The organism is Aquimarina callyspongiae (assembly GCF_034322225.1).
Lineage (GTDB): Bacteria > Bacteroidota > Bacteroidia > Flavobacteriales > Flavobacteriaceae > Aquimarina.
In genome coordinates this window covers 749,729-807,399 of sequence record NZ_JAXLPA010000001.1, presented here as the reverse complement: position 1 = coordinate 807,399, position 57,671 = coordinate 749,729, and the positions used below count along the sequence as shown (strand labels likewise).

Annotated in this window: 29 protein-coding genes (2 of these 29 running past the window's edge); 13 read left to right on the top strand and 16 right to left on the bottom strand. The window is 34.3% G+C overall.

Going from position 1 to position 57,671, the window contains the following annotated elements:
- From U0D62_RS03345 to U0D62_RS03335, 3 genes are all read left to right on the top strand, one after another.
- Window positions 1–672: the 3' end of a hypothetical protein gene (locus U0D62_RS03345; protein ID WP_322193890.1), read on the top strand. Its footprint begins 1,191 nt before the window's first position; only the last 672 of its 1,863 coding nucleotides appear in the window; the start codon falls outside the window, past its left edge; the stop codon is at window positions 670–672.
- A 278-nt stretch (window positions 673–950) separates the two neighbouring features.
- The gene (locus U0D62_RS03340) at window positions 951–10,304 is read left to right on the top strand and encodes an HYR domain-containing protein (protein ID WP_322193888.1); all 9,354 of its coding nucleotides are present in this window, start codon (window positions 951–953) and stop codon (window positions 10,302–10,304) included.
- Between the two features lie 319 nt (window positions 10,305–10,623).
- Window positions 10,624–17,550, top strand: coding sequence for an immunoglobulin-like domain-containing protein (locus U0D62_RS03335; RefSeq protein ID WP_322193887.1), 6,927 nt, complete (start codon window positions 10,624–10,626; stop codon window positions 17,548–17,550).
- Between the two features lie 237 nt (window positions 17,551–17,787).
- On the opposite strand, the gene U0D62_RS03330 is transcribed toward U0D62_RS03335, so the two are convergent.
- From U0D62_RS03330 to U0D62_RS03290, 9 genes are all read right to left on the bottom strand, one after another.
- Window positions 17,788–18,078 (bottom strand): hypothetical protein, encoded by a 291-nt coding sequence (locus U0D62_RS03330; protein ID WP_416135528.1) that lies wholly within the window; start codon window positions 18,076–18,078, stop codon window positions 17,788–17,790.
- Between the two features lie 241 nt (window positions 18,079–18,319).
- Window positions 18,320–20,299 (bottom strand): heavy metal translocating P-type ATPase, encoded by a 1,980-nt coding sequence (locus U0D62_RS03325; protein ID WP_322193884.1) that lies wholly within the window; start codon window positions 20,297–20,299, stop codon window positions 18,320–18,322.
- Window positions 20,300–20,468: 169 nt separating this feature from the next.
- Window positions 20,469–20,891: a Fur family transcriptional regulator gene (locus U0D62_RS03320; RefSeq protein ID WP_322193882.1), complete on the bottom strand. Its 423-nt coding sequence runs from the start codon at window positions 20,889–20,891 to the stop codon at window positions 20,469–20,471.
- Window positions 20,892–20,897: 6 nt separating this feature from the next.
- Entirely contained in the window at window positions 20,898–22,121 is a 1,224-nt protein-coding gene (locus U0D62_RS03315) for an efflux RND transporter periplasmic adaptor subunit (RefSeq protein ID WP_322193880.1), read from the bottom strand.
- Window positions 22,122–22,124: 3 nt separating this feature from the next.
- Entirely contained in the window at window positions 22,125–26,462 is a 4,338-nt protein-coding gene (locus tag U0D62_RS03310) for a CusA/CzcA family heavy metal efflux RND transporter (RefSeq protein WP_322193879.1), read from the bottom strand.
- 80 nt (window positions 26,463–26,542) lie between these two features.
- The gene (locus tag U0D62_RS03305) at window positions 26,543–26,851 is read right to left on the bottom strand and encodes a DUF6660 family protein (protein ID WP_322193878.1); all 309 of its coding nucleotides are present in this window, start codon (window positions 26,849–26,851) and stop codon (window positions 26,543–26,545) included.
- A 74-nt stretch (window positions 26,852–26,925) separates the two neighbouring features.
- Window positions 26,926–27,675, bottom strand: coding sequence for a LytR/AlgR family response regulator transcription factor (locus tag U0D62_RS03300; RefSeq protein WP_322193877.1), 750 nt, complete (start codon window positions 27,673–27,675; stop codon window positions 26,926–26,928).
- Between the two features lie 7 nt (window positions 27,676–27,682).
- Window positions 27,683–30,742 (bottom strand): sensor histidine kinase, encoded by a 3,060-nt coding sequence (locus U0D62_RS03295; RefSeq protein WP_322193876.1) that lies wholly within the window; start codon window positions 30,740–30,742, stop codon window positions 27,683–27,685.
- A gap of 346 nt (window positions 30,743–31,088) precedes the next feature.
- Window positions 31,089–31,658 carry a hypothetical protein gene (locus U0D62_RS03290; RefSeq protein ID WP_322193875.1) on the bottom strand — a complete coding sequence of 190 codons (570 nt, stop codon included), beginning with the start codon at window positions 31,656–31,658 and terminating at the stop codon, window positions 31,089–31,091.
- 179 nt (window positions 31,659–31,837) lie between these two features.
- Here U0D62_RS03290 and U0D62_RS03285 point away from each other — a divergent pair, with 179 nt between their 5' ends.
- Window positions 31,838–32,302, top strand: coding sequence for an RNA methyltransferase (locus tag U0D62_RS03285; protein WP_322193874.1), 465 nt, complete (start codon window positions 31,838–31,840; stop codon window positions 32,300–32,302).
- A gap of 108 nt (window positions 32,303–32,410) precedes the next feature.
- Complete coding sequence (locus U0D62_RS03280; RefSeq protein ID WP_322193873.1) at window positions 32,411–33,754, top strand: alanine/glycine:cation symporter family protein; 1,344 nt, start codon at window positions 32,411–32,413, stop codon at window positions 33,752–33,754.
- A 6-nt stretch (window positions 33,755–33,760) separates the two neighbouring features.
- Here U0D62_RS03280 and U0D62_RS03275 read toward each other — a convergent pair whose 3' ends face one another.
- Complete coding sequence (locus U0D62_RS03275) at window positions 33,761–35,770, bottom strand: OmpA family protein (RefSeq protein ID WP_322193872.1); 2,010 nt, start codon at window positions 35,768–35,770, stop codon at window positions 33,761–33,763.
- 315 nt (window positions 35,771–36,085) lie between these two features.
- On the opposite strand from U0D62_RS03275, the gene era reads away from it, so the two are divergent.
- The 6 genes from era (at window position 36,086) to U0D62_RS03245 (ending at window position 49,762) form a co-directional block, all read left to right on the top strand.
- The gene (era, locus tag U0D62_RS03270) at window positions 36,086–36,967 is read left to right on the top strand and encodes a GTPase Era (protein ID WP_322193871.1); all 882 of its coding nucleotides are present in this window, start codon (window positions 36,086–36,088) and stop codon (window positions 36,965–36,967) included.
- Window positions 36,968–37,373: 406 nt separating this feature from the next.
- On the top strand, window positions 37,374–40,646 hold the full coding sequence (locus U0D62_RS03265; protein WP_322193870.1) for a T9SS type A sorting domain-containing protein: 3,273 nt from the start codon (window positions 37,374–37,376) through the stop codon (window positions 40,644–40,646).
- Between the two features lie 192 nt (window positions 40,647–40,838).
- A complete protein-coding gene (locus U0D62_RS03260) occupies window positions 40,839–42,371 on the top strand; it encodes a choice-of-anchor I family protein (protein WP_322193869.1) in 1,533 nt (510 codons plus the stop codon).
- Window positions 42,372–42,638: 267 nt separating this feature from the next.
- Window positions 42,639–43,946 (top strand): ribosome biogenesis GTPase Der, encoded by a 1,308-nt coding sequence (der, locus tag U0D62_RS03255; protein ID WP_322193868.1) that lies wholly within the window; start codon window positions 42,639–42,641, stop codon window positions 43,944–43,946.
- A gap of 178 nt (window positions 43,947–44,124) precedes the next feature.
- Window positions 44,125–46,902, top strand: coding sequence for an outer membrane beta-barrel protein (locus U0D62_RS03250; protein WP_322193867.1), 2,778 nt, complete (start codon window positions 44,125–44,127; stop codon window positions 46,900–46,902).
- Window positions 46,903–47,173: 271 nt separating this feature from the next.
- Complete coding sequence (locus U0D62_RS03245) at window positions 47,174–49,762, top strand: T9SS type B sorting domain-containing protein (RefSeq protein ID WP_322193866.1); 2,589 nt, start codon at window positions 47,174–47,176, stop codon at window positions 49,760–49,762.
- A 19-nt stretch (window positions 49,763–49,781) separates the two neighbouring features.
- Here U0D62_RS03245 and U0D62_RS03240 read toward each other — a convergent pair whose 3' ends face one another.
- The 6 genes from U0D62_RS03240 to U0D62_RS03215 are packed head-to-tail and all read right to left on the bottom strand — an operon-like array spanning window position 49,782 to window position 54,079.
- Entirely contained in the window at window positions 49,782–50,576 is a 795-nt protein-coding gene (locus U0D62_RS03240) for a TPM domain-containing protein (protein WP_322193865.1), read from the bottom strand.
- Window positions 50,573–51,013 (bottom strand): TPM domain-containing protein, encoded by a 441-nt coding sequence (locus U0D62_RS03235; protein WP_322193864.1) that lies wholly within the window; start codon window positions 51,011–51,013, stop codon window positions 50,573–50,575. The genes U0D62_RS03240 and U0D62_RS03235 overlap by 4 nt, the downstream gene beginning before the upstream one ends.
- Entirely contained in the window at window positions 51,013–51,615 is a 603-nt protein-coding gene (locus tag U0D62_RS03230) for a LemA family protein (protein WP_322193862.1), read from the bottom strand. The genes U0D62_RS03235 and U0D62_RS03230 overlap by 1 nt, the downstream gene beginning before the upstream one ends.
- Window positions 51,616–51,647: 32 nt before the next feature.
- Complete coding sequence (locus U0D62_RS03225) at window positions 51,648–51,977, bottom strand: MerR family transcriptional regulator (protein ID WP_322193861.1); 330 nt, start codon at window positions 51,975–51,977, stop codon at window positions 51,648–51,650.
- 2 nt (window positions 51,978–51,979) lie between these two features.
- Entirely contained in the window at window positions 51,980–53,095 is a 1,116-nt protein-coding gene (locus U0D62_RS03220; protein ID WP_322193859.1) for a CapA family protein, read from the bottom strand.
- A 6-nt stretch (window positions 53,096–53,101) separates the two neighbouring features.
- Window positions 53,102–54,079, bottom strand: coding sequence for a M23 family metallopeptidase (locus U0D62_RS03215; RefSeq protein WP_322193858.1), 978 nt, complete (start codon window positions 54,077–54,079; stop codon window positions 53,102–53,104).
- A 210-nt stretch (window positions 54,080–54,289) separates the two neighbouring features.
- Here U0D62_RS03215 and alaS point away from each other — a divergent pair, with 210 nt between their 5' ends.
- Both alaS and U0D62_RS03205 read left to right on the top strand, forming a co-directional pair.
- Complete coding sequence (gene alaS, locus U0D62_RS03210) at window positions 54,290–56,923, top strand: alanine--tRNA ligase (RefSeq protein WP_322193857.1); 2,634 nt, start codon at window positions 54,290–54,292, stop codon at window positions 56,921–56,923.
- Between the two features lie 72 nt (window positions 56,924–56,995).
- Window positions 56,996–57,671, top strand: partial view of a GSCFA domain-containing protein gene (locus U0D62_RS03205; RefSeq protein ID WP_322193856.1) — the 5' portion only. It continues 272 nt past the right edge of the window; only the first 676 of its 948 coding nucleotides appear in the window; the start codon lies at window positions 56,996–56,998; the stop codon falls past the right edge of the window.

Sequence of the window (57,671 nt, the reverse complement as noted above, 5' to 3'; positions counted from 1 at the left end):
CTTAATTCTGAGATAAAGACGAATACATTTCTATATTATCAATCACAGTTTGAAACAGAAAGAAAGGACAATGAGATCTTTAAAAAGAAAACAGAGATTGAAATATTAGAAAAAAATCACCAAATCGCTGAAGGAAAACGAAAAGTCTTATGGTTGGCTATATTTTCAATTGTTTTATTGGCAATAGGAATCACTTTTTATATATGGCAAGCAGGAAAGAGAAAACGGAAGTTACTTTCAGATAAAATCGAGCAAAATAAAAAAGAACTAAAAGAGTTTATGGCACAACTACTTGATAAAAGTAAAGTGCAAGAAGCTTTGACCAAAGAATTGGAGGAGTTAAAAAATGAAATGGGAGAAAAGCAAAATGCACAAAAACTTCAGGATTTAGCAACTATTAGAATTCTTACCCCAGATGACTGGTATACTTTTAAGCATAAATTTACTATGGTGTATCCTACTTTTTTTTCAGATTTAAAAAAGAAAAACTATGATCTCACAAAATCTGAAGAACGATTACTAGCTATGGAAAAACTTGATTTAAGTACGAACGAAATTGCTAATATGCTGGCCATTTCTCAGGATAGTGTGATAAGAAGTCGATCGCGTCTCCGTAAAAAAATCAATGCACCTAAAGGGACATCCATTTTAGAATACCTGGAAGCTTCTTAAAAAAGAAAGTTTTGCCACTTTTTACTATCAAAAAAAGTCCTAAACAACTCTTAAAATAGCTAGTTTTGCGACCGGATATAATTGAATACTTATGCTATAGATTTTAGAATTAATAGTATGTGAAAATAAATAATTTACTTGTTGTCCGGGTTTTGTCCAGTACGATTTTGGTAGATTTTAAAAACTATTTGATTTATTTGCCTAATCAAAAAGATCCTTATATGATAAAAAGCTACTCTGTTACATTGTGTAGAAGATTGATGTTGATAATAATTTTTATGACTATATTTTCAAAATCAATTGCCCAAAGTATAGAATCGATTACGACAATATCTCCGGCACAAACACAATCTCTTGTTGTAGATTACGTAGGAGAAGATGCTGGAGCCAGTGCTATTTTAGGTTTCTTTTTCCTGGATATCGATACTGATAAGGATGGTTTACCAGATTTTTATGAAACAGCCCCTGGCGATGATCTTGATGGAGACGGTTTAAATAATGCAATGGATCCTGATGATGACAATGATGGGATACCTGATGCTGCTGATGTTGAACCTGTAGGAGTTACCTCTATGTCAGCATCGTATTTTCAAAATGGAACCGTAGCTGCGGCAAATGGAAATACTCCAGGTGATTACTGGCAATTTTTACCTAATAGCACCGATAGTTCAGGAACCTATTCTGGGTATTATGAGCATCCATCCGTATATTTATATATAGATAATAACACAAATGACATTCCCGATGTTTTAGAATATACTACAGGAAGTAATGTCATGCCTCCTTTTGTAGTAGATAAAGGAGTGATGGCTACACATTCGATATTAGGAAGTTTTCAGGGGCTTTTAGGGAATTGGGAATACTCTGGATCACCAGATAGCGATGATTATATTACGGGGCGTACTATTTTTTATATCTGTGATGACGATAATGGTACATCCTCATCGTTTGATTATACAAATTATTCACCCTATTCAATTACCGATATTTATAGTAGTACAAACAATCAAATAGATTATAATATTTATAATACTACTAACAATCAAAGCACTTCTATTCCGCAGGCAATTTTAGGAACTGATGCTGGAGGTGAAGATTATTATAAATACAGATGGTTTGACGATGTTATAGTAAGCCCTAATAGAGAATTGGTATTTTTTAGTACAGTTTTTTGGGCAGCAGGAAGTTCAAGAGTAAATACCTATTATTCTAAAACAGAATTCAATCCAGATGTTATAACGTTTTCTCCTAGCCCTGGTTTTTCTACGACTGGGGATAATTATGGAGGAGGAACTACCTCTAATTGGTATCCTCGTTTTCAACATACGGCAGATCATGATGCTTTGGTTGCAGATGTGTTCGGTGCAGGGACTACCTGGGCTATGATTGCCACAGCTCCAACAGATGGAACTAGCCCGATAGCTACAAATCCTGCCAATCAAGCTTGGGTAGATTTATATGAGAACTGGGCTACAGATACAAGGATCTTTCAATATATAGCAGTAACGGATTGGTTAGCTAGTAACAATCCAGATGCATATGCGATTATCAATCAACGATACTCACATGATCTAACATCAGATGGAAGACATATTATCATTAGAGCTAAAGAAAATAAATCTCCTCATTTAATGGTAATATCACCACCAGGAGACCCTAATAGTTTTATAGTTGGCGTTGAGGATATATTTAGATCTCCCGGGGATTTTCAGGATAATGTTTTCTATGTTACTTTTATTGACGATGTAAGTGTATCCGCTACAAAAATAGATAATTACACTGCCAATCAATGTACCACGAGAAACATACAGTATGAAGTAGTAATAGGAAATTCTGGAGTAACTACGGCAACTAATGTAATGTTTAACGATACTCCGGATGCAAATACAACATTAGACGTTGGATCAGTAACCACTTCGTTCGGTACAGTAATTACAGGAAATACTGTAGGAGATTCTTCCATACAGATCAATATAGGCAATATTCCTCCAGGAGGATCTGTTACTATTAACTTTAATGTAGGGGTTAATGCAGGTGTTTTTCCAACTACTACGACAGTTTCCAACCAAGGAACCGTATCCGGTAGTAATTTTGCTGATGTCTTGACAAGTGATCCCGATGCTGCAAATCACTTTACAGCAACCAATACGGATTTGTCAGATTTGATAGATTCAGTAATCCCTACTGTAGTTTGTCAGGATATTACCATACAGCTTAATTCTTCGGGCATTGCGATTATGGCACCTGCAGATATAGATAACGGAAGTAGTGATAATTGTGGGAGTGTTAGCTTTTCTGTAGATAAATCGGTTTTTACTTGCGATAATTTGGGAGCGAATACGGTTACTTTAACGGTGGATGATGGTAATGGAAATAATGCTACTTGTATTGCCACAGTAACGGTTGAAGACAATGTTGATCCTGTCATCGAATGCCAGGAAGATATCACGGTAACTGCTGATATGGGAGAATGTGGTGCTTTGGTTAATTTTGACCCTCCCACAGGAAAAAATTTAAGGATTAATATAGGAACACTTACTCCCGGACCAAGTTTAGCAACGAGCGGAGGAACAACTAATTGGAGCGGCGTAGCATATAACCCGGATTTGGATTTATATTATTCTTTCAGAGCAGGGAATACAGGAATGCCGTTCAGGACATACGACAGTAATGGAAATACTCTGGTAACCAATACAACCGGTTTCGATTTTCGCGGACTATGGTGGAACCCAAACACAAATGAGTTGCAAGGAAATGGAGTAGCGGCTTCTGGATATCGTACAGTAACCTTAGATGGAAATGGGTATGCTACCAGTGGAGGAGCTACTTTTGTAACAGGCAATAATCAACCCAATAATCAATCAAATGGAGCATATGATTATGATGCTAATGAAATCGTTTTCTATCACGGCGGAAGATTATATTCGTATGACATGAACGGAAATCAACTAACGGATAATGCTATTGTTAATTTTCCTGAAGCTAATAATGGCGATATCACTACTCGTTCTGTAGGGTATACAGGAGTTAGCGGAGCAGAAATCGTTATTTACAGTGAGTTAAATGCAAGAGTATATTTTATTGATAAAACTACCTCTACTTATAATGGTATCTTCCTTGATATGCCGGCAGGAGCACCAACCCCAAACAATTATGGTTTTTCGTATGCTAATGGATATGTTTTTTTACGAGAAGATGCGTCTTCGGATCCTTGGGTGTCTTACCAGATTGTAATTGAAGATTTTGATAATTGCGGTGCTACGATTGCACAAACAGGAGGATTGGCTAGCGGATCTTTGTTTCCAGTAGGTACATCAACTATAGAGTATACAGCTACAGATGCTTCGGGTAATAGTGCGATATGTTCTTTTGATATTACCGTAAATGACAATGAAGTGCCTTCACCAATATGCCAGGATATCACAGTGACATTAGATGGTATTGGAAATGCAAGCATTATTCCAGCTCAAATTGATAATGGATCAACTGATAATTGTAGTGTTGCTTCTTTAAGCTTGGATATCACGAGTTTTACAGCAGCAGATCTTGGAGCGAATACAGTAACTTTAACAGTCGAAGATGCTGCAGGCAATTCGTCGGATTGCACGGCTACAGTTACCGTTACAGATGGAGTAGTTCTGGAAGTATTAGGTAATGGAACTTCTATTGCCAATGGAGATACAACTCCAGATCTAGTAGATCATACAGAATTTGTTTCGGCTCTTGCTGGAGGTAATTCAACCAGTACATTTACTTTGGATAATTCAGCTGGCGTTAATACATTGAACATAAGTGATATAACTATATCAGGTGTCGGAGCTAGTGTTTATAGTATAGCAGCCTTTCCGGCTTCAGTTGCTGCAGGGACAACAGATACTTTTGATGTGATTTTCTCACCTGGCGCTAATGGTACATTTGATGCTGTGGTTACTATTGAGAGTAATGATACCGATAATGATCCTTATACCTTTTCAATTACGGCAGAAGCAGATGATCTGGCTGAAACTTTTAGTTTTGATGGGACAGATGATTATGCCTTTGCTAATATCAATTCTTCATCTACAGATTTTACATTAGAAGCTTGGTTTAAAGCTGATAGTGGCGCAAATGGTTATAGAGCTATTATGGTTTGGCAAACAACAGGTCCTAATAAAGAAACTTCTGTTGAAATAAGTGGAGCAGGGCTTGTTCGTTTAGGACAATATGATTATTCAGTTAGTCGCTGGCAACAAGTTTTTAGTACTACAAATGTAAAGGACGATCAATGGCACCATGTGGCTGTAGTAAAAATAGGGAATGTATGGACCTTATATATTGATGGTGAAGAAGAAGGTACCTTAACTTTAGAGGCTGATAATGGAGCGTCTACAGGTTTAACTGATTTTAGGGTAGGAAATATTCAGCTGAATAATGGTAACTTGAGAGAGCATTTTAGAGGCGAAATTGATGAAATCCGTATCTGGGATTACGCTCGTACTTGTACAGAAATTCTAAATCAAAAGGAATGTACTTTGACTGGTGCAGAGACCAATTTGGTAGCGTATTACGATTTTAATCAGGGAGTTGCAGAAGGAAATAATCGTTTAGAAACGCAGATTATTGATAGAGGGACTAATGGATATCATGCTACACTATATAATACAACTTTAAGTGGAGCGACTTCTAATTGGATAGCTCCAGGTAGTGGAGTAAGTACAACCAGTTGTGTTGTTGTAGCTCCAGAAATTACTGTTGAAGGTAATGGACAATTAATTTCTAATGGAGATTCAACCCCGGATGTTCTGGATGGAACTAATTTTGGAACAATTTCTACCACAGTAACAACTACACAGACATTTACAATTAATAATAATGGAGGTGGCACCTTAGAGATTACCGGAATTACCGTTACAGGAGCAGAATTTTCTTTAAGTAGTACTCATACTTTTCCAATTTCTATTGCTGCTGGTGTTACTCAGGATTTTGATGTTTCGTTTATGTCAAACGCTTGCACAGCATCTGGTTTTAATGGAAATGTGCAGATTGATTCTAATGATTGTATACTGAATACTTTTACATATGACCTTTCAGCTTCGGTTGTTGATGATATAGATCCTACAGTTGTTTGCCAGGATATCACCGTGCAATTAGATGCAACTGGTAATACAACAATTACAACAGCACAGATTGATAATGGTTCTTCTGATTTTTGTGGGATTGCTTCTTTGGCGATTGATACCAATACTTTTGATTGTTCTAATATAGGAACCAATACTGTTACTTTAACAGTTACTGATACCAACGGAAATTCAGATACATGTACTGCTACAGTTACGGTTGAAGATATGGTACAACCTACAGTTGTTTGTCAGGATATTACCGTACAGTTAGATGCTACCGGAAATGCAACGATTACAGCCGCCCAGATTAATAATGGATCATCAGATGCTTGTGGAATTGCTTCCTTAGCTATTGATATAAATACCTTTGATTGTTCAAATGTTGGTACAAATACAGTTATCCTAACAGTTACCGATACTAATGGAAATTCGGATACATGTACTGCTACAGTTACCGTACAAGATATGGTACAACCTACAGTTGTTTGTCAGGATATTACCGTACAGTTGGATGCTACCGGAAATGCTACGATTACAGCTGCTCAGATCGATAATGGATCATCAGATGCTTGTGGCATTGCTTCTTTGGCTTTAGATACTAATACCTTTGATTGTGGCGACGTTGGTACAAATACGGTTACCTTAACAGTTACTGATACCAACGGAAATTCGGATACATGTACTGCTACAGTTACAGTTGAAGATATGGTACAACCTACGGTAGTTTGCCAGGATATCACCGTACAGTTGGATGCTACCGGAAATGCAACGATTACAGCCGCCCAGATTAATAATGGATCATCAGATGCTTGTGGCATTGCTTCGCTGACTTTAGATACTAATACTTTTGATTGTTCAAATGTTGGTGCAAATACGGTTACTTTAACAGTTACCGATACTAATGGAAATTCAGATACATGTACTGCTACGGTTACAGTTGAAGATAATGTAAACCCTACCGTGGTATGTCAGGATATTACCGTGCAATTAGATGCTACCGGTAATGCAACGATTACAACTGCTCAGATTGATAATGGATCTACCGATGCCTGTGGAATTGCCTCTTTAACACTAGATAATGATACTTTTGATTGTAGTAATGTTGGCGCAAATACGGTTACCTTAACAGTTACTGATACCAACGGAAATTCGGATACTTGTACCGCTACAGTTACGGTTGAAGATATGGTACAACCTACAGTTGTTTGCCAGGATATCACCGTACAGTTGGATGCTACCGGAAATGCAACGATTACAACTGCTCAGATTGATAATGGATCATCAGATGCTTGTGGAATTACTTCTTTAACACTAGATAATGATACTTTTGATTGTAGTGACGTTGGTACAAATACGGTTACCCTAACAGTTACTGATACCAACGGAAATTCGAATACATGTACTGCTACAGTTACTGTTGAAGATAACGTAAACCCTACAGTAGTGTGTCAGGATATCACCGTACAGTTGGATGCTACCGGAAATGCAACGATTACAACTGCTCAGATTGATAATGGATCTACCGATGCTTGCGGCATTGCTTCGCTGACTTTAGATACGGATACTTTTGATTGTTCTAATGTTGGTACAAATACAGTTCTCCTAACAGTTACCGATACTAATGGAAATTCGGATACTTGTACCGCTACAGTTACTGTAGAAGATAATGTAAACCCTACCGTGGTATGTCAGGATATCACCGTACAGTTGGATGCTACCGGTAATGCTGCGATTACAGCCACCCAGATCGATAATGGATCATCAGATGCTTGCGGCATTGCCTCTTTAGCACTAGATACTAATACCTTTGATTGTTCAAATGTTGGTGCAAATACGGTTACCCTAACAGTTACCGATACTAATGGAAATTCGGATACTTGTACCGCTACAGTTACCGTAGAAGATATGGTACAACCTACAGTTGTTTGCCAGGATATTACTGTACAGTTGGATGCTACCGGAAATGCTACGATTACAGCTGCTCAGATTGATAATGGATCATCAGATGCTTGCGGCATTGCCTCTTTAACACTAGATACTAATACTTTTGATTGTAGTGACGTTGGTACAAATACGGTTACCCTAACAGTTACCGATACTAATGGAAATTCGGATACTTGTACCGCTACAGTTACCGTAGAAGATATGGTACAACCTACAATAGTTTGCCAGGACATCACTGTACAATTGGATGCTACCGGTAATGCAATGATTACAGCTGCGCAGATCGATAATGGATCATCAGATGCTTGTGGAATAGCTTCTTTAGCTATTGATATGGATACCTTTGATTGTTCAAATGTTGGAATTAATACAGTAACCTTAACAGTTACTGATACCAATGGTAATACAGATAGTTGTACTGCTACGGTTACTGTTGAAGATAAGGTACAACCTATGATTATCTGCCAGGATATTACCGTACAGTTGGATGCTACCGGTAATGCTACGATTACAGCCGCGCAGATTGATAATGGATCTACCGATGCTTGTGGAATAGCTTCGCTGACTTTAGATACTAATACCTTTGATTGTTCAAATATTGGTGTAAATACAGTTATCCTAACAGTTACGGATACCAATGGAAATTCGGATACTTGTACGGCTACAGTTACGGTTGAAGATAACGTAAACCCTACCGTGGTATGCCAAGACATCACTGTACAGTTGGATGCTACCGGTAATGCAACGATTACAGCCGCACAGATCGATAATGGATCATCAGATGCTTGCGGCATTGTTTCGCTGACTTTAGATACGGATACTTTTGATTGTAGTGATGTTGGTGCAAATACAGTTACCCTAACAGTTACGGATACCAATGGAAATTCGGATACTTGTACCGCTATAGTTACCGTAGAAGATATGGTACAACCTACGGTAGTTTGTCAAGATATTACCATACAGTTGGATGCTACCGGGAATGCTACCATTACACCTGCTCAACTAGATAATGGATCATCAGATGTTTGCGGCATTGCTTCTTTAGCACTAGATACAGATACTTTTGATTGTAGTAATGTTGGTACAAATACAGTTACCTTAACAGTTACTGATACTAATGGGAATTCAGATACCTGTATGGCTACCGTTATTGTAGAAGATAATGTAAACCCTACCGTGGTATGTCAGGATATCACCGTACAGTTGGATGCTAGTGGAAATGTAACAATTACACCTGATCAAATTGATAATGGATCATCAGATGCTTGTGGAATTGTTGCTATGGAAATTGATACCAATACTTTTGATTGTTATGATGTAGGTGCAAATACAATTGTATTTACAGCAACCGATGCTAATGGTAATAGTGCTCAATGCTCAGCAGTTGTAACAGTTGAAGATACGGTTGCACCTACGGTAATTTGTCAGGATATTACTATTCAATTAGATATTGACGGAAATGGAAGAATTGAACCTAGGCATATTGATAATGGTTCCACGGATTCTTGTGAGACAGTTTCGCTTTCGATTGATATAGATACCTTTGACTGTTCTGATATTGGTGCTAATACAGTAGTTTTAACAGCTACAGATAGATACGGAAATACTGCTAGTTGCTCTGCTACAGTTACCGTTGAAGATATTATTTCTCCAGGAGCAATATGCCAGGACATCACGGTACAATTAGATGCAACTGGAAATGCAACGATTACAGCTGATCAGATCAATAATGGTTCTACTGATACCTGCGGGATTTCTTCTGTTGCAATAGATAAAGATCAATTTGATTGTTCTGATGTTGGTAGCAATTTTGTTTTATTAACGGTTACGGATATGAATGGTAATATTTCCAGATGTACAGCAATTGTTACTGTAGAAGATCCAATATTGCCAGTGGCTATTTGTCAAGATATCACACTGCAATTGGATGAGACAGGAAATGTAAGTATTACTCCTGATCAGATAGATAATGGTTCTTATAATTTTTGCGGTAATCTTTCTTTATCACTTGATAAAACAAGTTTTACTTCTGTAGATGTTGGAGATAATATAGTTACGCTTACAGCCACTGATCCTTCAGGGAACATTGGGCAATGTACAGCTACGGTAACTATTGTAGACCCCACACCACCAATAATTACATTGATAGGTGATAACCCACAAGTCATAACATTAGGAGATGGATACACAGAATTAGGAGCAGTGACCAATGATGGTTCACTGATTGTAATAGATGTTACTGATTTTATAGACGCTCCTGGCAGTTATACAATTAGGTATAACGCAACCGATAGTTCTGGGAATGTAGCTGATGAGGTGTTAAGAACCGTAATTGTAGAAGATCCTAATGATACAACTTCAATTACCATTTTCCCAAATCCAGCAACCGATAGTTTTACGATAACAGGAACAGGTGATATAGAAGCTGTTGAATTATATGATATGATAGGAAGAAAAATAATGGCACTTGATCAGGTTACAATAGATACTCCTATTTCAGTAGCCAATTTAGCAATGGGTGCGTATTGGGTCAAAGTATACTTCTCACCAAAAGGTTCAACTATGAAAAGAATTTTGGTCGAACATTAGAATAAAAAATACATTTTAATACTGAATTTGAACAAACAAAGTTTTGAACTTAAAAAAAACAGGGATTGTTTACTGATTTCTACAAGATTTTGAAAAAATATTAAATAATGCCACTTTTTGTCACCATTAAGGTTCTTAAAAAAATCTTAAAATATAGTATTATTGCAGTTGCGAATAACTGATAGATATTTGATAGATTCAAATGTAAAGCATTGTTATTTAGTTGACTATGTGTATTGTCCGGTTTTTGTCCGGTATTTTTTACCTGAATTTTAATTACAAATAGATTTCTTTGCTACAACTTTTAAAAAGACCCCTTATGATGAAAAGAAAACTACTCTTTGTTTTTTTTGTATTACTTAATTGTGCATTGTTTGCCCAGGAAACCTATGTGCCTGATGATAACTTTGAAGCTTTTTTGGAAAGTCAGGGTTGGGGTAATGGGATCGCTAATGATGATTATGTAACCACAAGTGCTATTCAGACAGTAACTATACTAGCTATAAATAATCAAGGAATTAGTGACCTTACCGGACTTCAAGATTTTGCTAGTTTATCGGGTATAAATTGTAGCAATAACAACATCGCAATTTTGGATTTATCATTCAAAACGATTTTCAATGTTTTTGCAAATGACAATGACCTTACTTTCGTAAACATTAAAAATGGTAATAGTGCAGCGATCAACACCTTCGATGTAACTAATAATCCCAATCTTTTTTGTATTCAAGTAGATGATGCCTCTGCAAGCTATCTGACAAGCTGGGGTAAAGATTCAGGAGCTTCATTTAGCGAAGATTGTGGAACTCACGTACCCGATGATAATTTTGAAAACTATTTGGAAACACATGATGCAGATGGAAATGTGGTTTCGGTTGGAGATGCTTCTAGTATGGGTAATGGTGTTGCTAATGATAATTATGTAACTACCTCAAGAATAGATAGTGTTGCAGATTTAAATATTTCTAATTTGAGTATTTCTGATATAACGGGTATTGAAGATTTCATTGGATTACAAGAGTTAGATTGTTCGTATAATAGTATCACCAGTTTAGATCTTTCACAAAGCACATTGTTAGAAACATTGAGATGTAATAATAATTTATTAGGTTCATTAGATGTATCTCAAAATGCAGCTTTGCAAATATTAAATTGTTTTAATAATAGTTTAACTAGTTTAGATATTTCCCAGAATGTTGCATTGACTTTAATTCAATGTTTTAGAAATAACATTACTGCCTTAGATGTTACCAATAATATTGTTTTAGATAGAATAGATGTCTCTAGAAATGAGCTTACTACATTGGATATATCTCAAAACACGGAGTTGACGTCATTAAATTGTGCAACTAATCAGCTTACGAGTTTAGATGTTTCTCAAAACACAAAACTAGAAAAATTAACTTGTTATGAAAATAACTTGACCAGTTTAGATGTTACGAACCTTCCATTGTTAGAGGATTTAGATTGTGTAGATAATGACCTTACTAGTTTAGATCTTTCCCAAAATCCGGAGCTACTAGAACTGCAAGCATACGAGAATGAGTTGACTAGTTTAGATCTTAGTAATAATGTTAAGCTAGAGGAATTATTTATAGAAAGTAATCAAATTACTAGTTTAGATCTTTCTAAGAATGTGTTGATCGAAGATGTATCATGTGCATTTAATCAGTTAACCTATTTAAATCTTAGAAACGGTAATAACACAAATTTAAACCCTGGTGATTTCGATATTCGTAATAATCCAGGACTTAGCTGTGTTGCTGTGGATGATCCAACGTATGCTACTACTACTTTTACAAGAAAAGATGTGCAAACCGAATTTAAATTATTTTGCGCCCAAACCTTTGTGCCAGACGATAATTTCGAAGCGTATTTAGAAACGCATAATCAACTTGGTTTAGTTGTGCCGATTGGAGATCCGACCAGTATGGGAAATGGTATTGCTAATGATAACTATGTAGGAACGGAAAAAATCAAAAATGACACTACTTTGGATCTTAGCAATCAGGGAATTACTGATTTTACAGGGCTGGAGGGTTTTGAAAACGTAGAAAGATTGTACACAAACAGTAATACGGTTTCGAACATAGATCTTACGGCAAATACAAAGTTAATTGAAGTAAGCTGCCAGTCCATGGGACTTACCAGTATCAACATTTCAGGATTAACTTCATTAGAAATAGTAAGAGCCAGAGAAAATAACTTATCTACGATAGATCTAAGTTCCAATATCGCATTACAGTACTTATATTTAGACGAAAATGATTTTACTACAATCGATATCAGTGCAAACACAGCTCTTTTAGATTTCAGGATAAGAGAAAATACGGTAACCACTCTAGATATAGCTAGTAATAACAATTTAATACGATTGTATTGTGGTGATAATTCTCTATCAAACCTGGATGTAACGAATAATCCTCTTTTAGAAACCTTAAGTATAGGAGGGAATCAATTCACAACCATAGATATAAGTAGTTTATCTAATCTCACCGATTTGTCTATTGAAGATACACCAACACTTACTTCTTTGGATGTGTCCCTAAATTCGAACCTTGAAGATATTGAGGTCAACAACAATACTTCATTGATCACTTTGGACCTATCTAACCTTACAAAATTAATAGAGCTTTACACCTATGGAAGTCAAATTGCTGAATTAGATGTTAGCAATAGCCCAGACATTGAATATATAGAATGTTACGATGGACAATTAACTTCATTAAATCTTAAAAATGGTAACAACAGTAGTGATATAGAATTATATGCTACTGGAAATCCTGACCTTGTTTGTATCCAGGTAGATGATCCTACTGCTGGTTATTTGACGAGTTGGGATAAAGATGCTACAGCTAGTTTCAGTGATGACTGTAACTGGACCTATGTACCTGACGATAATTTTGAAAATTACTTAGAAACACATGACGCTAATAACAATAATGTAGCTGTTGGGGATCCAACCAGTATGGGTAACGGAATTGCTAATGATAATTATGTAACTACTGCTAATATTGAAAATGTAATGAATCTATTTATTGCTTTTCAAGGAGTTACTGATATAACGGGGCTTGAAGATTTTACAGCATTAGAAACATTATTTATTTTTAGTAATACATTAACTGATACCAATTTAGATCTTACCAGCAATACCAATTTAACAAGAATTGATGGAGGTGATATGGGATTAACCAGTATTGACATTACAGGGCTAACTTCTTTAGAACGACTAGATATCTCACGTAATGATCTTACTACTATTGATATCTCTACAAACACTGCTTTAAAAACATTAATAGTTTCATCCAATGATTTATCAGGTTTAGATGTGAGTAATAATGTGCTGCTAGAAGATTTGCAAATTCATGAAACCACTTTAAGTAGTATTGATGTTAGTGCGAATGTGAATTTAACAAGAATCTTTGCTTCTTTAAATCAATTTACATCATTAAATATCCAAAATAATACACTACTTGAAACTTTAAATTTATCTAGAAATCCATTGACTTCTTATGATGTAAGTCACTTGTCAAATCTTCAAGATTTAAATTTAGACGAAACCAATATTACTTCAATTGATATTAGTAAGAATTCTAATTTGGTAGAATTTAATGCAAGAGATATTAATGAATTAGTAGAGCTGAATGCCAAAAATGGAAACAATAGCAACTTTACAGAATTTAGGGTAACGGGTAGTCCTAATTTAACATGTATCGAAGTAGATGATCCAACGGCTGGGTATTTAACAAGTTGGGAGAAAGATGCTACTGCAAGTTTTGCCGAGTATTGTCGATTTACAACGATTCCTGATGCTAATTTTGAAGCATATTTAGAAACACATAACGAATTTGGAGGAACTGTTGCTTTAGGAAGTGCCAATAGCTTAGGAAATGGAATCATTAATGACAATTTAGTACCTACTGGAAAAATTGAAGCAATTCAATTGTTAACTCCAAGAAATGAAGGAATTCAAGACTTTACGGGAATTGAAGATTTTGTAAGCTTAATTCGTTTATGGATAGATGAAAACACACTTACGAATATAAGTTTGGATCTGACCAATAACACACTGCTAGAAAGTCTAACAGTTTCCAGTATGGGACTAACCAGTATTGATATAACAGGATTAACTGTTTTAGAAAGTATGGATGCAGAAGCTAACAACCTTACAAGTATTGATATAACAACAAATACTGGGTTAAGATTTTTGAATGTAGCGGATAATGACTTAACCAATATAGATGTAAGTAATAATGATTTAACAAGCTTAACAGTTACTAATAATAGATTAGGAACGATAGACGTAAGTAATCAGGCCAATTTAACATCGCTATATTGTGAGAATACGAATATTACGTCATTAAATATTCAAAACAATCCATTATTAGAAAATTTAGAGTGTGGTTTAAATCCATTGACAAATCTTGATGTGACCCATCTTACCGATTTGTTCTACTTATCGTTTAGTAATACCAGTATTGCAAGTATTGATTTAAGTAACAATACAAACTTGAGTAGATTAACTTGTGATGTTACACCACTCACTTCTTTAGACTTAAGTAACCAAAACACATTAGATAATTTATCCTGTAAGAATAGCTTGTTAGAATATTTGAATTTAAGAAGTGGTAATAATAATGATCTTGATAATGTAGACGTTACCGGAAATCCAAATTTAACTTGTATAAGAGTAGATGATCCATCAGCTCCTGTATTAGCAGGTTGGTTAAAAGATGCCGCAGCGAGTTACGCAGAGTTCTGTAGGTTAACTTATGTTCCAGATGATGCTTTTGAAACATTCTTAGAAAATCAAGGATATGGAAATGGAGTTATGGATGATTATGTATATACAGCATTAGTAGAGGTTTCTGAAGGCTTTAATCTTCATAATGGATTGGTTGCAGATATGACAGGTATTGAAGATTTTAGAGATATGTGGTTCTTAGGATGTCGTAACAATACTAATTTAACAAATATAGATTTAAGTAAAAATACAAAGCTAACCAACGTTACATTAGCCAACAATAATCTAACAAGTTTAGACTTAAGTAATAATCTGTTACTAGAAAAAATATATATAGATGGGAATGCTAACTTAGGTCCTGTAGATGTTTCTATGCTTAGTAGTTTAAATACACTTAGTATTTCTAATACAGGTATTAACTCTGTGGATGTTTCTAACAATCCATTATTGAGATTGTTGAATCTTAATGATAATAATTTTACGGAGTTTGATATTTCGGCATACCCAAGTATTATACAATTACGTATTGCCAATAACCAATTAACGTCGTTAAATGTAGCTAATGGAAATAACGATAATTTTACTTGGTTTGATGCACAAGGAAATCCTGATTTAACCTGTATTAAAGCTGATAAAGTAGTTCCTTTACATCCAGATATTTGGAAAAAAGATGCTACAGCCAATTATGCTATTTATTGTGACTTGACCTATGTACCAGATGATAATTTTGAAGATTATCTAGAAACACACGATGCTGATGGTAATACAGTGTCAATAGGCGATGCTTCAAGTATGGGTAATGGTATAGCGAGTGATAATCAGGTAGCAACTTCCAAAATAACAACGGTTATTACATTAAATATAGAAAGCCAAAATATAGTAGATTTAACAGGTATTGAAGCTTTTACTGCCTTAGAATCGCTAAACTGTGATTACAATGATTTAACAACACTGGATTTAAGTAGTAATACTAACTTAAAAATTCTGAATGCTGCTGAAAATGATTTTACGTCATTAGATTTTACGGGTTATACAGTACTGGAAGAAGTGAATTTACGCTCTAATTCTATTACAACCTTCTTAGTTGATAACAATCCCAATTTAAAAAAGTTAAATGTAGGTAAGAACGGTTTAACTTCATTAGATGTTAGTTCTTGTACGCAATTAGAGGAACTTGCTGCTCACCAGAATTTATTAGAGTCTTTAGATGTTAGAAATGGGAATAATAACTTAATCACGGATTTCTTTGTTCTTTACAACCCTAATTTAACCTGTATTCAAGTAGACGACGCATCAGCTACTTATTTGACAACTTGGGAAAAAGATGATACCGCTAGTTTTAGTGAAGATTGTGTTTCTCCTGTGATTACTTTACTAGGAGATAATCCACAAGTAATCGAATTAGGATCAGGGTATACTGAATTGGGAGCTACCGTTGATGATGGAGTAACTAATTTAATAATCAACACTTCAGATTTCGAGGATGTAATAGGTAGTTATACGATTCGATATAATGCTACGGATGCTTCTGGTAATGCTGCTATAGAGGTAACCAGAACTATCAATGTTGTAGATACTACGGCTCCTGTTATTACTCTACTAGGAGATAGTCCACAAGTAATCGAATTAGGATCAGGGTATACTGAATTGGGAGCTACTGTTGATGATGGAGTAACTAATTTAATAATCAACACTTCAGATTTCCAGGATGCAATAGGTAGTTATACGATTCGATATAATGCTACGGATGCTTCTGGTAATGCTGCTATAGAGGTAACCAGAACTATCAATGTTGTAGATACTACTGCTCCTGTTATCACATTAATAGGGGATAATCCACAAGTAATCGAACTAGGATCGGGGTATACTGAATTGGGAGCTACTGTTGATGATGGAGTAACCAATTTAGTAATTGATACTTCTGATTTTCAAGATGTTATTGGTGGTTATACAATTAGATACAATGCTACCGATGCTTCTGGTAATGTAGCTATAGAGGTAACAAGGATTGTAAATGTAGAAGATACTACTGCTCCTGTTATCACATTAATAGGGGATAATCCACAAGAAGTTACTCTAGGAGATGGTTATAATGAATTAGGAGCTACTACAGATGATGGATCTTCTGTAACTATTGATAGCTCAAACTTTGTAGATACAGTAGGTAGTTATACCATTAAATATAATGCAGTGGATGTTTCAGGAAATACAGCGGTAGAAGTAACAAGAACAGTAAATGTAGTTCCTGTTTTAGGTGTAGAGGATAATGTTTTAGAATGGATACAAATGTATCCAAATCCATCACGGGGTCAGTTTATGATTTCTGGGTTAACAGAGAAGATAGATGTTGAAATTTTTAATATAGAAGGGAAACAAATAAAACAACTTAATGGATATGTTTCAGAACAGGTTATAAATATCAGTAACCTAGAATCTGGTATTTATTTAGTAAGACTTATCCAGGGAGCAACAATTAAGAATTTAAGATTAGTAAAGAATTAAAAAAGCAGATTTTTAATCAATGAATACCGATTAAACTTTGTCATGTTTTTACAATAAAGGAATATAATATTTTTGGTTGTAAATATGTATTACGGAGATAAGGGGCTGTGATATAATAAGAATTTACAACATTTTTAAACCACCCAATTTTGGGTGGTTTTTTTATATTTAAAACTTAAATATATAATCCCAGATAATAGTTCTGGTATTAATTAAGATAGATTAAGTGTTTGATTATTAAGGGTTAAGAATAGATGAGAATTTATCCTTATATCCGTAAACAAGAATTAACCCTAAGATCAATCCAACCAATGACCCACCAATTCCTGCCATATCATGTAAAACATGAAACACAGCAGCATTAAACATAATTGCAATTAAAATAATAAGTGAAGCAGGAATAAATTTTCCAATCAGAAGAGCGATTCCACCTACTATTTCAAGAACAGCTATTAACTTAAAGAAACCTGAAGTCGCATAAATCCCTAATAAGGTTCCACCGTCACCGGGAATAGGGGGAAACTCCATAAAACCAATAAAGCTGTTGAGGCCAAAAAAGAGACAGAATAATCCAAAAAGTATTCTGAATACTAAAATTACTTTTGAATTCATAAAACAAAAATTTTAAAGATTAGGTAAGTAAATTTAATGATTCATTATGTAACTTATATAGTGTTGATGCAAATAAAGAATTGATTTTTAGGTAAATAGATGTATTCTGAGCGCTGGACTTATTTAAAAAACTAAATAATTGACAGAAAAGATGTTATTATTTGTCTCCATAATTTAACAAACGTAATGCGTTTATAACTACCATCAGTGTAGATCCTTCGTGTATTGCTACGGCCACACCAATATTAGCAAATTCGAATAAAGTTGCAGGTATTAATAAGGCTACAATACCCATGCTCATCCAGAGATTTTGTTTAATAATAGCTTTAGATTTTCGACTTAAACCAATAACAAACGGTAATTTTTCAATTTTATCAGACATTAATGCCACATCCGCAGTCTCAAGGGCTATATCACTACCTGCTGCACCCATAGCGATACCTACAGTACTATAAGCCATTGCAGGAGCATCATTAACTCCATCTCCAACCATAGCAATTTTGATATCTTGTCGTTTTAATTCTTGTATGGCTGTTATTTTATCTTCTGGCAACAGATCTCCTTTAGCTTCGGTAAGTCCAATCTGTTTAGCAATAGCATTTCCTACATTTTGATGGTCTCCTGTAAGCATAATCATATTCTGTATACCAATCTGCTGCAGTTGCTTTAAAGTACTTTTAGCATTTTGCCTTGGAGTATCCATTACACTTAATAACCCTATTAATTCATTTTTAAGAGCTACTAACATTACTGTATGACCATTTTTAAGTAAATCATTTACTTGCGTATTAATAGTATTTGGAACCGTAATGTTTTGATCCATCATTAATTTTACATTTCCTATGAACACCTTACTATGATCATAAATCGCTTCAATTCCTTTACCTTGAATTGCTTTTATATCAGAAGTGATATTTTTATTTGTGATACCGTACTTATTTCTAATCCCATTAGAAATTGATTTTGCTAATGGATGATTACTTTGGTTTTCTACATCCACAACTAATGCTAAGAAAGAATTTTGATCAAACCCGTTTAGGGATATAGCATTGGTGAGTTTAGGTGTACCTTCAGTAAGAGTTCCGGTTTTGTCAAAAGCAATAGTGGTTAAACTTCCTAAATCTTCTAATGCACGCCCTCCTTTGATGAGAACCCCACTTTTTGCAGCTCTGGCTATGCCACTTAATACTGCACTTGGAGTCGAAATGGCCAAAGCACAAGGACTTGCAGCTACTAATACACTAATCGCTCTGTACAAACTTTGTTTTAGTGTTTCGTCAATAACCAAATGGGCAAAACATAAGATAAACACTAGTACAATGACGATAGGAACAAACCATTTTTCAAATTTTTTGGTTATACGTTGGGTTGGGGACTTTTTAGTATCGATTTCACTTACCATTTTTATAAGCCTGGAAATAGTAGAATCTTTACTTAATTTTAATACCTGGATTTCAATAATAGTATCCCCATTGATTGTTCCCGTATAAACCACATGATTTTTATCTATACCATCAAAATCAGAAATATTATCTGTACTTGAAATAGCAATTTTATCTACAGGAATACTCTCACCAGTTATAGAAGCTTGATTAATGCTACTGTTTCCTTTAACAATCACTCCATCTGCTGGGATTTTAGTATTTGGCTTAACAATTACTATATCATTAAGATTTAATGCTTCTATGGCCACTTCTTTAACACCATTTTTTTGTTTTATAAAGGCTGTTTTTGGAGATAATTCTCCTAATGCTTTAATAGATTTTTTAGCTTTATTCAGTGCATAATGCTCCAAGGAGTGTCCTAGGCTAAATAAAAAGAGCAGGAGTGCACCTTCTTTCCAACTTCCAATATATGCTGCTCCTATAGCGGCAACAATCATTAAAAAATCAATTTCGAACTCTCCTTTTTTAATTTTATCGAGAGCTTCCAGAATTGTAAAATGTCCTCCAAAAAAATATGCAATGATATAACTGGTTAATGAAATCCAAGCTGATACCTCTGTAAATTCCTCCAGAAATAACCCTATAAAAAAGAATACGCCACTTAATATAGCAAAGTAGAGCTCTGTTTTTTCTCCAAATAATCCTCCATGATTATGGTCGTGTTCTTTGTTTTCTGGATGCTTATGTTTCATTTGTTTCTATTTAAAGTGTGTACAAGATCAAATAGAATAATTAACTATGAACTACCTCAATAAACTAATAACGCAATTACTATAACTCATATGATTCTAAAAGTATCTTTCTTTATTAAAACAAAGATACTGTGAATGTTACTGCAATGCCTGTGCATTTTTTTTCAAATCACTTAGAGTAGTTATTACACTTATCACAAATTCCTTTAACCAACATATTAATATTTTCTGGAATAAAATTAACCGGGAGTGTTATTTGTGGTATTTGATGATTAGTCAGGCAAACTGTATTACAGCATTTTAAACAATGAAAATGTAAATGTAAATCGTTGTGTTTTTTAGATTGATGTTCGTGAGTACACAGCGCATATTTCGGAATCCCCGTGCCATCATCAATTTGATGCACTACACCTTTTTCTTCAAATGTTTTTAGCGTTCTGTAAAGTGTAGTGCGATCAGATTTCTCAAAGTGATTTTCTACAGCTGTTAAACTAACTGCAGAAGTTTGAGCTTCTATAAATTGAAATATCAGAATTCGCATGGCTGTAGGACGTATTCCTAATTTCTTTAACTGCATTTCTATTTTAATCATAATACTCTAGTGTGAATGTTCTGCTTCACTTTTTTTCATTTCTGCCATTAGATAGTAAGCACCACTTTGCGCAATTAATGCATTTTTTTGAATAGAGTTTTTAAAACTGAATGCTTTGAATCCATTACTCGATGATGTAACGATAATTTCTTGCGGTGTAAATCCCCATATATTAGAATCCTTTCTTTCTGCAATAAATACATATGATGTTTCACCTTCCTGAAAAATAGCATCATCTGGCAGCGCTTTTTCCGGTTTATCTTCAGTTATAATTCGGGCATTTACATACATTCCAGGAATCAGGTTTTCGTTTTTATTTTCTATTTCAGCGTGGACATGTAATGCTTTTGGATCTTCCTCAAAAGATTTTCCTACCGAATAAATATTTGCAGTCATCTCTTGATTGCCTAAAGCTTCAATATTGAATTTTACTAATTGACCGTTTTTTACTTTGCTAACATCTTTTTCAAATACCATTAAATCAGCATGAATATGCTCGGTATTTACAATTTCAAACATAGTAGTCTGGGGTTGAACGTACTGCCCTGATTTGACTTGCACTTTTTCTACAAACCCATCAATAGGACTTCTTACATATGCTATCTGAGAAATATTTCCACCTCGTACATTTTCTGGAGATAACCCCAATAAACGTAGTTGACTTTCATAACCTTTTGCTAATCCCTTAATGCTTGAAAAAGCAGATTTGGCCTTTTGATAATCACGTCCTGATCCTACTTGGGCGTCATACAATTTTTTCTGACGGTTATAATCCTGTTCTAAAAATGTTAGTTTATTATAGGTTTGTAGGTAATCAGTTTGCATAGTAATAATGTCTGGGTGACTGATGTAAGCCAGAATTTTTCCCTTACTTACTTGATCTCCCTCTATGACTTTTATATCTCTAATGTTAGCTCCTATAGTTGTAGTAACTACAGCTTCATTCTGTGGAGGTACCCCAAGTAGTCCGTTAACCTGGATAAAACCACTCATGTTGCGTTTAGAAATTGTATCCACCTTAATATTTAAAGCTTCAACCTGCTCTTGAGTAAGATGTAATCCTTCTTCATGAGATTCTTCTGAAGGTGTTCCTTCTGGCTTTTGCGAAATAGTAGTATGATTACCTTTTGCATCGTGTTGATGTTCTTCTTTTTGTGAACCACTATTACAACTTACTAAGGTTGTTAAAACTATAAAAGTAATAGTGAAATATAAATTGATATTTTTCATTTTTTATTGTTTTGTTGTTAAGAAATAAGCTAGCTGGATCTTACTTTTAAGGTATTGCCCAAGTACGTTCCAGGTATCAATTTCTAATTGTATGGCATCTTTGATATTTTGAAGGAAAGCTACGTAGTCCATTCCACCCTCCTTATAGGATAAAGTGGCTCCATTACGTTGGTCAATTGCTAATGGGAGTGCTTCACTTTTATAGTATTCCCATTTCTTTTGCAAGAGCTCATAATTTACTATTATGGTTTTAAATCTACTTTTGATTACGGCTTCTTTTGCTTTGTTTTCTTGTTCAATAATCTGAGCATTAATTTTTGAAGCTTTGATTTTTCCTTTGGTTTTATTGAAAACTAAAGGGACTTGTATACCCACCAGATAACTATTAAATCCAGATTGATTTCCGATTTTTTGAAAACCATATTGCGCAGATAATTTTGGAAGAAATTGTGATTTGATTACATGGCTTTGAGCATTTGCAATATCTAGTTGATGTTGCCAATACCCAAACAAAGGATGATTTTTCAAATCTTTATCCGAAACCAATAATCCATCATCAAAAGAATGAATGGTAGTATCAGAAACATCATAGAATACATTATCCTGTAACCATTGATTTAATTCTTGCAAAGCCACTTGATAGTTTGCAAAAGCTTGCTCTTTTTGGATACTAATAAGTTTACCTTGGTTTGCAGTAGCGTTGTATTCTAATTTTGAAATAGCCTCGGTTTCAAAACGTAAGTCAATTGCTTTATTTAAACCAGAAAATACAGAATCAATTTTAGCATATGACATATACATTTGTTTTGCTGTATATGCTTTTGACCAGGCCATTTGTACTTTTCTTTTTAAATCTAAAGAACTCAGTTCAATATTGGTTTCAGCTAGTTTAATATTCTCTTTGGCGAGTTTGTTTTTGGAAGCTATTCCAAAAATATCAATATTGTTTTGCCCAATACCTAAGGTAGTATATAAAGCATCATCACTATTATTACCAATTTCTTCTCCAGAGGTGAATAATCTTGTATTTCCAAAATCCCAAGCGGTAGTTTTTAATGCTTTTTCTTTGTCTACAGAAAGTTTTGCTGCTTTAATAGAAGGGTAGTTTTGTTCAGAAATTGTTACCGCTTCCTGCATAGAAATAGAAGGCTGTTGTGCTTGTATTGGATTGCAAAACAATAACAATAAACTAATTGTAGTAATAGCACCAGGCGTATTAATCTTTATTTTTGAATACGTTCTATTCTCGATCCATCTATATAAAATGGGGATAATAAACAACGTTAACAATGTCGAAGTTAATAAACCTCCAATGACTACAGTTGCTAGTGGGCGTTGTACTTCTGCTCCCGAAGTGGTAGATAATGCCATTGGTAAAAAACCAAACATATCAGTTAAAGCCGTTAATAATATTGGTCTAATCCTTCTACGAGTTCCTATCCTAATTCTTTCGTTAATATCTGAAAGGCCTTCATCTTTAAGTTCATTAAAACCGCTAATTAGCACTAATCCATTTAATACGGCTACTCCAAACAAAACAATAAACCCAATACCTGCAGAAATACTAAAAGGCATTTCGCGAAGCATTAATGAAAAAACTCCGCCAATGGTTGCAAGAGGAATTGCTATATAAATCATTAAAGTTTGTTTAAAAGATTTTAAAGCAAAGAATATGAGTATAAAGATTAATCCCAGTGCAATAGGAACAACTATTTTTAACTTATTAGTTGCGCGTTCTAAATTCTCGAAAGCACCTCCATAACGAATGTAATATCCTGGAGGGAGCTCTAAATTAGCTTCAATCTTTTGTTGGATTTCTTCAACCAATGATTTGATATCGCGTCCTCTAACATTTATCCCAACATACACACGTCGATTGGTATTGTCTCGACTTATTTGCATAGGACCAGGTTTGTAGCTTATCGATGCAACCTCTTTTAACGGAATTTGAGTTCCTGTTGATAATGTAACAAACAGGTTTTTAACATTACTCAAATCTTTACGCAACTCTTCTTTAAGACGAACAACAAGATCAAAACGCTTTTCACCTTCAAAAATAGTTCCTGCAACACCTCCGGCAAACGCAGTCTCAATGAGGTTGTTTAGTTCATTTATCTGTAGACCGTATTGTGCGATCTTATTGCGATCATACTTAATGGTGATTTGCGGTTGTCCTGCAATTGCTTCAACTTTCATATCAGCGACTCCATTAACTGTTGCAATGATTTTACCCATTTCTTCGGCTTTTCGGGCAAGAAGATCTAGATCTTCACCATAAAGTTTTACTGCAATGTCTTCTCGAACTCCTGTGATAAGTTCGTTAAATCGCATTTCAATAGGTTGTGTGAACTCATAATTAAGACCAGGAATTTGTTCTATTTTCTCTTTGATTTTATCAATGAGCTCTTCTTTTGAACTAGCGCTTGTCCATTCTGAACTAGGTTTTAGAATAACAAAAACATCAGCAATATCCATTGGCATAGGGTCAGTTGGCACATCAGCTACGCCAATTCGACTAATAACATCTTTTACTTCGGGAAAACTGTTTTTAACCAAAGTTTCAACTTTTGTAGTAGCAGAAATTGTTTCTGATAAAGAACTTCCTGGTTTTAAAATGGCATGAAATGCTAGATCTCCTTCATCTAATTGCGGAATAAACTCGCCTCCCATTTTGGTAAATAAAAAAGATGCAATACCTAATAATACAATACTGGAAACAATGATTAATTTTCCTCTTTTTATAGCCTTTTGTAAACCGTTTTCATAAATGCGCTCTAACCATTGTACAATTCGATCACCCCAATATGTTTTTTTGGTTTTAGGAACTTTTAAAAATACAGCGGTTATCATAGGAACATAGGTTAAACAAAGTACCATTGCTCCAATCATTGCAAAACCAAATGTCAATGCCATAGGAATAAACATTTTACCTTCTACACCTTCTAATGCTAAAATAGGTATGAAGACAATAAGTATTATAAACTGACCAAAGAAAGCAGTGTTCATCATTTTTGAAGAGGCGCGATATGTTATCTTATCTCTCGTTTTGGCAGTAATTTCTTTTCCTTTTTCCATCCGCCTGTACAACAAAAAGACAGTACTTTCAACGATGATGACAGCTCCATCCACAATGATCCCAAAATCGATAGCTCCAAGACTCATAAGATTTGCCCATACATCAAAAACATTCATAAGTATAAAAGCAAAAAGTAATGAGAGCGGGATAGTAGAAGCAACAACCAAACCACCACGCCAGTTACCCAAGAAGAATACCAGAATAAAAATAACAATAAGAGCTCCTTCAATTAGGTTGTTTGTTACAGTAGAAGTAGTACTAGCAATAAGTTTACTTCGGTCTAAAAATGGTTTTATAGAGATCCCTTGGGGTAATGACTTCTGGATCTCAGTAATTCTATCAGTTACATTTTTAATAACCATATCTGAGCTGGCACCTTTTAACATTAGTATCATTCCGCCTACAGCTTCGCCTTCTCCGTTTTTGGTTAAGGCGCCATAACGAGTGGCTTTTCCAAATTTGACAGTACCGATATCTTTAATAGTTATAGGGATTCCGCCTTTATTGGTTACTACAATATTTTTGATATCATCGATGGTACGGGCAAGACCTTCTCCTCGTATGAAATTAGCTTGATGATTTTTTTCTATATAAGCTCCTCCGGTATTTTGATTATTGTTTTCGAGAGCATTATATACATCGCTTATCGTCAAATCGATCGCTTTGAGCTCATTAGGATCTATTGTAACTTCATATTGTTTTGCACTACCGCCAAAAGCGTTTACTTCTATAACACCTGGAACCATGGCCATCTGCCTTCTAATGATCCAGTCCTGGATAGTGCGTAATTCTGTTACATCGTATTTGTTTTTAAATTTAGGATCAACCTCTAATGTATATTGATAGATCTCTCCTAAACCGGTAGAGATAGGTCCCATTGTAGGTTGACCAAAATCTTTTGGAATATCTGATTTTATTTCATTAAGTTTTTCGGCAACCAATTGTCTTGGAAGATATGTGTCTAAATCATCGCTAAAAACAATGGTAACTACCGATAATCCAAAACGTGAAATAGAGCGAATCTCTGTTACCCCTGGTAAATTAGCAACAGCAATTTCTACAGGATATGTAACAAATTGTTCAATATCTTCTGTACTTAAATTAGGTGCTTGAGTAATAATCTGTACTTGATTATTAGTAATATCCGGAACAGCATCTACAGGTACTTTTTGGATACTGTAGATTCCTCCAATAATTAATGCTAGAGTAAGCAATGCAATAACAATTTTGTTATTGATTGAAAACTCAATAAGTCTATTGATCATAGTTTAATATTTAATTCAGTTTTAAAAGATGTCGTATTATACGACTGAATCGGGCATAGGTATCCCTGTAAAAAACCGAATTAAACCCTTGGAGGGTGAAGGATGGCATAATTTACTTCCTGCACAGAACTAATAAAATGTGTACTGGATAGCTTAGAAATTTGCGGTGAAATAATTTTATAAGAATGTAAATCCGTTTCTACCATATTTACATGACAACATTGACAGGAACAAAAAGGAGAACACTGATCCTCGCAGTGATTATCTGAATGTAACTCAAAATCAGAAACTACTTCTGTCGTATCCGTATCAATATGAACGATATCTTCACAAGGGGTAAATGAAAGCCCCAAAAAGTAAATAGAGAATATGGTTACTAAAAATTTCACTTAACAAAGATAAAGAATAATTAATGCAATGGGATTGCAAATTTAGAATGATTTTAAATCAGAATATATTAATGTTAACGATGCATTTGATCTAGAATCTCCATGATTTCTGCCTTTTTTCGTACAGAAACAGGTATATTTTCATTGTTTTTTAATAATAAATATCCTCCATCGGTTTTAATAAAAGCACTGATACATTGTAGATTTACCAAATGACTCTGATGTACTCTAAGAAACTGATAGTTTTTCAACATATCTGCAAAATACTTTAAAGTCTTGGTTACAAATATCTTTTGCCCATCTTGCAGATAAAAGATAGTATTATTACTATCCGATTCACATCGCACAATATCATCCAGATTTACAATAATTATTTTATCTAGCGTATGTAGTGAGATTTTATCCGGTTTTTGTTCCGGAGCAGATAAGGTATCTTTAAGAATTCCTAACCGTTCTTTATTGGGTTGGATTTGTTCTTTTGCACGATCAATAGCTTGTGCCAATTCTTCACTGGAGTAAGGCTTTAAAACATAATCTATGGCAGCAAACCTAAATGCTCTGATGGCAAATTCATCACTGGCAGTAACAAAAATGATTTTTGATTTTAGATCTGGAAAAATTTCTAAAATATCAAAACCAGTACCATCTCCCAGCATAATGTCTAAAAACAAGATATCTGGTTGAGAGTTTCTTAAAGATTTTGCTGCTTCTACAACACTTTGTGCAGTGTCAATAATTTTTATTTCGGGATGATTAGTTTCCAGATCACTTTTTAATAATTGAAGTGCATCTGCCATGTCCTCTACAATAATAGCTGTAAGCATAGTTAGGTTAATAGTCAGTTATTAATGGTATTTTGAAATTTATTTCGGTTCCGGCTACAGTATTATCATCATAAACAATTTCTTTAATATCTAAAGAATCTTTCCCAGAGATAGACTCCAGTCGTTCACGTGTTACTGTTAAAGCCATGGATTGATGATCTGTTTTGACTTTTTTCTTTTGAGATTGAAAAATACCTTGTCCGTTATCTAATACAGTGCAATATAAAAAATCGTCTGTAGTATGAAACTGTATTTTTAATTCTCCATCTCGTTCTCCTTTTAAAATTCCATGCCTAACAGCGTTTTCTACAAAAGGCTGAATAAGCATAGGAGGGATGAGTATTTCTTCGGGATCTAAGTCAGAATCCATTGAGATTGCATATGTAAATGACTTGCTAGCCATTAGTTGTTCAATTTCAACATAGTGTTTTAATGTTTTTATTTCTTGATCCAGAGTGATGTTATCCTTTCTTGAATTATAAAGTGTTTCTCTTAATAAGGTAGCAAAAGTATTAATTGTATTATTCATACGACCTGGATCATTTGTTCCCATTGCTTTAATACCATTAAGTACATTAAATATAAAATGAGGATTCATCTGAAGTCGTAAAGCTTTTTGTTCTAATGACAGTAAGTGATTCTGCATTTGTAACCGTTCGCGTTCTTCTTGATTTTTTTGCTTAACTCTTTTTATATATGTCAAAGCAAAACCTCCTAAAACAAATAATATAAATCCTAGGACAGCTAACTGAAACCAAGTCTTTTTATAGATAGGACTATCTATAAAAAAATTAAACGTTACAGGATCACTTTCTTCCCATCTATAATTTCTGGATTGGGCTGTAAATGAATGAGGTCCATAAGCCAGACCTGCCAGATTCTGTTTATGATCAGAAGACCAGGGACTCCATTCTCCTTTGTTTAATCGATATCGATATTTAACATCATTGGGGTGATCTAGATCAACGGTCTTATAACTGAAGGATAATTCTGTTTGTTTAGGAGTTAATTTCAGAACATTTTCACTATTGGCCCATTGGTTTAAGTTGATAGAGTCCAGACTTTGATAAGCCACTTCAACATCTTCAAAATGCAATTGTGGTTTTATAGTAGCTTTTGTTGTTCCTGTTGGTTCATAACGGGTTAATCCATATATCGCTCCAAACCAAAGGTTTCCTTTTTCATCTTTAGAAACAGAGTTAAGACAAGTTTCGATTCCTAAAAACCCATCATTTCGACCAAAATGAAAAACATCAACAATATCTGTGGATTGGTTGAGTACTATTTTATCTACCCCTTTTTCACTTCCAACCCATAAATGCCCTTGATCATCAAATATCATTTGATATATATTATCAGAGTATAAACTTTTAAAACCTTTTAACTTTTTAAATGCAGGTTTTTCATTTAACTCTGACCACCAAATGCCTCTTCCAGCAGTACCAATGTATAATAGGTTATTATGAAATAAGATAGTACTTATCGCTGTTTTTTGGTTTAGAATGTTTCCTAAATGTTTGACCTTATTTTTTTTGATGAATCCTAAATGACCATTTTGCGTAGCATACCAAACCCTACCTAGAGAATCTTGTTTCATATCTCTTATTTGTAGATCTTTTATACCACTTTTCCGGTTAAATTTTTTGACATTTCTAAGTCGTTTTTTCTGAATATCATATTTAAATCGAGTTATTCCAGAAGAATAGGAAGCTGCCCAAACGATATTGTCATCCACAAGTATTTTTCTAACCCAATCAGATAAAAGACCTTTTTCACGATCAATAATATGGTTGGTTATTACAGTTTTAACGATAGTATCTGTTTTTATGGCTACATCCGTATTGAGTTTAGATGTTGCACTGCTATCAACAATAATACTATCAACTTCTTTAAGTTCTTTAAATAGAATGCCCTTACCTTCTGTACCAGCCCAAATATTACCAGAGGTGTCACTGGTTATCGTTTTGATTGTTACTTCGGTTAATTGTTCATCTTGAGGGATATGGCGAATTCCGGAGGAGTCTATTTGTATAAGACCTGCTTCAGAATTAGAAGCCCAAATGCCATTGGGAGCATTATGAATCGCATATACTCGATTTCCTTTTAATCCAGTATCCTGATCATAATGGGTGAAGTTATTTTGGAAATATTTATAAAAACCACCTCCAGAAGTAGCAATCCACGTATTGAATTGGCGATCAGAAATGCTTTTTCGAATGTGAGAAACGGCTAAACCATTTCTTCTATTGATTTTTTTCTTTTTGTTGTATTTTTTATCATCCAGTACTATGATTCCTTCATTACTTGTAGAAAACCATAGTTCATTATTATTGTGAACTGAAATACTATTTACCCTAAGTGGGTATTTAACCCATCGGTTACCATAACTTTTTGCATTCGTATTTAAAACGAGAATCCCTTGATTAAAGGCAGCTGCAAAGACTTTGTTTTTATGAAAAATAGCAGCAGTAAAATCAAAGGCGCTATGTCTTTCTATAATACTAGCTTCTTTTTTTAAAGAGTTTAGTTTCCATAATCCTTTATTGGTAGCTACCCAAAAAAGTTTGCCATCATAAACAATGTCATTAATAATGCTCGTATTGATCTTTGCATTAAGGCTGATTTTGGATAATCCTATATTTTTTTGATATTCATAAATCCCGATGTTTGTTGCGAGGTAGGTTTTATTTTTAAAGCGAAATATTTTATTAATTCTTGGACTCTCCAGATTTGTGAATTTACTTTTCGTTTTTATAGAAAGTCCTCCTTTGGTTCCAATAAAAAGACTGTCATTAGCAGAGGAGAGTGCATGAATATAATTGGATTGCAAACCATCGTCTTCATTCCATATTTTAAACTCTTCTCCATTAAACCTACAGAGACCACCTCCTTGTGTGCCTAACCATAAATACCCCATTTCATCTTGTATGATGTCATAAACTTGAGATTGTGGCAATCCATCTTCTAAGGTATAAGCTCTTAATTGATTGTTTTGAGCAGATAAAGAAAATACCGTGCAACAAAGCAATAGTATAAAGAGGTAATATTGGGGTTGGTTAAAATTCATAAATAGTAGTCTGGTTAATAACAAATATAATCAAACTGATTTTGGATGTTGAAGGTAAAAACATATTTGTAAAAACATAAAACCGACACCACCTGTTAGGTGGGTCGGTACGATAAACAAAAGTTTCCCCCTTTTTGTTTATTCAGTTTGAGTTTGAGTTAAAGTTAATCTTAAAAATACCTGAAACTTTTTCAGGCAAAACATTTTACTTTTAAACAGTTAGTTGATATCAATTATTTACAACATTATACTATTTTCTTTTAGTACTGTAAAAAAGAAAAATAAAGTAATACAATACAATAAAATAATGGCATTGTATACATTCATTTTTCCTTTGTTCGGTTTTTTAGAAACCAGTAATTGCTGTAGTTTTTGAACGACTATATTTGTTGTTCTCATTCCAGGTATAGCTTTGTTTTAGGTTAACGTATTTAATATTTGATGCTTCTGTATAAAATGTCTGAGTTTCTAGAATATTTCCTTCTATACCATATTCTTGATTTGGGAAAATATATTGAAAATCAGTATCTGAGTTTTCACAGTAAACATTATTTAAATGGGGAAGCGCGACAACATCATTGTTTTCTCCTACCATAAAATAATAGGCCTCGACATGGGCGCAGCAAGCAAGATATTCAACCTCTATCTTTATCACTTCAGAGACCCCTTTTAATCCGGGGTTCTCTAAAGTGGTGATAAAGATGTCCTCAAAAAGTTCTGTGTCTTCAATCGTTAATGACGAAAGTTTTTCCGAAGCACTCCCAGAGCGAACCAGATTAACCACATATTCTGGATGCTCATACTCCGAATTTTTAATCTCAGTAGTAACTAAATATTTATTAGTTTTCTGAAACTTCTGCGCATTGACAAACTGAAAACTTAGGAGCAAAATAAAGATTATGGCAACATTTTTCATAGCAGAATTATTTTGAGGTTGGCTATTTGATCCAAAAATAAGGAGTTGTTGTGACGAAAAAGAGGGGGTTTTAGAATTCGTTACATATGAACTAGAATTCGTAAAATGAAGATTGTGTTTTATGGATATCAAATGATTAATTTTAGAACTATTGTTATCGGGTTTGTTATTTTTGCTTTATGATTGATAATTTTGAAAATGAATTTTTTGGAATAGGTATCCAAAATGGGAAAACACCAGAAAACCTTGGAGTATTATGGCGATCAGCACAGAATATGGGAGCCAGTTTTATTTTTACAATAGGAAATCGATATGCCAAACAGTCTAGTGACACTCATAACGCGGTCAAAGCCATGCCTTATTTTCATTATAATACCTTTGATGATTTTTATAATCATTTACCTAAAGGAGCTATGCTTGTAGGGGTAGAGCTTACGGATACAGCAAAACCCCTTGAGGCTTTTAATCACCCAAAACGATGTGTGTATTTATTAGGAGCAGAAGATCACGGCTTATCTAAAAAAGCAATTGAAAAATCCCATTTTTTAATCAAATTTAAATCAGAACTTAGTATTAATGTATCTGTGGCAGGAAGTATAGTGATGTATGATCGTGGAATTGATAAACCAAGATTTATAAGATAGTAGAATTGATTTTGTAAGAGCAAACCTGGATGGAAAAAGTTAATCTGGGGAAGAACTATAATATGACAAATTTTGTTACTACTTTTATAGAGATTTCGAATACGGATTATGTTTAAAAAACTTGAAAGTTTTGTTGCCTTTTTTAGTTCTTGGGTATGGGATTGGCCATTGCTGATTCTTTTGATAGGTGGAGGGATATTCTTTTTAATTTATTCGCGATTCACTCCTTTTTTATACTTTAAACATGCTATTGATATTTTAAGAGGAAAATATGATAGTGAACACGCTCCAGGGCAATTAACTCATTTTCAGGCTTTATCTTCTGCGCTTGCAGCTACCGTAGGTATGGGTAATATTAGTGGAGTGGCAGTGGCTATAGTTACTGGTGGTCCAGGAGCAGTATTCTGGATGTGGATCAGTGCTTTGATCGGTATGGCCACCAAGTTTTATACGTGCTCTCTTTCGGTAATGTATAGATCCGAAGGAAAGAATGGGGCACTTCTTAGCGGACCCATGTATGTAATTACTGAGGGATTAGGTAAAAACTGGAAACCATTAGCTGCTTTTTTTGCGATTGCGGGTTTAATAGGAACGCTTCCTGCTTTTACGGCTAATCAGCTTACCCAAACATTGGTTGATGTTATGGATTGGCAGGATAGTGATAAACTATATATAGGTCTAGTATTAGCTCTTATTGCTTCTTTAGTAATATTAGGAGGTATAAAGAGGATAGGTCTGGTAGCTAGTAAACTAGTTCCTTTTATGGTAGTTTTATATTTTATAACTGTTATTACCATATTAGTCTTACAATTTGATAAGGTTCCTGAGATGTTTATGTTAATCTTTTCTGATGCTTTTTCGGGAGAAGCTGCTGCTGGAGGAGCTTTAGGATACTTAATAAAAACTGGTGTTAAGAGAGCAGCCTTTTCTAATGAAGCAGGAATTGGTACAGCACCAATGATGCACGGAACGGCAAAAACTAAAGAACCAATACGAGAAGGATTGGTCGCAATGATAGGACCGGCGATAGATACATTATTGGTATGTACATTGACCTCGTTAGCAATACTGTCAACGGGAGTATGGGAAGACACATCAAGTAATGGTATTTCTCTTACGTTGCAGGCGTTTAATACCGTTTTACCATACGGAATTGGAGATGTTGTGGTGGTTATTATGGTTTTGGTCTTTGCGTTATCTACACTCTTTTCATATTCATATTATGGAACTACGTGTTTAGGGTTTTTGACTAAACCTAAATACGGTAAATATTACAATTATATTTATATAGTTTCTATTGTTGTTGCTGCCGTAGTTAAGATAGATTTTGCAATTAACCTTATTGATGGAGCTTTTGCTATGATGGCTATTCCTACCGTATTTTCAGGGTTATTATTGGCACCCAAAGTAAATGAGAGAGCTAAAATTTATTTTGAAAAGTTAAAGAAATAAAGAGAATTATTTAATGATAATAAACTCGCTCCTTCGATTGAGTTGATGTTCTTCTTCAGTACAAGGAACTCCATCAGCACAGTTATTGAACAAAACTCTTTCTCCATATGCTTTTCCTTTTAATCGACGCCAGTGAATACCTCCTTTTCGTACAAGATACCTAATTGTGGCTCTCATCCTTTTTACACTTAATTTTTTATTATACCAATAACTTGAACGACTATCGGTATGTGATCCCACCTCAATTCTTAAATCAGGATATTGATTCATTACTGAAATAATCTTCTGTAGTTCTACTTCGCTATCTGATCTGATTTCAGAATCATCCAGATCAAAATAAATAGATTCTAATTGTAAGATTTTTGATAGATCATCACCTTCTTTAACAGCGATCGAGGTAGATAATATTTCTGCTTTGTCCAGAGCGATAGGTATCACATTAGTATACTCAAATGCTTTTTCGGTGCTAAGATTAATCTCTGAAGGAACATATTCATTCTTGGAAGCTTTAATGAGATATTCAGTGTCACATTCAATATCAAATTTATAGACTCCGTTTTCATCAGATATTACTTGATTGATCAAGTTTCCATTAGTTCCGTTCATCAGTGTTACTTCGGTTCCTGCAAGGAATTCACCTGTATTAATATCTGTAATAGTTCCTACAATATATTGTCTGCAAGAAGTAATTAGTTCTTCTTTCTGCTTAAAACTATAAATATCATCATTTCCTTTACCTCCTTTTCTATTACTGGCAAAGTAACCGATCTTGGTTGTTTCATCCAATACAAAAGTAAAATCATCTTTTGGGCTATTTACAGGCTTTCCAACATTAAACGCATCAGAAAAACCAGAAACATCAGGAAGTGCCACAAAAACATCTAATCCTCCTAATCCTACGTGCCCATCACTGGCAAAATACAATCTTCCACTATCACTTATGTACGGAAAGGTTTCTCTACCTTCAGTATTGATATTATCTCCTAGATTTTTGGGTTTTCCATATCTTCCACCTCCTAAAACATCTACTACAAAAAGATCAGATTTTCCTCGTGTACCAGGCATATCACTAGCAAAATAAAGTTTCTTTCCATCAGGACTTAGCGCAGGATGAGAAATAGAATAGTTATCACTATTAAAAGGAAGTTCTTTGATGTCAGACCATTTGTCGTTGACAAGAGAAGCTTTATATAATTTTAATAATACAATCCCTCTTCTACTTTTTCCTAGTTTGTTGTTGTTGAAATTGTTTCTGGTAAAATATACCGTTTTCCCGTCTTTACTAAAACTACTGGATGATTCGTGATACTTTGTATTTATTCTACCTTTTAATCTGGTAGGTTTTTTTAAGTTAATTGTATCTGTTTTGATATCAGAAGAAAATAAATCAAGAAAAGGCATTCCATTCCATTCATGAAGTTTTGCTTCTTTTTCATTCCTACTTCTTGAAGTGGCAAAAACAATCTGATTATTGTAATTAAAACTAGGAGCATAATCAGAATATTTAGAATTTATATTCAGCCTATATAGATCATATTTTCCAGACTGCATTTCAATAAAATTCAAATAATCTCTTTTATTGACATAGGATTTTGCTCTCCTATCGTTTCCTCTAATTATATTAAAACTTTCCATAATTGAATCGGCCTCTCGGTACCGTTCAATACTTTTAAGACTTTGAGCATATCTAAACAAGTATTCTGGTTCTACATCAGACTCTTTACGACTTTGAATAAATTTTTCATACCACTGTACAGAATTCTCTGGTTCTCCGGTAAAGTAATACGAATCTGCAAGTTTTCTAAATAAATCAGGAGAAGAATAGCCGCGTTGTGCAACATCCAGATATACCGCTTGGGCATTAATATATTCCAGAGCATCAAAACTTTGATCTCCTTTAGTTAAACGTTTGTTCAGATCTTGTGCAAAAATACCGCAAGAAAAAATGAAAGCTATAAACGTTATAAAACCATTTTCCCCAATGGTTGATAGCGAAATAGGGATAAAATTTTTCAAAAATTGCCCAATTTTTAGATTAAAAAGCTAATTGATAATCTGTTTTCCAGGGGTTTTGAAAACATAATTGAAATTAAATTTATGAAAAAAATGTTAAAAACACAGGCTTTTGTTCAGTAATTCATTCACCTTTTGTTTGATAGAAATATATTTTATGATTTATATAAGGTTTTTTGGAGAGTGTTTTTGAAACATAAAAAAGAACGTTTAAGTACAGTAATAACGATATAATCCTTAGGTAAATAAATAGAATAAACCTCACTGGGATTATTTTTCTGTAGAATATTCATCTACCTTTGCACAAAAATCAATACTATGACGCACAAAGCTGGTTTTGTAAATATAATTGGAAACCCCAATGTCGGTAAGTCAACCTTAATGAATGCTTTTATAGGAGAGAAACTTTCGATTATAACATCTAAAGCTCAGACTACGAGACATCGTATATTGGGGATTGTGAACGGAGATGATTTTCAAGCAATCTTTTCTGATACTCCAGGGATTATAAAACCTGCATACGAACTTCAGGAATCGATGATGGATTTTGTGAAATCAGCATTTGATGATGCAGATGTACTTATATACATGGTGGAGATTGGAGAAAAGGAATTGAAGGATGAAGCCTTTTTTAATAAAATCAAAAATGCTAAGATTCCGGTATTTTTATTGCTTAACAAAATTGATCAATCTAACCAAGAACAATTAGAAGAACAAGTTCAGTTTTGGGCAGAAAAAGTACCTAATGCAGAGTTATACCCAATATCGGCATTAGAAAAATTTAATGTAAGAGAAGTATTTGATCGTGTTATAGAACTATTACCACCATCACCTCCATTTTATCCAAAAGATCAATTAACAGATAAGCCAGAGCGGTTTTTTGTTAATGAGGCAATTCGTGAGAGAATATTAGCACATTATAAAAAGGAAATTCCTTATTCTGTAGAGGTAGAAACTGAAGAATTTGAAGAAGATGAAAATATTATAAGAATTCGTTCAGTGATTATGGTGGAAAGAGATTCTCAAAAAGGGATAATCATTGGCCATAAGGGGTCTGCTTTAAAAAGAGTAGGAGTAGAAGCTCGTAAAGAATTAGAAAAATTCTTTGGGAAAAAAATACATATAGAGCTTTACGTCAAAGTCAATAAAAACTGGCGTAGTGATCAACGTCAACTAAAACGTTTTGGGTACAATCAATAATTAGAGCTTGTTGTTTGTTTGTAACTGGCTTAATATCAAATCACTAATGAGTTTTGTGAGTTTTTTTGCGTTATAATCTTTAGGATTTCGTCTTTTATAGTATAAATAATGCAGTTCAACGTTTTTTTCTGCTTTTTTATCAAAAATTCACAGTTAATATCTACTTTAGTTATCCTAACCCCTTATAAAACAGCCTCAAATATGATATAGAAATACTTCTTCACATTTATTATCACACAAATTGAGACTCGGCTTTGTTTAAAGCAAAAATCATAAAAGATTAGGTAAAAAAAATGTATTTTTTTTATCCTTATGTAAACCTATCTTTTATGATTGACTTATAGAAACCCAAAATAAATTAACCAATTATTTGAATTTTATATTCAGGTAAAAAAAACGAAAACACATGTCAAAATTTACTGGTAAACACAATGATCCAAATAAAATGGTCATTGGGATAAGAATCCCATCTGCGCTTTTTTATTTTGTAATGACGGTAATTTTTCTGCTTACTACTAGTTTCACAAACAAGTATGATAGAAATGTAATTAATTCTTCTTTAGATTTAGAAACCGGTTGTCAATTAACAGTCGACGCTGGAGACGATATTTCTCTTTGTGGAGAAGATGAAGTAATACTTACTGCTTCCGTTTCTGGAGCATCCGAATGTACAGATTGTACTGGAGAATTTGAAATAGAGAATACAGATTTATGTAATGATAATCACAGCTATGTAATATGGTTACAAGGAGGAAGGTACTTCTCTAACGTAGATCTGAAATGGAAAGAATTAGGAGATGGCACTGCAACCTTAACAGGAACTGTTTTTGATTATACCCATACACAAACAACCTACGAGGTAGATGTAATTTTCTCTGGTAGAACTGAAAACCCTCCAACAGGGAGCCCAAAAGAACATTGGTGTAATAATGAAGATTCTAATGATTGGGTATATTATCCAGAATTTACAGGAACCGTTACCAGAACAGATGGTTCGTGGTCTTTTGATCTTTCTCGCAAAGGCCCCGCTTTTCAACTTGGAAATGGCGCTAATGTAACTGAAAATATTTTAGGTAAGTATGGAGGATCAGGGTGGTTTGATACTAATAATGATCAGATTACAACAGGAGATTTTAATATCAATATAGGAGATTGTATAACAACTACCACAAGTGAAATTTCATATTTATGGTCAACCGGTGAAACTACTCAGAGTATAACGGTATCTCCTGATGAAACGACTACATATACTGTAACAGTAAACGATTGTGCTAGCTGTGAAGTTTCAGATGATGTTGAAGTGATTGTAAATGATCCAATTGTAGTAGATGCTGGAGAGGATCAGACTATTTGTTTAGGAGAAGAAACAGTACTTACAGCACAAGTTGATGGAGAAGGAGATTGTGAAGAATGTATAGAATATACAGTAGGTAATACAGATTACTGTGCAGGAGATCATAATTTCGTGATCTGGTTAACCAACGAGGATAGAAGTGATCGTAGATGGTACTCTAATGTTGATTTAGTATGGAAAGAAAATAATGATGGTACTGCTACACTAAAAGGAACAGTACTTGATTATACGGTTACTCAAGAAACGTATGAAGTAGATGTAACCTATTCTGGAAGAACAACAACTTCTCCTGATAACGAAAGTCCTAAAGAACATGAGTGTAATCAAGAAGATACTTCAGGATGGGCATATTACCCAGAAATGAATGGTACAATTACAAAAACTGATGGTACGCAAGTATTTACAATTTCAAGAAGAGGTGTTGCTTTTCAGATTGGAAATGGAGCAAATGTTTTTGAAACCGAAGTCGGTAAATCAGGAGCATCTGGATGGTTTGATATAACCGAAGGAGATTTTGCTTATGGCGATATTAATATCAATCTTGGAGATTGTGTTGCTTCACAAAATTCTGGAATAGAGTATTTATGGTCCACAGGAGAAACTACTCAGAGTATTACCGTTTCGCCAACAGAAGATACAGTATATGAGGTTACTGTAACAAGTTGTAACGATTGTGGAGAAACAAAAGATGATGTAACAGTTTTTGTAAATTCAGCTACAGCAGATGCAGGAGAAGATCAGACTATCTGTTTAGGAGAGACTACTACATTAACAGCAGTTGGTGAAGGAACCTATGAATGGTCAACAGGAGAGACTACACAATCTATTGAGGTATCTCCAGACGAGACAACAACATATTCAGTTACTATTACGAATCAGGGATGTATCGCTACAGACGAAGTTGTAGTTAATGTAGGTGTTGCAGAAGCAGATGCAGGAGAAGATCAGACTATTTGTTTAGGAGATGTAATTACACTTACAGTAAGAGGAGGAGTTACATTTGAATGGTCAACCGGAGAGACTACACAATCTATTGAAGTATCACCAGATGAAACAACAACATATACCATTACTGTTACTAATAATGAAGGGTGCACTGCTACAGATGAAGTTGTAGTATTTGTAAACATAGCAACGGCAGATGCAGGAACAGACGTAACGATTACACAAGGAGAGTCTACTACGCTTACTGCTACAGGAGGAGGAACTTATGAATGGTCCACGGGAGAAACGACAGCATCCATAAATGTATCACCAGATGAAACTACAACCTATACAGTTACTGTAACTAGTGAAGAAGGGTGTACAGCAACTGATGATGTTACCGTTTTTGTTGAAGGGTGTTCAGTAATTGCAGATGCAGGTCCGGATCAAACAATATGTATTGTTACAGATGTAGTACCGACAGTTGTAGGCGATGAAAATCAAACTTCTTTAAGATCTAATATGATGGAAGAAGTAACCCTTACAGCTTCTGGAGGAGATACGTACTTGTGGTCAACAGGAGAAACAACTCAATCTATTACTGTATCTCCTACAACAGAGACAACATATACTGTTACAGTTTTTAAAGATGGATGCAGTGATACAGATGATGTTACCGTTTTTGTAACCGAAATACAGGCAAATGCAGGGCAAAGTGTAGAAATTTTGATAGGAGAATCTACTACTTTGACAGCAACAGGAGGTGATACCTATCTGTGGTCCACAGGAGAAACTACTCAAAGTATTGTAGTTTCGCCAGAGGTAGAAACAACATATACTGTTACCGTATTTAAAGGAGAATGTTCTGATACAGATGAGGTTACTGTGTTTGTAAGTTGTATTGGTACAGCTGATGCCGGAGAGGATCAGACTATTTGCCCTGGAAACGAGGCAATACTAACAGCTTCTGATGGTGGAGATTTCTATCAGTGGTCTACAGGAGAATTTACACAATCGATAACGGTTTCTCCGACAGAGACAACAACTTATACGGTAGCGATTGTATCCAATGGATGTGTAGACTCTGATGAAGTTACTGTTTTTGTGCAGAATTGTACTCCAACGGTAACTGCAGGTTCAGTAAAAGTATATCCTACGGTTGTAAAGTCTTCTGATAATTTATCTATTGATCTTCGTTCTTTTACAGAGGAAGATGTAATAATATCAATTCATAGTCTTTCAGGAAAAACAGTTAGCTCAGTAATGAGTAAACCAATTATCGAAGGAAATAATGTGATAACTATAAATAACGGAGTACTGGATCAACTTGCCACAGGAATTTATATTATCAAACTGAAAGGTGAACACTGGGAGAAAACAGAAAAATTTGTCAAGAATTAGATTTTAACCTATTATAAAATTAAAAGCCGGCATGAATTCAAATCTTGTCGGCTTTTTTTCGTAAAAGAATGGCTTCATAACATAAAGGTAAACTCACACTATAATGATAGCTTTTATTTATAACTAAAATAACTTTAAGGATATATTTATTATCAATTTTTGAGGTTTTAATCACACAAAACTTCATTGAAAATGAAAACTTTAAAGAAAACAATACTATGTTCTCTAATCCTTTCGGGTATTTTTAATTCTTGTGATCTGGATGATTATACAGGAGGCGGAGGAGATAATGAACTTACATTTAGTAAAATCGGAGGTTTTACTAATGGAGTTGGAGATGAAGGATTTGCAGAAATTTCTGCTTTTGATCCTGAAACTAACAAACTATTTATTGTAAATGCCAACGATGTAGAATTATCTGTTTGGGATTTATCAGACCCTTCAGTACCTGTAGCAGTTGTGGATATTGCTCTAAACGGAATTCCAAATAGTGTTTCTGTGCATAACGGAATAGTAGCTGTTGCGCTAGAAAATGCTGCAGATAAGCAAGCCGAAGGTACTATCGCTACTTTTGACTCAGATTCTCAGTCGTTGTTAAACACCTATGGAGCTGGTGCTTTGCCGGATATGGTTACATTTAGCCCTAACGGGAAGTATATTGTAGCGGCAAACGAAGGAGAACCAAATGATCTGTATACGAATGATCCAGAAGGATCCATAACCATCATCGAAGTAGCTTCAGGACAAGTTTCCGAAGTAAGTTTCACTAATTTTAATGGTCAAGATATAGGAAATGACTTTAGGGTTTTTGGTCCAGGAGCTTCTTTAGCCCAAGATGTAGAACCAGAATATGTTGCAATTTCTGATGATTCAAGAACTGCCTATGTTACGCTCCAAGAGAATAATGGGATAGCGATAGTTGATTTACAATCTAAAATGATAAGAAATATCGTAGGCCTTGGAGTAAAAGATTATTCGCAAGCCAATAATCAAATTGATGCAAGTGATAAAGATGATATAATTGGTAATTTTCAGAATTGGCCGGTTTTAAGTTATTATCATCCAGATGCTATTACATATGCAAAAATAAGAGGAGCTCGGGTTCTTATAACTGCTAATGAAGGAGATGCAAGAGATTATGATGGATATTCTGAAGAAGAAAGAGTTAAAGATCTTACCCTTGATCCAGAAGCTTTTCCTAATGCAGCAACTTTACAATTAGATGAGAATTTAGGAAGATTAAAAACGACAACAGCAAATGGAGATTTGGATGGTGATGGAGACTATGATGTTATTCATGGATATGGAGCAAGATCATTTTCCATTTGGTCTACAAGTGGGATATTAATATATGATAGTGGAGATCAAATTGGTAAAACTGTTTTTGAATTAGATCCAGGTTCTTTTAATAGCAATGAAGGAAGTGGAGTAGATAAAAGATCTGATGATAAGGGAGCAGAACCAGAGGCTGTTGAAACATTAAAAGTAGGTAGCCGTACACTTTTGTTTGTAGGACTTGAAAGAACAGGAGGGATTATGATATATGATATTTCTAACCCCTTTCAGCCTGTGTTTTTAGAATGGTTAAGAGATGAAAATGATATTTCACCAGAAGGATTAATCGCTGTAAAAGCAGATGATAGCCCTACTGGTAAAGATCTTGTAATAGTTACAAATGAGGTGTCAAATACCATAGCTATTTATGAAATAAGTGATACCAATTAAGATGTACAATATCCTTAAAAAGCTTCCATAAAAAGTTTGCTGTTTTACAGTAACCTAGTTAGCTTAAATTGTTGTTATCTTTGATCAAAGTAATTATTTCACTGACTGACTATCAATTATGAAAAAGTTCAATAGGTCGTTTACAGATCTTTGGGCTTTTTCGTTTTTTACCCACTTCCTTACTCATCTATTTACAATCAGATTAAACTTGTATAGCATAGCTAAAATAAAAAGTCTAATTTTGCACAAATTTTAGAAAAGAGTTCAATGAGTGGTATAGTAGCAATTGTAGGAAGACCTAATGTAGGTAAATCAACTTTTTTTAATCGATTGATAAAGAGAAGAGAGGCTATTGTAGATGCAGTAAGTGGTGTAACCCGTGATAGACATTATGGTAAGAGTGACTGGAATGGAGTAGAGTTTTCACTTATTGATACCGGTGGATATGTAGTAGGAAGTGATGATATTTTTGAAGCAGAAATTGATAAACAAGTAGAATTGGCTATTGACGAAGCAGATGCTATTCTCTTTATGGTAGATGTAGAATCGGGAGTTACTGGAATGGATGAAGAAGTTGCTAATTTACTTCGCAAAGTAGAGAAACCTACTTTTTTAGTTGTAAACAAAGTAGATAATGCTCAAAGAGCTACAGACGCGGTAGAATTTTATTCCTTAGGATTGGGAGAATATTACACCGTAGCAAGTATCAATGGTAGTGGTACAGGAGAGTTATTAGATGCTTTGGTAGAAGCATTGCCAGAAAAAGAAGAAATAGAAGAAACCGAATTACCTCGTTTTGCAGTAGTTGGAAGACCTAATGCAGGTAAATCTTCTTTTATTAATGCATTGATAGGCGAGGATCGCTATATCGTGACCGATATTGCAGGAACTACTCGTGATGCTATAGATACACGTTATAATCGTTTTGGATTCGAATTTAACCTTGTCGATACAGCAGGAATAAGACGTAAATCCAAAGTAAAAGAAGACCTAGAGTTTTACTCTGTAATGAGATCGGTTAGAGCTATTGAGCATAGTGATGTATGTTTGGTAGTAGTAGATGCCACCAGAGGTTTTGATGCACAGGTGCAAAATATTTTTTGGTTGGCAGAACGTAACCGTAAAGGAATCGTGATTTTGGTGAATAAATGGGATCTTGTAGAAAACAAGCAAAGTAATACGATGAAGGATTTTGAAGCCGAAATTCGTAGAGAAATAGAGCCATTTACCGATGTTCCTATTGTGTTTATTTCTGCATTGACCAAACAACGTATTTTTAAAGCTATAGAAACAGCCGTTGAGGTTTATAATAATAGATCCAAAAAGATTAAAACCAGTGTGATGAATGATACCATGCTGCCTATTATTGAAAACAACCCACCGCCAGCTTATAAAGGAAAGTATGTTAAGATAAAATATTGTATGCAGTTACCCACGCCTCAGCCACAGTTTGCGTTTTTCTGTAACTTACCGCAGTATTTAAAAGATCCTTATAAAAGGTTTATTGAAAACCAATTGCGTAAACATTTTGATTTTCATGGGGTTCCTGTAACGGTTTATTTTAGGAAAAAATAATGAGCGTTAACATTCATTAACCCTTTAATCAAAAACAAAATTTTACATTCCCTTTCGAGAAAACAAGATTACCTAAATAATTGAGTTTATTAGGGTAACATTTATATCTGTGTAGACACTAATAGGTATAATAAAAGTAATTTTGTAAGTTTTAATTAACATTCATCAATCAATTTACATGAACTTAAACAGAATCTTCTGGGTGAGCATATGTCTTTTATGCTCTTTTCTTTCTTATGCTCAAAATTATACAATCAAAGGTCAATTATCTGATACAGAAAAATCAACTCCTATAGAGGCAGCAACTGTTTATGCTGAAGCGGTAAAAGACAGTACACTAATTACTTATACAATTTCTGATGCCAAAGGTAATTTTGAATTAATTGCCAATACCGGTCAGAAAAAAATTAAAGTCCTTATTTCATCAGTAGGATATGAATCTTATCAAAAAGAAATTCCTCTTACTGAAAAACAAATAGATTTAGGAACAATAAAACTTGGGTTTAATGTAGAATCTCTTGATGAGGTTGTTGTTAAATCCAGAGCGCCGGTAACCATAAAAAAGGATACATTAGAGTTTAATGTAGCATCATTTAAAACCAAAAAAGATGCAAATGTAGAAGATTTATTAAAAGAATTGCCAGGAGTAGAAGTAGACGAAGATGGAAAAATAAAAATAAATGGTAAAGAAGTAAATAAAGTATTAGTAAATGGGAAACCTTTTTTTGGAGATGATCCTACGATAGCAACAAGAAATTTGACAAAAGATATTGTAGATAAAATCCAGGTTACAGATTCTAAAACAGATGCAGAAGCATTTGCAGGAGAACAAGGAGATAAGAACAATAAAACAATAAACATTACAATTCAGGAAGATAAAAACAAAGGTACATTCGGTCGTATTGCAGCTGGTTTAGGAACAGAAGAACGCTATGAAGGAGCAGGACTAATTAATTTTTTTGATAATGATCAACGGATTAGTGTACTGGCCGGAACCAATAACATTAACTCGCCAGGATTCAGTTTTGGAGAAATACGAAAAATGTTTGGTGGAGGAGGATCTATTTCATTCAATAGTAATGGTGCTTTTACAATCGATGGGAGATCTTTTGGAGGAGGAGAAGGAATTGTGACTTCCAGAAATGTAGGAGCTAATTATGCAGACGATTTTGGTAAAAATATCAGTATTACGGCTAATTACTTTTATGCAGGTAGTGATTCTGATAATGAAAGGTTGAGTGAAAGAGAAAATATTCTGACAGATGGTAGTTTTTTTACGAATGCATCATCTACTTCAGAAAACAAACTTGATAACCATGATGCCAATATTATATTTAACGTAAAAATTGATTCAACATTTTTGATGAATGTCAAACCTTCTTTTAAGGCATTCAAATCAGAAAATAGATTCATTAGTAATGATCAGTCTTTAGATGAAAATCAAACATTAACCAATTCATCTAACCTTAATTCTTTTTCAGAAACCGAAGGGCGAAATTTTAAAAATGATATTGATGTCACAAAGAAGTATGGAAATAGAGGAGCCTTTGTCAAAGCAAGTATAACAAATCAAATAAATAACGGAACATCCAACAAGTTTTTACAATCAACTACCGAAATTTTTGGAGATACTCCCGAAACTATTTCCAGAGATCAAGTAACAGATGGAGAAAATTCGTTCAATAGTTTATCTACAAGTTTTACCTGGAGATATCCTTTAATCTCTAAGAAACTTTTTGCTGATGTTAAATATGGTTATAGAAGAGATGTTAGAGAAAATGTAGAAAACACTTTTGACTTTAATGAACTCACCCAGCAGTACGAAGATTTTAACGATTTGCTTAGTACCGATTTTAAATTTAAAAATATTAGAAAAACTCCAGGGCTTTCTCTTTCGTATAGTGGAGAAAAATTAAATATACGTTTTGGAGGAGGTTATGTATTTAGAACTTTAGAAAATAGTGATAGGTTACGAAATATTGATTTTGAAAAAGATTTTAATGCACTCGAATTAAATGCGAGCCTGGATGCCAACTTTAGTCCTAAGGAATCTGTCTATTTGGGATATAGTAAGAGTAACAGGCCTCCAGAAATTTCACAATTACAACCTTTTCAAGATGTATCGGATCCATTAAACATTGTCACAGGAAACCCTAACCTGGCTCCTTCTAATTCGCATAACCTTTATATGGGATATAATAACTATGATTTTCAGAAAGGATCAGGGTTTTATAGCTATTTTAATGTAAATGTCATCGAAGATAAAGTGGTCCCAAGAACAATAATCGACGAAAACTTAATAAGAAATACAACCTATGATAATGTGGATGGAGATTATAACATCTACGGAAGTTTGTCAAAAAGTAAAAGTTTTAAACTAGATTCACTAAGAAAAATAAAAGTGACAGCAAGTATGTACGGGAGCCTTGATCGTAGGATTAACTTTAATAATGATGTAAAATATGCTTCAAATAGGTTATCCATGTCTCCGGCTGTATTTGTGAGCTTTAAGTGGAAGGGCGTTTTTGATATAAATCCTAACTATCGAATATCTTTTACAAATAACACTTATGATATCGACCTGTTTAATGATAGGGATTTTATTAGCCATTCAGTGGGGATCAGAACAACTACTTATGTGCCAAAACAATTGGAGTGGCGCAATGATATCAGATATAATTATAATCCAGACGTAGCACCTGGATTTCAGCGTAATTCTTGGTTTTGGAATACTACCGTAGCGTATTCATTATTCAAAAAGAAAGCTACTGTAACTCTTAAGGTTTATGATTTACTTAATCAGAATACGAATGCAAAACGTAATGCTACGGATAATTATATAGAAGATATTCAGAGTACTGTTTTAGAGCAATATTTTATGTTAAGTTTTAGTTATAAATTTAATAGCCTGGGTAAAAAAGGAGAAACAGGTGGTGAAATGATGTTTTTTAATTAAGCCCACATTAGAGAGGATATCTAAAAAATTAGTGATTTTTATAATCTGTAACTATCTGGAAATTTGTAGTTTTCTTCTTAAAAATATACAATAGAAAATAAGAGATATTTGATCAGTAATATTTGATGGGATTGGTGAAAAAGAAGAAAACTGATATATAATTACCCACTTTATTGTTCTACGATATTTTTGTTTAAAAAGATATACTATAATATAGAGTTGGCCGTTTTGAGGTATAACTAATTAATGCCACTAACCAGATCTATATTCCATGAGACTTTTTTATGCTCAGGTAATTGCTATACTTATTTTTTCAAGCTCATTTGCTCAAGAAGAGCTATGTAACCAATCTCAAAAACCTGAAGATGAGCCTCCAATAACGCTTCAAGAACTATCAAGTCTTATAAGTACTCCAGGTTTTTATAATGCTGATTACAGGTATTTAGATGATTTAGGGTCAAGAGGAGGTAGGTATTCTGCAGGGTTTATGGATACCTGGTTGGGAGAAACCCAGATTCTATTTCCGTATAATAATTTACCAATACGAGTAAATCTTACTGATACCGAAATTGTAGCCAATGATTCTAATTTTATGTACTGGATGGCATTGGCAATGGGACAAGAATATATGAATGTTGATATGCAATGGATGATTGGGTTTGGTGCAAAAGAAACTTTTTCAGGAACCCCATTTGCAGGTCCACCATTTAATAGTAATGCAGAAGGAGCATATGGTCCGTTTGAAGTAGAATTATTTACAGGTGTAGATAGAGCAATTTCATACCCTCCTTTTTACCCAGAATATGAAACACAACTGGCCAATGCACAAGATATTGCTACGTCGGGGATTGTTCCGCTGGATTTCATGAACGATTACATTGGAGCAGACCCTACAGAATTAACCGAAGCTCCTGTCGTAAATGCCTATATGTTATCGATTACTAATTTTTTTGTAATCTATAACTGGTATAGTTATGCAAGAGATTTATGTTGGCATAAAATTATAGAAGCACCTGCTGATAAGTATTATGGATTAGGAGCAATGGCAGTTACATATAACCTAGGTGTTTTTTCTGCAGATCCTATAGCTAATACAATGTTGCGAGATAATTATGAGGCTACCAGAGATGATCCTGCTGCAAGAGATTTGCTTCCTGAAGGAAATAATTTATATAGAAGACATATTACAGAAGTAATAGAAGCTGTGGTAAATCGTGCAGAAGAAGCTAGTACGGATACTTCGATTCCTTTATGGGATTATCAAATAGATTGGTCAATGATAGAGCGATTCTTTTTAGGAGAAGGAGGAAATGTGAATCAACAAGGACAAGGAGGGCTCTTAAAACATTTTGAAACGGCAGATACTGCAACGAGACAAAATGTGATGAATACACTAGAAGCTGCTTTTGATATTTTAAAAGGGCAAGCACCATCAACAACCGCAAATACGATTAGTTTCAGGTACGATTGGTTGGTTCTGTTAAGAACGGTAAAACAACATTTTTCTAACGAGGCTATTTTTTTAAGGCCAACGGCTGGTGATGGTAACTTGAGAATAAATGCATATTCCAACGTTGGAGGATGTTGCGAAGAAACTCCAGAAATAGAGGTAGATGAAGCGTGTTTAAATGAACCAACTGTTTTTAGAGTAGTTCAGAATGTTGATAGTATTCTTTGGGAAATAAGTGATGATTCAGGAACGGTTATTTTTACCTCTGCCAATACAGAGGATATGTATAGTTTTACTATTGCAGGAGTATATACTATTCAGGCTACTGTTACAATTGGAGGGGTGGTTACGGTATTGTCAAAAGATATTATAATTACAGAAGCTCCCGTTGCTAATACAGTTACAGATTACATTCTTTGTGTTGATGGTGAAGGAGAAGCGATTTTTGATTTAAGTAGTAAAACGCCCGAAATTATCGGAAATCAAACAATCAATGATCTAATTGTTTCTTATCATATTACACAAGAAGATGCGGACGAAAATTTAAATGCAATCGATCCGATAACAACATATATTTTTGAAGGAGATCAACAAGAGATTTTTGCAAGAGTATTTGTGCAGGATAATGAGTGTTATGATACAGTATCTTTTATGCTGATAAAAAATAATGTTGATCCTGATGTCGAAAATCAATATGCCATTTGCACAGGAATAATGGGGTCAGAAGTAGTTATAAACCCCGGTGTTTTTGATTCATATAGTTGGAGAAATGAAGATACTGGTTTGATATTCTCGACAGTTCAGGAAGTAACTATAACAGAAACTGGTAATTATAGTGTTTCGGTAACAAGAGAATTAATGGGAGTAATCTGTACGGTCACAGAAATGTTTGAAATTGTACCGGCCGATGCAGAATCTTTTGAAGTGCAAGCAGTATTTGAAGGAATGGATATTGTGGTGACTGTAGAAGGAAATAATGGAAGTTTAGAATATGCGTTAGATAATATAGAAGGACCTTACCAAAGCTCTCCTCGTTTTGAGAATGTAGCATCAGGATCTCATACTGTATATGTAAGAACGCTTAATGGATGTGTTTTTGGTATTGAGGTGATTGCAAACCCAAATCCTTCAGACGAATTGGTTATTCCCAAATATTTCACACCAAATGGGGATAGTTTTCACGATACCTGGGCAGTGTTGGATCCGTCTAATATTCTAGGAACTGATTCCAGGATTTTTATTTTTGATAGATTCGGAAAACTATTAAAACAATTAGTTCCTGGAGGTACAGGGTGGAATGGAATTTATAATGGAAGACAAATGCCTTCATCAGAATATTGGTTTAAAATAGAATATATTCAGAATAACGGGCCTAAAAGAATAAGTGGGCATTTCTCGTTGATACGATAGTAGGGTTTTTAAAAGCAGTTTACCAGCTTCCACCAGCGCCGCCTCCGCCAAATCCACCACCGCCGAAGCCTCCACCAAATCCACCACCGCCAAATCCACCGCTGCTAGAACTGCCGCCAAATCCACCTCGTCCCATATTGCTGAGAATGATAGTATCAAGTAAGCTACCGCTACCGGATCGGTTACCACGATTTCCTTTTCCATTGCCATGGTTACTCTTACTAAAGGCAAGGATTATGATTATAAAAATGATAAATAAGAGAATGAATTGACCTATAGGAGCATTGTTATTGCTTTTTTTACGATTTCCTTTAAAAGTACCAGCAAGAACTTCAAAAATAGCCGTAGTTCCTTTATCTAAACCACGATAGAAATTACCTTTTTTAAATTCTGGGGTAATGATCTGATCAATAATGGTCTTAGAAGTAAAGTCAGTAAGTTTTTCTTCAACTCCATAGCCGGTTGCAATCCAGATCTTTCGATCGTTTTTAGCAACTAATATAAAAACACCGTTGTCTTCTTTTTTTTGACCAATCCCCCATTTATGAGCCCATTCAGCTGCATATAAACCAATATTTTCACCTTGCAATGAATTAATGGTTGCAATCACAATTTGAGTAGAAGTAGTATCAGAATATTTAATAAGTTTATTTTCTAATCGTTTAGCTTCTGTACCCGAAAGCATTGCAGCAATATCGTATACAGCTGTTTGATCACTCGGTTTTGGAGGGATTTTTCTTTGCGAATAAACAGATCTTGAAAATACTCCGGAAGCTAAAAAAAGAAGTGTTATGCAAACTTTAAAATACTTCATTGCCCTTTTGATATTTCGTCAGGAAGTTCATTAATATCACCTTGTTCCCAAGGAAAATGTTGTTGCAATTGTTTTCCTGCAAGAAGAACACCATCAATTAATCCTTGAGTAAAATTTCCTGTTTTAAAATGAGTTAGTATAACATCTTTAGTACTGTTCCAGAAATTGTCAGGAACAGCTTCATTAATTCCTTGATCACCATAGATAGCAAAAATGCGATCCTCTACAGCAACATAAATCAAGACACCGTTTCTTTGAGCAGTATTATCCATCTTTAAAGAATGAAATACTTTTTCAGCTCTTTCTAAAACATCAAGATCGGTATGTTTTTCCAGGTGAACACGAATCTCTCCAGAGGTTGCCTTTTCAGCTTGTCGGATTGCAGCAATTATTTGTTGCTCTTGATCGGCGGTTAGAAAATCTTCTACTTTAGACATTATTTAAAATCAAAATCTACATCTGGCGCTTTTTCAGTACCTTCTTCTGCTTCAAATCTTGTCATTTTTTCAAAATCTCCAAACATACCTAGTACAATATTGTTCGGAAATACTCTAAGATATTTGTTGTATAATCCAACCTGTTCGTTGTATCTATTGCGCTCGACATTAATTCTGTTTTCAGTGCCTTCAAGTTGTGTTTGTAGATTTAAGAAGTTTTGATTGGCTTTTAAATCCGGATAACGCTCTACGGTAACCAGTAATCTGGATAAGGCAGAAGTCAAACCGCTTTGTGCTTGCTGAAATTGTGCTATTTGATCAGGAGTAATATTGCTAGGGTCTATATTAATAGAAGTAGCTTTAGAACGCGCATCAATAACTTCTTTTAAAGTAGTTCTTTCAAAATCTGCCGCTCCTTGTACAGTTTTCACAAGGTTTCCGATCAAATCACTACGTCTCTGGTAAGCACTTTCTACATTAGACCAGGCAGTAATAGTATCTTCTTGAAGAGTGATTGCATTGTTATATTTGCCGGCGAATAACCAATAAAAAATACCAATAATAACGACAAGTACGAGAATCGGAATTAATACTTTTTTCATATTTAAATATATTATTTGCCTAGTTAATAGGTTTAAAGTTGTTCTTTGATTTTAAGTAATTGCCCTTTGATAGATTCTAGCTTACGGATAATATCAAAACTATCGAGAGCTTCCTGTTTTTGTTCTTTAAGATGAATTTTAGCTCCTTCCAGAGTAAATCCACGCTCTTTTACCAGGTGATAAATAAGTTCAAGATTTTTGATGTCTTCTGGAGTGAACTTTCGATTGCCTTTAGCGTTCTTTTTAGGTTTTAAAATATCAAACTCTTTTTCCCAAAATCTGATTAAAGAAGTATTTACATCAAATGCATCAGCTACTTCGCCAATCCCGTAATACATTTTTTTAGGTAAGTCTACATACATAGCTAATTGTTTTGTTGTGTAAAACTTCCGTCTTCTTCAAAAATTAGATTGCTTTCAGGAAAATCTTCCTGGGTTAATCTTTTAATTTCTTTTAATGCTCCCTTTTTCTTATCTATAAAAGGGTATATTTCATCAATTTGTTTGGCAGAATGCAATTTCCCTCTTATAAAATTACCTTTAGTATCAATTTCTACTTCGGCAATCGGGGCATATCCTTTTACTCCATCCAGATTAAATCTGGAATAAGTACAAAAATTACCTAAGCTATAGGCTATGAATTTATTATTGTATACTTCAAAAGCTCTTGATACGTGAGGTCCGTGTCCTAAAATAATGTCTGCACCTGCATCGATCATTGTATGAGCAAAAAGGTACACATTCCCACGATCTTCGCCATAAAAACGTTCTGTTTTTCTGGGTACGTGAGTGTACTTAAAGCCTTCTGCTCCACCATGAAAAGAAACAATCACAATATCTACTTTTTGTTTAAGTTCGGCAACGATTTTTTTTGCTTTGGTTAAGTTATGAATTTTTACGCAATCTTTATTGGGGGCAAAAGCACAAAAACCGTACGTGATTCCGTCTTTTTCAAAAATAGTAGACTCTTGTGCAAATACGCCGGCATATGCAATGTTATGTTTTTCTAGCGTTTTGCTTGTGTTTTTAATACCGATTGCACCAAAATCTCCTATGTGATTATTAGCGATACTCATAACATCAAAACCAGTTTCTTCTAGGTATTTTCCAAAGGACTCTGGAGAACGAAAAGAATAACATTTAGAAGGATCAGAGCATCTTTTAGCATTTTCACCTTCATCAGTCAGGGTGCCTTCTAAGTTTCCGAATAGAATGTCTGCTTGCGTTAAAATAGAATTAACATCGTCAAAAGGGCCTTTTCCGTCAGGAGGCATATAGCCTTCATTAGGAAAATTAGTACCCATCATAATATCTCCAACAGCCATAACCTTGATACTTTCAGGTTTTGCTAATTTTTGTAATTGAGTTTGATGACTTTCTACGATGATATTCATCGAATCCAACACTTCTTTTGAATATTTTTGAGCGTGAATCAAGAAACCAAAACCAAAAAAGATAACAAAAAGGATTGCTTTGCGCATTGGTATCTAGTCTAAGGTTTCATTAATTAGGTTAGAGGCTTTAAGCATTTCGTTAAACTCCTCAGAGGTTAAACTTCCGTAGTAAAAATTACGAGGATTAATACGCTCACCATCTTTAAATATTTCATAATGAAGGTGAGGGGCAACAGATCTTCCTGTGCTTCCTACATATCCTATAACATCTCCACGGCTTACTTTTTGACCTTTTTTTACATTGTATTTGTTCAAATGAGCATATAAACTAACATAGTTAAAACCGTGATCGATTCTTATGTGTTTTCCATATCCGGTAGAATTGGCATCTGCACGGGTTACAATACCATTTCCTGATGCGTAGATAGGAGTTCCTGTAGCAGCAGAAAAATCCATACCATAATGAAATTTTCTAGCTTTTGTAAAAGGATCACTTCTCCATCCATAACCGGAAGCCATTCTCTTTAAATCTGAATTTTGAATAGGTTGAATAGCAGGAATAGTCGCCAATAATTCTTCTTTTTTTTCTGCTAACGAAGCAATTTCATCAAGAGATTTTGATTGAACTACAATCTGCTTAGTCAATTTATCAATACGTTCACTACTACTTACAATGATTTCAGAATTATCAAAACCTTCAAGTGCTTTATATCTGTTTACTCCTCCAAAACCAGCATTACGTAATTCTTCAGGAATAGGTTTAGCTCCAAAATAAAGACGATATATATTATCATCTCGTTGGGCAATCTCTTTAAGAATAGTCTCATCTCGCTCCAATCTTTTGTTCATAAGATCATATTGAAGCTGCATATTTTCTAACTCTCTTTTATAAGCTTTCTCCTTAGGAGTCTCTAATCCAGGGATATTAATGTATGCGACTAGCAAAACAAACCCTGCTAAAAAGACACCAATTACAATTAAAGATATAAGACCCGCTAAACGTCCTTTTTTGCGTTCAATTTTGCGGTAAGAAAGTGTATCACTATCGTAGTAATATTTAACCTTTGACATAATCTAAAATATACTATTTTTGCAGGATGTTAGCCGATAAAGGCATATAACAATTGCTTTGACTGCAACAAATATAGTAAAATGTTGCAAAGTGTAGAAAAAACTGACAGACATCAATAAGTTCTTTTACTTTTGAAGTGTCACTTAAAATTCTATTAATAAATAAGTTGAAAGCTGTTTTGTTTAAAAAAGTACAATAATTTAGAATTCATGAAATCCCAAGAAATTAGAAACCAGTTTTTAGAGTTTTTTAAAACAAAAAAACATAGCATAGTAGCGTCAGCGCCAATGGTGATCAAGGATGACCCAACTTTGATGTTTACAAATGCAGGAATGAACCAGTTTAAAGAATTCTTTTTAGGTAATGGGATTCCCAAAAGTAATAGGATATCTGATACGCAGAAATGCTTGCGTGTGAGTGGTAAACATAATGACCTCGAAGAGGTAGGAATGGATACATATCACCATACAATGTTTGAAATGTTGGGGAATTGGAGTTTTGGAGATTATTTTAAGAAAGAAGCAATTCACTGGGCTTGGGAACTATTAACAGATGTGTATGGTATCGATAAGGATATGTTATATGTTTCTGTTTTTGAAGGAGCAAAAGATGAAAATCTTGAAATGGACCAAGAAGCTTATGATCTTTGGAAAGCAATTGTACCCGAAGATCGTATCATCATGGGAGATAAAAAAGATAATTTCTGGGAGATGGGAGATCAGGGGCCTTGTGGACCTTGTTCAGAAATTCACGTTGATATTCGATCTGAAGAAGAAAAAGCTAAAATACCTGGAAGAGACCTTGTTAATGCAGATCACCCACAAGTAGTAGAGATATGGAACCTGGTTTTTATGCAGTTTAATAGAAAAGCTGATAGGTCTTTAGAAAAACTTCCTGCACAACATGTGGATACCGGGATGGGATTTGAGCGATTATGTATGGTTCTCCAAGGAGTAAAGTCTAATTATGATACAGATGTATTTACTCCATTGATCCGTGAGATAGAAACGATAACCAATTCGACTTATGATAAGAATAGTTTGCCTACTGATGAAGATGGTAAGGTAAGTGTTGCAATTCGTGTAATAGCTGATCACGTGAGGGCAGTGGCATTTTCGATTGCAGATGGGCAATTACCAAGTAATACTGGTGCAGGATATGTGATCAGAAGAATTTTACGTAGAGCTATTCGATATGGTTTTACATTTTTAAATACCAAACAACCTTTTATCTATCAATTGGTAGAGACTTTAAGTAAACAGATGAGTAAAGCTTTTCCAGAATTAAAAGCTCAAAAAAATCTGATTGTTAATGTGATTAGAGAAGAAGAACAATCTTTCTTAAGAACGTTGGACCAAGGTCTACTATTATTAGATACGGTAATTAAAAACACTAATGGAAAAGTGGTTTCTGGAGAGAAAGCATTTGAATTATACGATACTTATGGTTTTCCAAAAGATTTAACAGCTTTAATTCTTAGTGAACAAGGGTATAGTTATGATGAAAAGGGATTTGAAGCAGAACTAAAAAAACAAAAAGATAGATCACGAGCAGCATCTCAGGTTTCTACAGGAGATTGGGAGATTTTAATTGATAGTTCTGAAGAAGAATTTATAGGATATGATCATCTTTCTGCAAAAGTAAAGGTTACTCGATATCGCAAAGTTAATAGTAAAAAAGACGGAGAGTTATATCAGTTAGTTTTTGATAAAACACCTTTTTATCCAGAAGGTGGGGGTCAGGTAGGTGATAAAGGATATCTTGAGGTACCTAATGGAGATGTAGTATATATCATAGATACTAAAAAGGAAAATAACCTAATCATTCATTTTGCTAAAAATTTACCAAAACATATTGATGAAACATTAACAGCAGTAGTGGATGCTAAACAACGTTCCAGAACAGCATCTAATCACTCAGCAACACATTTGTTACATCAGGCATTACGAACTATATTAGGTACTCATGTAGAACAAAAAGGATCTATGGTGCATAGTGGTAATTTGCGTTTTGATTTTTCTCACTTTTCAAAAGTTACCAATGAAGAGTTAAAAGAAGTTGAGAACTTTGTGAATGCCAGAATACGTGAAAACTTACCGCTAGAAGAGTTTAGAAGTATATCATATGATCAAGCAATAGCTGATGGTGCGATCGCATTATTTGGAGAAAAATATGGAGATTCTGTAAGAGCGATACGATTTGGAGAATCTATGGAGCTGTGTGGAGGAATCCATGTTAAGAATACTAGAAGTATATGGCATTTTAAAATTACATCAGAAAGTGCAATAGCTGCTGGAATACGACGTATTGAAGCTATTACTTGTGATGCAGCAAAGGATTATTTTACTACCCAGTCTGAAGCATATAACCAGGTTAAATCTGTACTAAAGAATGTAAAAGATCCGATTAAGGCTATAACATCTTTGCAAGATGAAAATACAAGTCTCAAAAAACAGATCGAAGTGTTATTAAAGGATAAGGCTAAAAACTTAAAATCAGAACTTAAATCTGAGTTTGAAAATATTAACGGTGTTCAGTTTTTGGCTAAAAAAGTAGATCTGGATGCTTCTGGGATTAAAGATTTATCATTCGAGCTAGGAGGAGAACTAGAAAATGTAGTAGCTTTATTTGGTTCAGAACAGAACGGAAAAGCTTTATTGTCGTGTTATATATCTAAGAATTTAGTTGCAGAAAAAGAGCTAAATGCAGGGCAAATAGTTCGAGAATTAGGTAAGTATATCCAAGGAGGAGGAGGAGGACAACCTTTCTTCGCAACTGCAGGAGGGAAAAATCCAGCAGGTATTGAAGAAGCCTTGGCCAATGCAAAACAATATCTTGATTAAGAATCATTAATAAAAATATCATACCTGTCTTCTTTTAGTTATTAAGAAAAGAAGGCAGGATGAAAGAGTAGTATGAATTTACAAACTAAAATACCTCTACAGTCTCAAGAACCCAAAATCAATTATGATTCAGAGGTTTTATTACTAGGTTCTTGCTTTGCTGAGCATATAGGAGGTAAGTTTGATTATTATAAATTCAAGAATCTTACAAATCCGTTTGGTATTCTATTTCACCCTAAAGCCATTGAGACTTTTTTGTGGATGACTACGCAAAGAGAAAAATATACAGATACTGATCTGTTTTATCACAATGAGCAATGGCATTGCTTTGATGCGCACTCTAGAATGAGTAACCCGGATCAATTTAAGTTATGTCAGAACCTTAATAGAGCATTAGAATTCACTTTTAATAAAATTCAATCAGCCACGCATGTATGTATAACATTGGGTACTGCATGGGTGTATCGCCTTAAGGCATTAGATATGGTGGTTGCCAATTGCCATAAAATTCCGCAAAAAGAGTTTGAAAAAGAACTGTTGTCAGTAGATGAAGTGGTTCAGTGCCTTCATAATAGTGTTGGATTAATTAAAAGCCTTAATCCATCAGTTAAGGTTATTTTTACGGTTTCTCCGGTTCGCCATATCAAAGATGGTTTTGTAGAGAATAACCGAAGTAAATCTCATCTCCTTGCAGCGGTTCATCAGACAATAGAAACCATGCGAAACACTGTTTATTTTCCATCGTATG

Coding starts and splice junctions, on each gene's coding strand:
- U0D62_RS03340 (WP_322193888.1), top strand. CDS start 951: ATGACTATATTTTCAAAATCAATTGCCCAAAGTATAGAATCGATTACG.
- U0D62_RS03335 (WP_322193887.1), top strand. CDS start 10,624: ATGATGAAAAGAAAACTACTCTTTGTTTTTTTTGTATTACTTAATTGT.
- U0D62_RS03330 (WP_416135528.1), bottom strand. CDS start 18,078: ATGGAGTTTCCCCCTATTCCCGGTGACGGTGGAACCTTATTAGGGATT.
- U0D62_RS03325 (WP_322193884.1), bottom strand. CDS start 20,299: ATGAAACATAAGCATCCAGAAAACAAAGAACACGACCATAATCATGGA.
- U0D62_RS03320 (WP_322193882.1), bottom strand. CDS start 20,891: ATGATTAAAATAGAAATGCAGTTAAAGAAATTAGGAATACGTCCTACA.
- U0D62_RS03315 (WP_322193880.1), bottom strand. CDS start 22,121: ATGAAAAATATCAATTTATATTTCACTATTACTTTTATAGTTTTAACA.
- U0D62_RS03310 (WP_322193879.1), bottom strand. CDS start 26,462: ATGATCAATAGACTTATTGAGTTTTCAATCAATAACAAAATTGTTATT.
- U0D62_RS03300 (WP_322193877.1), bottom strand. CDS start 27,675: ATGCTTACAGCTATTATTGTAGAGGACATGGCAGATGCACTTCAATTA.
- U0D62_RS03295 (WP_322193876.1), bottom strand. CDS start 30,742: ATGAATTTTAACCAACCCCAATATTACCTCTTTATACTATTGCTTTGT.
- U0D62_RS03290 (WP_322193875.1), bottom strand. CDS start 31,658: ATGAAAAATGTTGCCATAATCTTTATTTTGCTCCTAAGTTTTCAGTTT.
- U0D62_RS03285 (WP_322193874.1), top strand. CDS start 31,838: ATGATTGATAATTTTGAAAATGAATTTTTTGGAATAGGTATCCAAAAT.
- U0D62_RS03280 (WP_322193873.1), top strand. CDS start 32,411: ATGTTTAAAAAACTTGAAAGTTTTGTTGCCTTTTTTAGTTCTTGGGTA.
- era (WP_322193871.1), top strand. CDS start 36,086: ATGACGCACAAAGCTGGTTTTGTAAATATAATTGGAAACCCCAATGTC.
- U0D62_RS03265 (WP_322193870.1), top strand. CDS start 37,374: ATGTCAAAATTTACTGGTAAACACAATGATCCAAATAAAATGGTCATT.
- U0D62_RS03260 (WP_322193869.1), top strand. CDS start 40,839: ATGAAAACTTTAAAGAAAACAATACTATGTTCTCTAATCCTTTCGGGT.
- der (WP_322193868.1), top strand. CDS start 42,639: ATGAGTGGTATAGTAGCAATTGTAGGAAGACCTAATGTAGGTAAATCA.
- U0D62_RS03250 (WP_322193867.1), top strand. CDS start 44,125: ATGAACTTAAACAGAATCTTCTGGGTGAGCATATGTCTTTTATGCTCT.
- U0D62_RS03245 (WP_322193866.1), top strand. CDS start 47,174: ATGAGACTTTTTTATGCTCAGGTAATTGCTATACTTATTTTTTCAAGC.
- U0D62_RS03240 (WP_322193865.1), bottom strand. CDS start 50,576: ATGAAGTATTTTAAAGTTTGCATAACACTTCTTTTTTTAGCTTCCGGA.
- U0D62_RS03235 (WP_322193864.1), bottom strand. CDS start 51,013: ATGTCTAAAGTAGAAGATTTTCTAACCGCCGATCAAGAGCAACAAATA.
- U0D62_RS03230 (WP_322193862.1), bottom strand. CDS start 51,615: ATGAAAAAAGTATTAATTCCGATTCTCGTACTTGTCGTTATTATTGGT.
- U0D62_RS03225 (WP_322193861.1), bottom strand. CDS start 51,977: ATGTATGTAGACTTACCTAAAAAAATGTATTACGGGATTGGCGAAGTA.
- U0D62_RS03220 (WP_322193859.1), bottom strand. CDS start 53,095: ATGCGCAAAGCAATCCTTTTTGTTATCTTTTTTGGTTTTGGTTTCTTG.
- U0D62_RS03215 (WP_322193858.1), bottom strand. CDS start 54,079: ATGTCAAAGGTTAAATATTACTACGATAGTGATACACTTTCTTACCGC.
- alaS (WP_322193857.1), top strand. CDS start 54,290: ATGAAATCCCAAGAAATTAGAAACCAGTTTTTAGAGTTTTTTAAAACA.